The sequence below is a fragment of the Hyphomonas sp. ske169 genome, assembly GCF_056850855.1.
The window spans coordinates 626,436-682,925 of record NZ_CP096146.1 but is presented as its reverse complement, the minus strand read 5'-3'; the positions used below and the strand labels follow the sequence as shown (position 1 = coordinate 682,925).

General features: G+C 55.8%; 52 protein-coding genes and 4 tRNA genes (2 of these 56 running past the window's edge). 31 read left to right on the top strand and 25 right to left on the bottom strand.

The window, feature by feature from the left end:
* Nucleotides 1-494, bottom strand: partial view of a BaiN/RdsA family NAD(P)/FAD-dependent oxidoreductase gene (locus tag MY069_RS03225; protein WP_482795636.1) — the start only. Its footprint begins 694 nt before the window's first position; the window shows 494 of its 1,188 coding nt (coding positions 1-494); it begins with the start codon at nt 492-494; the stop codon falls past the left edge of the window.
* Nucleotides 495-603: 109 nt separating this feature from the next.
* Here MY069_RS03225 and MY069_RS03220 point away from each other — a divergent pair, with 109 nt between their 5' ends.
* The 4 genes from MY069_RS03220 (at nt 604) to MY069_RS03205 (ending at nt 9,321) form a co-directional block, all read left to right on the top strand.
* Nucleotides 604-5,562 carry an alpha-2-macroglobulin family protein gene (locus MY069_RS03220; RefSeq protein ID WP_482795635.1) on the top strand — a complete coding sequence of 1,653 codons (4,959 nt, stop codon included), beginning with the start codon at nt 604-606 and terminating at the stop codon, nt 5,560-5,562.
* Nucleotides 5,559-7,613 carry a penicillin-binding protein 1C gene (gene pbpC / locus MY069_RS03215; protein WP_482795634.1) on the top strand — a complete coding sequence of 685 codons (2,055 nt, stop codon included), beginning with the start codon at nt 5,559-5,561 and terminating at the stop codon, nt 7,611-7,613. Before MY069_RS03220 ends, pbpC begins: the two co-directional genes overlap by 4 nt.
* Nucleotides 7,614-7,672: 59 nt before the next feature.
* Nucleotides 7,673-9,172, top strand: a complete 1,500-nt coding sequence (locus tag MY069_RS03210) for a flavin-containing monooxygenase (protein ID WP_482795633.1) — start codon at nt 7,673-7,675, stop codon at nt 9,170-9,172.
* A gap of 72 nt (nt 9,173-9,244) precedes the next feature.
* Nucleotides 9,245-9,321: transfer RNA gene (locus MY069_RS03205), tRNA-His, on the top strand.
* Nucleotides 9,322-9,342: 21 nt separating this feature from the next.
* On the opposite strand, the gene MY069_RS03200 is transcribed toward MY069_RS03205, so the two are convergent.
* Nucleotides 9,343-10,392 (bottom strand): fatty acid desaturase, encoded by a 1,050-nt coding sequence (locus MY069_RS03200; RefSeq protein WP_482795632.1) that lies wholly within the window; start codon nt 10,390-10,392, stop codon nt 9,343-9,345.
* A gap of 240 nt (nt 10,393-10,632) precedes the next feature.
* On the opposite strand from MY069_RS03200, the gene infA reads away from it, so the two are divergent.
* The 3 genes from infA to MY069_RS03185 are packed head-to-tail and all read left to right on the top strand — an operon-like array spanning nt 10,633 to nt 11,847.
* Complete coding sequence (infA, locus tag MY069_RS03195; RefSeq protein WP_406679123.1) at nt 10,633-10,851, top strand: translation initiation factor IF-1; 219 nt, start codon at nt 10,633-10,635, stop codon at nt 10,849-10,851.
* A 10-nt stretch (nt 10,852-10,861) separates the two neighbouring features.
* Complete coding sequence (locus MY069_RS03190) at nt 10,862-11,284, top strand: PaaI family thioesterase (RefSeq protein ID WP_482795631.1); 423 nt, start codon at nt 10,862-10,864, stop codon at nt 11,282-11,284.
* Entirely contained in the window at nt 11,281-11,847 is a 567-nt protein-coding gene (locus MY069_RS03185; RefSeq protein ID WP_482795630.1) for a Maf family protein, read from the top strand. Before MY069_RS03190 ends, MY069_RS03185 begins: the two co-directional genes overlap by 4 nt.
* On the opposite strand, the gene MY069_RS03180 is transcribed toward MY069_RS03185, so the two are convergent.
* Together MY069_RS03180 and MY069_RS03175 are read right to left on the bottom strand one after the other, a co-directional pair.
* On the bottom strand, nt 11,835-12,686 hold the full coding sequence (locus tag MY069_RS03180; protein WP_482795629.1) for a hypothetical protein: 852 nt from the start codon (nt 12,684-12,686) through the stop codon (nt 11,835-11,837). The genes MY069_RS03185 and MY069_RS03180 overlap by 13 nt on opposite strands.
* Entirely contained in the window at nt 12,679-13,503 is an 825-nt protein-coding gene (locus tag MY069_RS03175; RefSeq protein WP_482795628.1) for a fimbrial biogenesis chaperone, read from the bottom strand. Before MY069_RS03175 ends, MY069_RS03180 begins: the two co-directional genes overlap by 8 nt.
* Before the next feature lie 163 nt (nt 13,504-13,666).
* Here MY069_RS03175 and MY069_RS03170 point away from each other — a divergent pair, with 163 nt between their 5' ends.
* The 5 genes from MY069_RS03170 to MY069_RS03150 all read left to right on the top strand — a co-directional run bounded on the left by MY069_RS03170 (nt 13,667) and on the right by MY069_RS03150 (nt 16,365).
* Entirely contained in the window at nt 13,667-14,362 is a 696-nt protein-coding gene (locus MY069_RS03170) for a fused DSP-PTPase phosphatase/NAD kinase-like protein (protein WP_482795627.1), read from the top strand.
* A gap of 77 nt (nt 14,363-14,439) precedes the next feature.
* Entirely contained in the window at nt 14,440-14,760 is a 321-nt protein-coding gene (locus tag MY069_RS03165; RefSeq protein ID WP_482795626.1) for a hypothetical protein, read from the top strand.
* Nucleotides 14,761-14,844: 84 nt separating this feature from the next.
* Nucleotides 14,845-15,132 carry a hypothetical protein gene (locus tag MY069_RS03160; RefSeq protein ID WP_482795625.1) on the top strand — a complete coding sequence of 96 codons (288 nt, stop codon included), beginning with the start codon at nt 14,845-14,847 and terminating at the stop codon, nt 15,130-15,132.
* A 21-nt stretch (nt 15,133-15,153) separates the two neighbouring features.
* Nucleotides 15,154-15,540, top strand: a complete 387-nt coding sequence (locus tag MY069_RS03155; protein ID WP_482795624.1) for an MAPEG family protein — start codon at nt 15,154-15,156, stop codon at nt 15,538-15,540.
* 6 nt (nt 15,541-15,546) lie between these two features.
* On the top strand, nt 15,547-16,365 hold the full coding sequence (locus MY069_RS03150) for a hypothetical protein (RefSeq protein ID WP_482795623.1): 819 nt from the start codon (nt 15,547-15,549) through the stop codon (nt 16,363-16,365).
* Here MY069_RS03150 and MY069_RS03145 read toward each other — a convergent pair.
* Nucleotides 16,341-17,540 carry a CaiB/BaiF CoA transferase family protein gene (locus MY069_RS03145; RefSeq protein ID WP_482795622.1) on the bottom strand — a complete coding sequence of 400 codons (1,200 nt, stop codon included), beginning with the start codon at nt 17,538-17,540 and terminating at the stop codon, nt 16,341-16,343. The genes MY069_RS03150 and MY069_RS03145 overlap by 25 nt on opposite strands.
* 113 nt (nt 17,541-17,653) lie before the next feature.
* Here MY069_RS03145 and spbR point away from each other — a divergent pair, with 113 nt between their 5' ends.
* On the top strand, nt 17,654-18,802 hold the full coding sequence (spbR, locus tag MY069_RS03140) for a SpbR family protein (RefSeq protein WP_482795621.1): 1,149 nt from the start codon (nt 17,654-17,656) through the stop codon (nt 18,800-18,802).
* Here spbR and MY069_RS03135 read toward each other — a convergent pair.
* On the bottom strand, nt 18,799-19,488 hold the full coding sequence (locus tag MY069_RS03135) for an EAL domain-containing protein (RefSeq protein ID WP_482795620.1): 690 nt from the start codon (nt 19,486-19,488) through the stop codon (nt 18,799-18,801). The two genes, spbR and MY069_RS03135, sit on opposite strands and share 4 nt — an antisense overlap.
* Nucleotides 19,489-19,603: 115 nt before the next feature.
* Here MY069_RS03135 and MY069_RS03130 point away from each other — a divergent pair, with 115 nt between their 5' ends.
* Nucleotides 19,604-20,416 carry an NUDIX hydrolase gene (locus MY069_RS03130; protein WP_482795619.1) on the top strand — a complete coding sequence of 271 codons (813 nt, stop codon included), beginning with the start codon at nt 19,604-19,606 and terminating at the stop codon, nt 20,414-20,416.
* Nucleotides 20,413-21,213 (top strand): enoyl-CoA hydratase/isomerase family protein, encoded by an 801-nt coding sequence (locus MY069_RS03125; protein ID WP_482795618.1) that lies wholly within the window; start codon nt 20,413-20,415, stop codon nt 21,211-21,213. Before MY069_RS03130 ends, MY069_RS03125 begins: the two co-directional genes overlap by 4 nt.
* Here the strand turns inward: MY069_RS03125 and MY069_RS03120 are convergent.
* The 4 genes from MY069_RS03120 to parE all read right to left on the bottom strand — a co-directional run bounded on the left by MY069_RS03120 (nt 21,210) and on the right by parE (nt 26,955).
* On the bottom strand, nt 21,210-22,481 hold the full coding sequence (locus MY069_RS03120) for an amidohydrolase family protein (protein WP_482795617.1): 1,272 nt from the start codon (nt 22,479-22,481) through the stop codon (nt 21,210-21,212). The genes MY069_RS03125 and MY069_RS03120 overlap by 4 nt on opposite strands.
* The gene (locus MY069_RS03115; protein WP_482795616.1) at nt 22,478-23,887 is read right to left on the bottom strand and encodes an amidohydrolase; all 1,410 of its coding nucleotides are present in this window, start codon (nt 23,885-23,887) and stop codon (nt 22,478-22,480) included. The genes MY069_RS03120 and MY069_RS03115 overlap by 4 nt, the downstream gene beginning before the upstream one ends.
* A gap of 70 nt (nt 23,888-23,957) precedes the next feature.
* Nucleotides 23,958-24,869, bottom strand: coding sequence for a hypothetical protein (locus MY069_RS03110; RefSeq protein WP_482795615.1), 912 nt, complete (start codon nt 24,867-24,869; stop codon nt 23,958-23,960).
* Between the two features lie 88 nt (nt 24,870-24,957).
* On the bottom strand, nt 24,958-26,955 hold the full coding sequence (gene parE, locus MY069_RS03105; RefSeq protein ID WP_482795614.1) for a DNA topoisomerase IV subunit B: 1,998 nt from the start codon (nt 26,953-26,955) through the stop codon (nt 24,958-24,960).
* Nucleotides 26,956-27,008: 53 nt separating this feature from the next.
* Here parE and MY069_RS03100 point away from each other — a divergent pair, with 53 nt between their 5' ends.
* Nucleotides 27,009-28,325, top strand: coding sequence for an NADH:flavin oxidoreductase/NADH oxidase family protein (locus tag MY069_RS03100; RefSeq protein WP_482795613.1), 1,317 nt, complete (start codon nt 27,009-27,011; stop codon nt 28,323-28,325).
* Nucleotides 28,326-28,327: 2 nt separating this feature from the next.
* A complete protein-coding gene (locus tag MY069_RS03095) occupies nt 28,328-29,458 on the top strand; it encodes a M14 family metallopeptidase (RefSeq protein WP_482796674.1) in 1,131 nt (376 codons plus the stop codon).
* On the opposite strand, the gene MY069_RS03090 is transcribed toward MY069_RS03095, so the two are convergent.
* A complete protein-coding gene (locus MY069_RS03090; protein WP_482795612.1) occupies nt 29,439-30,446 on the bottom strand; it encodes an MsnO8 family LLM class oxidoreductase in 1,008 nt (335 codons plus the stop codon). The two genes, MY069_RS03095 and MY069_RS03090, sit on opposite strands and share 20 nt — an antisense overlap.
* Before the next feature lie 49 nt (nt 30,447-30,495).
* On the opposite strand from MY069_RS03090, the gene MY069_RS03085 reads away from it, so the two are divergent.
* Complete coding sequence (locus MY069_RS03085) at nt 30,496-33,222, top strand: M1 family metallopeptidase (protein WP_482795611.1); 2,727 nt, start codon at nt 30,496-30,498, stop codon at nt 33,220-33,222.
* On the opposite strand, the gene MY069_RS03080 is transcribed toward MY069_RS03085, so the two are convergent.
* On the bottom strand, nt 33,219-35,774 hold the full coding sequence (locus MY069_RS03080) for an AsmA family protein (RefSeq protein ID WP_482795610.1): 2,556 nt from the start codon (nt 35,772-35,774) through the stop codon (nt 33,219-33,221). The two genes, MY069_RS03085 and MY069_RS03080, sit on opposite strands and share 4 nt — an antisense overlap.
* A 138-nt stretch (nt 35,775-35,912) precedes the next feature.
* Between MY069_RS03080 and MY069_RS03075 the strand changes: the two genes are divergently transcribed.
* Nucleotides 35,913-35,989, top strand: a tRNA-Asp gene (locus MY069_RS03075).
* Nucleotides 35,990-36,115: 126 nt separating this feature from the next.
* On the opposite strand, the gene MY069_RS03070 is transcribed toward MY069_RS03075, so the two are convergent.
* Genes MY069_RS03070 through MY069_RS03050 form a run of 5 tightly spaced genes read right to left on the bottom strand, consistent with a single transcriptional unit; the run spans nt 36,116 to nt 38,484 of the window.
* Nucleotides 36,116-36,841: an SDR family NAD(P)-dependent oxidoreductase gene (locus tag MY069_RS03070; protein ID WP_482795609.1), complete on the bottom strand. Its 726-nt coding sequence runs from the start codon at nt 36,839-36,841 to the stop codon at nt 36,116-36,118.
* 29 nt (nt 36,842-36,870) lie between these two features.
* On the bottom strand, nt 36,871-37,260 hold the full coding sequence (locus tag MY069_RS03065) for a DUF4345 domain-containing protein (protein ID WP_482795608.1): 390 nt from the start codon (nt 37,258-37,260) through the stop codon (nt 36,871-36,873).
* Between the two features lie 4 nt (nt 37,261-37,264).
* Nucleotides 37,265-37,669, bottom strand: coding sequence for a tautomerase family protein (locus MY069_RS03060; RefSeq protein ID WP_482795607.1), 405 nt, complete (start codon nt 37,667-37,669; stop codon nt 37,265-37,267).
* Nucleotides 37,670-37,681: 12 nt separating this feature from the next.
* The gene (locus tag MY069_RS03055; RefSeq protein WP_482795606.1) at nt 37,682-37,999 is read right to left on the bottom strand and encodes a hypothetical protein; all 318 of its coding nucleotides are present in this window, start codon (nt 37,997-37,999) and stop codon (nt 37,682-37,684) included.
* Nucleotides 37,999-38,484 (bottom strand): winged helix-turn-helix transcriptional regulator, encoded by a 486-nt coding sequence (locus tag MY069_RS03050; protein ID WP_482795605.1) that lies wholly within the window; start codon nt 38,482-38,484, stop codon nt 37,999-38,001. The genes MY069_RS03055 and MY069_RS03050 overlap by 1 nt, the downstream gene beginning before the upstream one ends.
* A 111-nt stretch (nt 38,485-38,595) precedes the next feature.
* Between MY069_RS03050 and MY069_RS03045 the strand changes: the two genes are divergently transcribed.
* A complete protein-coding gene (locus MY069_RS03045) occupies nt 38,596-39,264 on the top strand; it encodes a glutathione S-transferase family protein (protein ID WP_482795604.1) in 669 nt (222 codons plus the stop codon).
* A 126-nt stretch (nt 39,265-39,390) separates the two neighbouring features.
* Here MY069_RS03045 and MY069_RS03040 read toward each other — a convergent pair whose 3' ends face one another.
* Nucleotides 39,391-40,263 (bottom strand): LysR family transcriptional regulator, encoded by an 873-nt coding sequence (locus tag MY069_RS03040; RefSeq protein WP_482795603.1) that lies wholly within the window; start codon nt 40,261-40,263, stop codon nt 39,391-39,393.
* A 111-nt stretch (nt 40,264-40,374) separates the two neighbouring features.
* Here MY069_RS03040 and MY069_RS03035 point away from each other — a divergent pair, with 111 nt between their 5' ends.
* Nucleotides 40,375-41,322: a sterol desaturase family protein gene (locus MY069_RS03035; RefSeq protein WP_482795602.1), complete on the top strand. Its 948-nt coding sequence runs from the start codon at nt 40,375-40,377 to the stop codon at nt 41,320-41,322.
* Nucleotides 41,323-41,333: 11 nt separating this feature from the next.
* On the top strand, nt 41,334-41,927 hold the full coding sequence (locus MY069_RS03030; protein WP_482795601.1) for a hypothetical protein: 594 nt from the start codon (nt 41,334-41,336) through the stop codon (nt 41,925-41,927).
* Between the two features lie 125 nt (nt 41,928-42,052).
* Here the strand turns inward: MY069_RS03030 and MY069_RS03025 are convergent.
* Together MY069_RS03025 and MY069_RS03020 are read right to left on the bottom strand one after the other, a co-directional pair.
* Nucleotides 42,053-42,128, bottom strand: a tRNA-Asn gene (locus MY069_RS03025).
* 246 nt (nt 42,129-42,374) lie between these two features.
* Nucleotides 42,375-42,448, bottom strand: a tRNA-Cys gene (locus MY069_RS03020).
* 401 nt (nt 42,449-42,849) lie between these two features.
* On the opposite strand from MY069_RS03020, the gene MY069_RS03015 reads away from it, so the two are divergent.
* The 4 genes from MY069_RS03015 to MY069_RS03000 all read left to right on the top strand — a co-directional run bounded on the left by MY069_RS03015 (nt 42,850) and on the right by MY069_RS03000 (nt 49,245).
* Nucleotides 42,850-45,897 (top strand): TonB-dependent receptor plug domain-containing protein, encoded by a 3,048-nt coding sequence (locus MY069_RS03015; protein ID WP_482795600.1) that lies wholly within the window; start codon nt 42,850-42,852, stop codon nt 45,895-45,897.
* A 133-nt stretch (nt 45,898-46,030) separates the two neighbouring features.
* Complete coding sequence (locus tag MY069_RS03010; RefSeq protein ID WP_482795599.1) at nt 46,031-46,819, top strand: hypothetical protein; 789 nt, start codon at nt 46,031-46,033, stop codon at nt 46,817-46,819.
* A gap of 19 nt (nt 46,820-46,838) precedes the next feature.
* On the top strand, nt 46,839-48,488 hold the full coding sequence (locus MY069_RS03005) for a tryptophan halogenase family protein (protein ID WP_482795598.1): 1,650 nt from the start codon (nt 46,839-46,841) through the stop codon (nt 48,486-48,488).
* 103 nt (nt 48,489-48,591) lie between these two features.
* Nucleotides 48,592-49,245, top strand: a complete 654-nt coding sequence (locus MY069_RS03000) for a protein-L-isoaspartate O-methyltransferase family protein (RefSeq protein ID WP_482795597.1) — start codon at nt 48,592-48,594, stop codon at nt 49,243-49,245.
* 81 nt (nt 49,246-49,326) lie between these two features.
* Here the strand turns inward: MY069_RS03000 and MY069_RS02995 are convergent, their stop codons facing one another.
* From MY069_RS02995 to MY069_RS02985, 3 genes are read right to left on the bottom strand one after another with little or no spacing between them, the layout of a single operon-like run.
* Nucleotides 49,327-49,599, bottom strand: coding sequence for a hypothetical protein (locus tag MY069_RS02995; protein ID WP_482795596.1), 273 nt, complete (start codon nt 49,597-49,599; stop codon nt 49,327-49,329).
* Complete coding sequence (locus MY069_RS02990) at nt 49,592-50,404, bottom strand: lysophospholipid acyltransferase family protein (RefSeq protein WP_482795595.1); 813 nt, start codon at nt 50,402-50,404, stop codon at nt 49,592-49,594. Before MY069_RS02990 ends, MY069_RS02995 begins: the two co-directional genes overlap by 8 nt.
* A gap of 28 nt (nt 50,405-50,432) precedes the next feature.
* On the bottom strand, nt 50,433-51,023 hold the full coding sequence (locus tag MY069_RS02985) for a TetR/AcrR family transcriptional regulator (RefSeq protein ID WP_482795594.1): 591 nt from the start codon (nt 51,021-51,023) through the stop codon (nt 50,433-50,435).
* Nucleotides 51,024-51,161: 138 nt separating this feature from the next.
* On the opposite strand from MY069_RS02985, the gene MY069_RS02980 reads away from it, so the two are divergent.
* From MY069_RS02980 to secF, 4 genes are all read left to right on the top strand, one after another.
* A complete protein-coding gene (locus MY069_RS02980) occupies nt 51,162-51,752 on the top strand; it encodes an HD domain-containing protein (RefSeq protein WP_482795593.1) in 591 nt (196 codons plus the stop codon).
* Nucleotides 51,753-51,906: 154 nt separating this feature from the next.
* On the top strand, nt 51,907-52,269 hold the full coding sequence (gene yajC / locus MY069_RS02975) for a preprotein translocase subunit YajC (RefSeq protein WP_482795592.1): 363 nt from the start codon (nt 51,907-51,909) through the stop codon (nt 52,267-52,269).
* 17 nt (nt 52,270-52,286) lie between these two features.
* Complete coding sequence (gene secD / locus MY069_RS02970) at nt 52,287-53,960, top strand: protein translocase subunit SecD (protein WP_482795591.1); 1,674 nt, start codon at nt 52,287-52,289, stop codon at nt 53,958-53,960.
* A 15-nt stretch (nt 53,961-53,975) separates the two neighbouring features.
* Nucleotides 53,976-54,953 carry a protein translocase subunit SecF gene (gene secF / locus MY069_RS02965; protein ID WP_482795590.1) on the top strand — a complete coding sequence of 326 codons (978 nt, stop codon included), beginning with the start codon at nt 53,976-53,978 and terminating at the stop codon, nt 54,951-54,953.
* Here secF and MY069_RS02960 read toward each other — a convergent pair.
* Both MY069_RS02960 and MY069_RS02955 read right to left on the bottom strand, forming a co-directional pair.
* Nucleotides 54,950-55,453: a hypothetical protein gene (locus tag MY069_RS02960; protein ID WP_482795589.1), complete on the bottom strand. Its 504-nt coding sequence runs from the start codon at nt 55,451-55,453 to the stop codon at nt 54,950-54,952. The genes secF and MY069_RS02960 overlap by 4 nt on opposite strands.
* 63 nt (nt 55,454-55,516) lie before the next feature.
* Nucleotides 55,517-56,281, bottom strand: a complete 765-nt coding sequence (locus MY069_RS02955) for an NAD kinase (protein ID WP_482795588.1) — start codon at nt 56,279-56,281, stop codon at nt 55,517-55,519.
* A 109-nt stretch (nt 56,282-56,390) separates the two neighbouring features.
* On the opposite strand from MY069_RS02955, the gene MY069_RS02950 reads away from it, so the two are divergent.
* On the top strand, nt 56,391-56,490 hold the 5' end (the start) of the coding sequence (locus tag MY069_RS02950; protein WP_482795587.1) for a class II aldolase/adducin family protein. Its footprint extends 677 nt past the window's final position; the window shows 100 of its 777 coding nt (coding positions 1-100); the start codon lies at nt 56,391-56,393; the stop codon falls past the right edge of the window.

The following is a 56,490-nucleotide window of genomic DNA, read 5'->3' as shown; positions in this document are numbered from 1 at the left end:
GGGATTGAAAGCCCGCCGGTCGCAACGATCACGCTTTCGGCACGAATGGCACCAATCGAGGTTTGCGCCAGAAATCCATCCGCATCACTGGCAATCTCATGAATCTCGGTTTCGAGCTTTAAAGTGCCGCCAGAGGTTTCAAGCTCTTTGATCAACATCTCGATCACGGCGCCGCTTTTCTGGTCGCAGAAGAGCTGGCCAAGCGTTTTCTCATGCCAGGTCAGACCATGCTCAGCCATCAAGCCGCAAAAGTCCCAGGGGGTGTAGCGCGCTAAAGCTGATTTCGCGAAATGGGGGTTCTCAGACAGGAAGCATTTTGGCTCGGTTTCGAGATTGGTGAAATTACAGCGCCCGCCCCCTGAGATGCGGATTTTCTCTGCTGGTTTTTTGGAGTGATCCAAGACCAAAACTGAGCGCCCGCGCTTTGCCAAACGTCCGCCGCAGAACAAGCCGGCAGCGCCGCCCCCCAGAACCAAGGCATCAACGTGTTCCAAATTTCGTTTCCAATCCAGCAATCGTGGCGAAAAAGTCTTTATTCCGCCCTGTTGGCGGCAAGCCGAAGCCGTGTAAAGGATGAGTCAATTGAGAGAAAGGGACTTCACCATGACCGGTTGGACATCAGGGGTTCGTAGCACGCTACTTGGGGCAACGCTTATTGCATTGGCTGCTTGTGGCGGGGGAAACACGTCCACTGATGAAATTCCGCCGCCGCCAGAAGAGGCGGAAGGTCAGGTTGTTGAACGCTCTCGATCCGCGCAAGTCGCTGCTGATCGGCGAGAGCGAGAACGCCAGAGACTGGCGCAGCGCGAGGGTGAACAACGCTTCGCTTATGTGCGCTACGCCCCGGATACGAGCGATAGCCTTCCCAAAGCTTGCTTGGTCTTTTCAGAACCCCTCGACCCGAGTGCTGACTATTCGATCTATGCACCAATGGATGATGGTGTTGAAGTTGCCTATGACGTCAACGGCGCTCAGCTTTGCTTGAGCGGATTGAGCTTTGCCGCGTCCTATACGCTGACCCTAACTGAGGGCTTGCCATCCGAGGATGGCGACGAGCTTGGACGGGAAGAAGAAGTCCAAATCAGTTTCGAAGACCGCCCGCCTTATGTCGGCTTTAGCGGATCTGGTGTTATCCTGCCTCGTGAAGACGCTGATGGTCTCGCCATCGAGACCGTCAATGTGGATCGGGTCAAGGTCAAAGTCTCGCGCGTCAATGACCGCGCATTGGCGTTCAAATCCGTAACCAAAGGCACAGAAGCGCAACAAGGGCGCTATTCTTACATCTATGGCGACGAGAATCCGAACGACCTCTCCTCGGAGGTTTGGTCGGGTGTCATGGACATTCAGAACCTCAAGAATGCGCCAGTCGTCACCGTGTTTCCGCTACCGGATGTCATCGGCACGCTGGAGCCAGGCGCCTATTACATTGAGCTGACCGATGCGATTGAGCTTGATCGCTATGAAGGCCCGCCCGCCTCAGCCAAGCGATGGGTGATGCTGACCGATCTCGCGCTAACCGCGTATCGCAGCGATTCGGGATTGGATGTGACGCTGAGATCGCTGCAAGATGGCCGCGTCATGCCCAACACACCGGTGCAATTGATCGCGTACAATAATGAAGTGCTGAGCGAAGCCGCAACAGGTGTGGATGGTCGCGTTTCGTTTAATCCTGAACTGCTGGCCGGCACCGGTAATATGGCGCCAAAATTGGTGCTCGCGTCTGGGCTGAAGGGCGATACCGCGATCTTGGACCTGTCGCGCGCGCCGGTTGATCTATCGGAGCTTGAAACAGGCGGCCGGGTCACACCCGGTGAAGTCGACGGCTACCTCTACACCGAACGCGGCATCTATCGCCCTGGTGAGACCGTACATGTCACCGCGATGATGCGCGATCGGGCAGGCCGGGCAGTGACCGAGCGAAACGGAACGCTGATCACGTACCGTCCGAATGGTATGGAAGCCTTCCGCGTGCGCTTTGCGATTGGCGAAACTGGCGCCTTGCAGCGCGACATCGAACTCCCGCGCGGTGCCTCGCGCGGCATGTGGCGCAGCGTGGTTGAGCTTGATGGGCTCGGCCAAGTCGGTTCAGTTTCTTATTCGGTCGAAGACTTTGTCCCGCAACGAATTGCCGTCGAACTCGAAGCCGAGGAAGCGCCGTTCCTACCAGGTGATGATGCGCGCGATATCGATGTTTCCGCGCGGTTCTTATATGGTGCCCCTGGCGCGGCTCTGACGGTCAAAGCGCAAGCGCGCGTGGAGGTTGATCCGAACCCATTTGGCTATACCGGCTTCAGTTGGGGGCCGCATGATGGCAGCTTCCGCGAACAGATTATCGACTTAGCCGATCGCGCGACAGATGGCGCTGGGGTTGCGACGGTGCGCCTTGCGCCTGGCAATCGTGGCCGGACCGCAGATATTCCGCTGCGGCTGAACACAGTCGTGAACGTGCTTGAGCCTGGTGGTCGCGCCGTCTCTGAAAGCATCCGTATCCCTTATCGGCCAAAGGATCGCTATCTCGGAATCAAACCTGGATTTGATGGCCGTCTGGCGAATGGCGAAGAAGGCACGTTTGAAATCGCCGCGCTCGGCGCAGATGGCGAAGGCGTTGTCGAAGATCTGAGCTGGAAAATCCTCGAAATCAATTATCACTATGATTGGTATCGCGAAGATGGCCGTTGGAAATGGCGCCGCTCTCGCACCGTTCGCACCGTGAATGAGGGCGGGCTGCGAACTCAAAACGGCGCCGCAAGCATCACCGTCTCTGGCCTGCAATGGGGCGCGCATGAACTGGTTATCGAAGCTGAAAATGGCGACCGGGCGAGCCGCGCGTTTAGCGTCGGTTGGGGCGGCGATGTCTCTGATGATGGTGTTGAGGCGCCGGACCGGGTTGATGTCGTCGTTGACGAACAGCAGATCGTGTCCGGCCGTCCGGCCGCGCTGACCATCATTCCACCCTATGATGGCGAAGCTCAAATCGTCGTGGCGACCGATCGCATCCTGTCGATCGAAACCCGCGCTGTTCAGGCATCTGGCACCTCGATCACGCTGCCCGTTTCGGATGAGTGGGGCGAAGGCGCCTATGTCATGGTCAATGTCTACACGCCGCGCGATCCTGTCGTGCAATCAAAACCGCGCCGTGCAGTGGGTGTGGGCTATGTGCCAGTCAGCATGGAAAGCCGAACCTTCAATGTTGAGATTGAAGCGCCTGAGCTGATCCGTCCGGGACGCGAAGAAACGATTACGGTCTCGTTGGAAGGTGGCCCGCGCGAGAAAGCCTTTGTAACGCTTGCCGCTGTTGATGAAGGCATTCTGCGCCTGACCAAGTTCTCAAGCCCGGATCCAACCAAATGGTATTTCGGCAAGAAAGCCATGGGTCTGTCGCTCTATGATGATTATGGACGCTTGCTGGATCCGAATCTGGGTTTGCCTGCCGAGGTTAGAACCGGCGGTGACCAACTTGGCGGCGAAGGACTGTCTGTGGTGCCAACCCAAACGGTCGCGCTGTTTAGCGGTGTCGTCGAAGTTGGTCGCGGCGGTGAAGCCGAAATCGAGTTCGATATTCCAGAATTCAATGGCGAATTGCGCCTTATGGCGGTGGCTTGGTCTCAGACCGGTCTCGGGGCGGCAGAGCAGCCGCTCACCGTCCGGCGGGAAGCACCCGTCGATTTGATCCTGCCGCGCTTTATGGCGCCAGGCGATGAGGCGGTTGCAACCGTGAGCATTGATAATGTCGAACTGGCGAGCGGCGAGTTTGATGCCACGCTCTCAGCCTCGACACCGCTCAGCATTACAGCAGGTGAGTTTGTGCAAACGATCCCTTCCGGAACTCGCTCGGACTCGAGCATTCGGTTCTCTGCCGATAGTTCTGGGATTTCCAATCTCTCACTGAACGTTTCAGGCCCGGCCAATTATAGCGTCGCGCGGTCTTATCAGATCGAGTCCCGCTCGCCATTTTTGCCGGTGACGAATGTCAGCCGCGCTCTGATGGAAGAGGATCAGACGTTTGCGCCAGAGATGAGCCTGTTCGATGGCTTTGTGCCGGGTACGGCGCAGATGACGGTGAGTTTCTCTGGTCTGCCTGTGGATCCGAATGCGCTATATAATTCATTGGCGCGCTATCCCTATGGTTGCACCGAGCAAACGATTAGCCGCGCACTGCCGCTCATCTATGCCGAGCAATTGGTCGAAGAAGGCGCCCGGGACAATAATCAGCCAGTGGCAAGAGATCGCGTTCAAGCCGCCGTATCTCGCGTCCTCAATCGTCAAAGCGACAATGGCGCCTTTGGTCTTTGGCGTGCGGGCGATGGCTACGCTTCACCGTGGCTCGGCGCGTATACGACGGACTTCCTGTATCGCGCGAAAGAGCAGGGATATGAGGTGCCGCAAGCCGCTTTGGACCGGGCCTATCAGTCGCTGCGCACGATTGCTCAAGGCGATGCCTGGCGCGTCTACGGATATCAGACCGATGTCTATGAGAGCCGTTGGCATGACGATACTGAGAAAAAGCTGATGAATCGCTCAGCGCCATACGCGCTCTATGTCTTAGCCCGCGCTGGCAAGGCCGACGTGTCGCGCTTGCGCTATTTGCACGATCGCGAACTGAGCGAGATGCAGTCACCGCTAGCGAAAGCTCATCTGGCCGCCGCACTGTCTTATATGGGCGATCGGTCTCGCGCGTTCAGCGCATTTAATGCGGCGGAGGAAGCGCTCGGTTATAATAATAGCGGCGACTATTATCAGACCTCGCTGCGCGATCTGGCCGGTGTTTTGGCCCTCGCTGCCGAGACAGGGTTCAATGATCATGTCGCGCGCCTGGCGGAACAGATCGGCGAGGACACGCCTGAGCCTGAGCGTCTGACCACCCAAGAGAAAGCCTTCATGCTCTTGGCCGTTGGCGGTCTAGCGCAAGAGGATGGCTTGAGACTCGACGTCGATGGACTTGGCCGGAATAGCAGTAATGATCGCCGCTATTTCGTGACGCCGGAACAAGTTGAACGGGGTGTCAGTTTCCGCCTGCGTCGCGGATCTACGCCGATCTTTCGGACGGTTATGGTCACCGGCTCGCCCGCGAGTGCGCCAAGCCCGGCGAGTGAAAAGCTCTCGGTCACCAAGCGGATTCGCACTCTGCAAGGCGCCCGCGTGAACCTTGATGACATCACTCAGGGCGATCAGCTGGTGGTGGCGCTGACGGTTTCACCGCGGGAGCGACGCAATAATCCGGTGATTATCGCAGATCTATTGCCGGCCGGATTTGAAATCGAGACCGTCCTCCGCCCCGCCGATGGCGCGCGCGAGTTTGGAACCGATGGCGCCTTTGCTTGGATTGGCGAGATCGATCAAGCTGAAACCGCTGAAGCGCGCGATGATCGCTTTGTTGCCGCGGTCGATGTGGTCAGCGACGCTCGCACCTTGGCCTATGTTGTGCGGGCGGTGACGCCGGGATCGTTCACAATGCCGGGCGTGGTGGCGGAAGACATGTACCGCCCAGACGTGTTTGCTCGCTCTGCGGCCAGCGATCTGACGATCGCACCGCTGGTGTCTGGCCCAGGCGGCGACAGATGATTTGGCTCAAACGGTCAGCGGTCGTCCTCGCGGCATCGCTGGCTGCCATCTTTGTCCTGGATAAACTCTTCCCGCCGCCAATTGAGCGGGGACGAGTGGTGTCGGTGATGATCACCGATCGGGATGACCGGCCCTTAAGGGCGATCCCGCTTTCGAATGGGACGTGGCGGTTCGCAGCTGACCTCGATGAGATCGACCCGATCTTTGTCGAAGCGCTTTTAGAGGTCGAAGACAAACGGTTCTGGTCGCATGGCGGCACGGATTGGATTGGAATGATCCGCGCCGTCACGAGTTCGGCAAGCGCCGGACGGATCGTATCTGGCGGGTCGACAATCAGTATGCAAACCGCTCGGCTGTTGGAGCCGCGTCCGAACCGAACGATCGGCGCCAAACTGATCGAAATCGTTCGCGCGCACCAGATCGAATGGCGTCTGTCAAAGCGCGAAATTCTGGAACTTTATCTCACGCTCACGCCTTATGGTGGGAATTTAGAAGGCATTCGCGCGGCGAGTTGGCGGTATTTCGGTCGCGCGCCGGATCGTTTGTCTGATGATCAAATTGCGCTGCTCATCGCGCTGCCGCAGTCGCCAGAAGTGCGGCGTCCAGATCTGCGCCCAGACGGCGCTCGTAAGGGACGCGATTCGATTGTCGCGAAGCTTGAGCGGCTGGAATATCTCCCAGCGCACCGGGCAGAGGAAGCCAGATCAGCCTATATTCCTGGGCGGAGCTACGCCTTCCCAGCGCGCGCTTGGCACGCGACGGGAAACGCCGCGGGTGATCGCAGTCGTGACGTTCGATCGACGATAGATGCGGGCTTGCAAGGCGAGTTGGAACATCTGGCGAAACGCTATGTTGAAGAGCTCGGTCCTGAAACTCAAACGTCAATTCTGGTCGTCGACATTCCGACCCGGGCCGTGCGCGCCGCAATTGGGTCTGCGGATCGAAAACGACCCGGCGGTTGGCTTGATCTGACGGCGCAACCGCGTTCGCCGGGCTCAACTTTGAAACCGTTTATCTATGCGTTGGCATTCGATGACGGAGCGGCGGCGCCTTCGACCCGGATCGCCGATTTGCCAAAACGGTTCGCGGCCTATCAGCCGGAGAATTTTGATCGCTTGTTTCGGGGCGACGTACGGATTTCAGAGGCGCTTCAGCACTCATTGAATGTACCCGCCGTGCTAACCCTTGATCGGATCGGCCCAGCCCGGTTCGCCGCGGCGCTGACCTTGGCCGGTGCCTATCCGCGTATAAACGGAGCCGCCCAGAAAGAGCCTGGGCTGGCATTGGCGCTTGGCGGGGCAGGCCTCACCGCGCAAGAGCTGGCAATCTTGTACGCCGCGCTTGGGGATGGCGGGCAGGCTAAGCCTTTGGTTTGGGATAAGGATAAGCTGGGGGATCCTGGCCCGGCCTATCGCTTTATGAGCGCCGACAGTGCCGAGAAGATCATCAAAATCCTAAAAGATACGCCCGCGCCTGCGGGACGGATGCCGGGCCGTTTGACCGCCAACGCACCGGAAGTCGCCTTCAAGACAGGGACGTCCTATGGCTATCGCGATGCTTGGGCAGCAGGTGTGGTTGGCGATTATGCGATCATTGTCTGGGTTGGGCGGGCCGATGGCGCGCCGCGGCCAGGTGAGACTGGGCGTAAAGCGGCACTTCCATTGCTGTTTGAAGTCGCGGATCGGGCCAATCATCATTTGGGCGAAACAGGTTCGTCTATGTCGCGCTTGATGAGCGAGCAAAAACAACAAGCCAAGGGCGCATTGGCGCAGTTTGACGACAAAGCCCGCCCGCCAGAAATCTTGTTCCCGCCGCGCAACGCTGAGCTCTGGGCTGGCGCTGTGGATGGGCAAGCGGCCCGGCCCTTCGTGTTTGCCGGGCGCGGGGAAGGCGACCTGCAATGGTATGTCGATGGCGAGCCGATTCTCGCCGATGCTGGGGGGCTCCCCAGCTGGCGCCCAGAACGGGCCGGGTTTTACAAAGTCTCCGCAGTTGATCCGGTTGGCCGGTCTGCCACAGTCGAGATCCGCGTGCTTGGTGAGGCCGGATAGTCCAGACTGCCCCGTGGAGAAGTCTGGACATACAGGGCGAAAAAAGTGACACTGGCGTCATGAATAAGACCCATTATGACGTACTGATCGTGGGCGCGGGCCTTTCAGGCATCGGCGCCGCTGTGCATTTGCTCAAAAAATGCCCCGGAAAATCCTATCAAATCCTCGAAATGCGAGAGGCGATGGGCGGCACTTGGGACCTGTTCCGCTATCCTGGCATTCGCAGCGATAGCGACATGCATACGCTGGGCTTCAATTTTAAGCCTTGGAAAGCGCAAAAGGCGATCGCTGATGGCCCGGCCATTCGCGACTATATCCATGAGACAGCCGATGAATACGGCATCAACCCGAACATTCGCTATGGGCATAAAGTGGTCAGCGCGTCTTGGGATAGCGAGGCTGCTCAATGGACCGTTGAGGTTAAAGTTGACGGCAAGCGCAATAAGCAAAAACTGACCTGTAATTGGCTGCACATGTGCGCTGGTTATTACAAATATGAGCAAGGCTACACGCCGGAATTTGAAGGCCGTGATGACTTTGCTGGTGACGTCATTCACCCCCAGCACTGGCCCGAAGATTATGATTATTCGGGCAAGAAAGTTGTCGTAATTGGATCCGGCGCGACGGCGATGACACTGGTGCCTGCGATGACCGACAAGGCCGAGCATGTGACCATGTTGCAGCGGTCGCCGACCTATGTCGTCTCGCGGCCATCGGAAGACAAATTCGCCAATGGGTTGCGCAAAGTGCTGCCGGGCATGATGGCCTATGGCATCACGCGGTGGCGGAACGTCTTGTTCCAGCTCTTCTTCTATAACCGGACCCGGACGAAGCCCGATAAGGTGAAGCAGAAACTCTTAGAGATGACGCGCGAGCAGCTTGATGACGAATATGTCGAGAAGCATTTCACGCCGGAATATAATCCCTGGGATCAAAGGCTCTGTTTGGTCCCAGACAGCGATCTGTTCACTGCGCTGAAAGAAGAAAAAGCCTCAGTCGTCACCGATCATATCGATCGCTTCACAGCAAAAGGCATTAAACTCAAATCGGGCGAGGAATTAGAGGCTGATCTGATCGTGACGGCGACCGGGCTCGATCTGCAATTCATTGGCGGCACCGACATCATTGTCGATGGCCGTCAGCAGAACGTGCACGATTTGCTCAATTATCGCGGCGCGATGGTCTCGAACATTCCAAACATGACCGCGGTGTTCGGCTATACCAATGCCAGCTGGACCCTGCGTGCCGATCTGACCAGCGAATATATGTGCAAAGTGATCAATCACTTGGACAAAGAGAACTATGTCGAAGCTCGTCCTGTAGCCGACGGTGTTGAGCCGGCATCGGACTTCCTCGACTTCTCATCCGGCTATGTGCAGCGGGCGATGGAGCGGTTCCCACAGCAAGGCAAAGAGGCGCCTTGGCTGATCACGCAGAACTATGCGCGTGACATCTTTTTGATGCGGCACGGAAAGCTTGAAGATGGCGCGCTGATCTTCCGCCGGGCGCACGAAACGGTCGATCAAGTCGCTGGTCTCGTGCCGGTCGCTGCAGAATAAAAACAGATTGCAGTCCTCACGCGCGATTCAATCTTGAATGCGCGAGCGCTCCGGCGTATGTGGGGCGATAGTGCAGCCTTAGCTCAGTTGGTTAGAGCGCCGGTTTGTGGAGCCGGAGGTCCTTGGTTCGAAACCAAGAGGCTGTACCATTCCTCCTTCAGATCAAGAGATTACGGACGCGGCTTGAGCCAACCATAGGCGCTTTCATAATTCTCATATCCCTCAGCGGGGACCACATAATGGCAGCGCAATTGGCTGCTGATAAAGTCGGTAATCACGAACCGGTCTGAGCTGAGATAGTGATCGCCGAGAATCGGCTTGATCGCATCGGTGGCTTCTTGAAGCCTGTAGTGGGGAATGGTCGGGAAGACGTGATGGATCACGTGAAGATTGCCGATATTGTGGGTGAGCCAGTTGAACGGGCCATAATTGCGGTCGACCGAGGCAAGCGCGCCTTTCAGGCGGGTCCAATCTTTGTCGTCATAGACCGGCACGTCTGGATCAACATGCTGCATATAAGTGACGAAGGTCAGCCAAGCGCCATAGATGAGATAAGGGGCGAGGATATATTTCGCGAAAAAGCCCCAGCCGAAAACCATGCCGAGGCCAATATAAAGCGCCAGAAATCCTAGCAGAGACGCCAATCCGAGATACCACGAGACGCGAACTGATTTGGTAAAAAGATCGCTCTGAGGGAGATAATGGCTGCCCGTAATGGGCTTATAAGTCGTCAGATTCCGAATGCCCAGTTTGTACATCGGCCAGCCGATTAGGACGAAGATTCCCGAGCGGAAAATGATCTTGCGGAACAAAGTGTCTTCGCCTTTTCCGGCCGGGCGAAAGACTTCTTCCTGACGGAAATGACCGGTTTTCATATGGTGTAGCGCGTGGCTGCGCTGCCAACCGCGATACGGTACCAAGATCGCGCCATGGACGAGAATACCGACAATCGTGTTCACCGTGCGATTGCTTGAGAACGAGCCATGTCCGGCATCATGCCCAATGACAAATAGCGACCACAACATCGTACCAATCAAGAAGAGAACCGGCCACTCAATGTACCATAAACTCGTATTTGCCAGAATTGCGTAGAGCCCTGCGATCACGGCGACATCGAAAGCCAAATAGGCAAAGGATCGTGCGGTACTGGGCTGGAAACAGCGCTCCGGAATGGCGTCGTGGAGATCTTTTACGGTGAATGGCAGCGGTGAAGGGTTCATATCTATCCCAAAGTATTCGATCTTTTGTTCTGTCTAGATGCTTATTGTCTTATAAAAGCGCATGTATTGTTAACAGGCTATGCGCGGATTGCGCGCACCAACAGCGCTGTTGATCCACTTGGAAGCGTTTCCGAGCGGAGCTGACTCACACCTGGTCTTGCCCCATGGGGTGACGAAAGCTACGAAGCACCCCATATCTGTTGCGGCGCGGCACCGCGCGTCGTTTTTTATGGAGACAGGATGTCAAAAGAAGAAATCATCGAGTTTAACGGGACCATCGTTGAACTTCTGCCGAACGCGACGTTTCGCGTGAAGCTGGAAAATGATCACGAGATCATTGGTTATACAGCCGGCAAAATGCGTAAGAACCGCATTCGTATCCTCACCGGGGATAAAGTTCTGGTCGAAATGACCCCTTATGATCTGACCAAGGGCCGGATCACATATCGTTTCAAATAGGCCTCTCGCCTTGAGTGAAACTGAGGTTCCAGAAGGATTTGAGCGGCACTTTCGTCGCTCCGGCCTGACCGATCCCTGGGAACCGCTCTATTCCAGAAAATTAGACGACCGCATTCAAATGGGGTTGATCCTAGCCGAGCCGCATTGCAATTCGCGGGGCCTGGTGCATGGCGGCTTGATCGCCGCTCTTGCCGACAATGCGATGGGCCTGTCTTGTGTGGTCGCGCTGGCAAATGCTGGCCGCGATGCAGGGAAGGGACTGGTGACGGTGTCGCTGGGCGTTGATTATGTCGGCAGCGCGAAGCTTGGCGAGTGGCTGTTGATCGATCCTGAACCCGTCAAAGTCGGCGGCTCCATCGGCTTTGCGCGCGCGCTGATCCGCAGCCAAGACAAGCCGGTGGCCATGGCCAACGCCACTTTCAAAATCCTATGACTAAGCTTGTGCTCGCCAGCGCCAGTCCACGGCGTCAGCAATTGCTGGCCCAGATTTCCGTAACGCCCGACGAAATTAAACCTGCCGACATTGATGAAACCCCACGCGCCAAAGAAATGCCGCGCGTCTATGCCGAACGGCTTGGCGTTGAGAAAGCGGGTGCGATTCATCAAGCGGGGCAATTTACGATCGCCGGTGATACGGTGGTGGCGCTGGGGCGCCGGATCTTGCCAAAAGCAGAGACCGATGACGAGGTTCGCGCCTGCCTAGAGCTCGTCTCAGGCCGGGCGCACCATGTCCTAACATCGGTCTGCGTCATGGGACCCCGTGGCGATGTTGCCAAACGCCTCAGCGATACGCGGGTCAGCGTCAAACGCCTAAGCGGGGCGGAAATCGAGGCGTATATCAAGTCTGGCGAAGGCATCGGCAAAGCAGGCGGTTATGCGATCCAAGGGCTGTTTGGCGCCCATATTCGCCAAATCAGCGGCAGCTATACCGGCGTGATGGGCTTGCCTGTCTATGAAACGGCGCAGCTGCTCACGGGGCTCGGCTATCGATTGTAGAAATCGAACTCAATCTCATACTGTAAATGACCGTCACCGAGGGATAGGTCATAATCGCCAAAACCATAGACATAATCGAACCGCACCGACTGCGACGGCAGATCCGAGGAGTCGCGGCGGCGAATGGCATTGCGAAATTCTAGGATTTGCGTCGGCGCGCCCAATAGATCGGCGAGCGTATCGGCGTTTCCAAGCGAGCGGATAAAATTTCCGTTCCGGGCATTGCTGCCAAAGGACATGCCATCATCATTTCCTCTCCGGGTCACGCCATAGCGAAACTCGACATTGTTCAGAAGGTTCGCAGAATTGAAATCATCTGTGCTGCCGATCAGCCTGGCCTGCGCGGTGAGATAGAAGTCTGTTCGGGAGGACAGATAAAAGCTGCGTTGCGCAGATGTGTCTGCTGCAACAAGATCAGTGGTCATAGTTAGCTCGAACGGATCCAAGCTGTCGCTCGCATCCAAGAAGCCATTGCCATTCGCATCCGTGGGCAGCCGATCAATCGACCCATCGCCATTGGTATCGATCCCCAAAACAACGCTTTGGTCCTGTAGGGGGACGGCATGAAATCCTTCTGTCCGGGTGCCCGTAATGACGGGATTTACCGCGCCTGCGCCTTGAAACGGGTTGCCGGTCCATGGGATCATTCGGCCGCCAACTGGAACGCTTCCGCCTGTGGCGAATACGTAATTATCGTAGACATCGAAAGTAAAACCATCATGGACAACGACACAGCCATAAACGCGGCAGTAAAAATCGGAATCGAGCCATGAGGCTAAGGCTGGCGGCTGCCATGAAAGCAGCGCGCCACCCAAAGCGAGAAATTTAAGCCTATTCAAGCGCCGTTTCTGCATCGTCACTTCCGCCGCTCGGAAGCGCCGTTTCTTCAAACGACAGATCCGATGTAAACGGCTCCAACATCACTGCGCCGCCGGCAGCTTGTGGCGCAAAAATATTCTCAAGCGTCACTTTTACCTGCGGATTGGCCGGCAAGGCGTCTGAGATCGGCATGCGATATTTGCGGCTACCTTCGTGCAGGACGACGAGATTGCTAATCGGCTCACTGATTGTTTCGCCGGAATCGCCGGTAATTTCGATATCGCCGCGCAGCCGAGCATGCGCGTTTCCACTGTTCTCAACGTCAAAAACGATAGCGGTTTCGCCATCGGCGGACTTCGAAACGACCGCTGTTTTAACCTCTGGTGCGCTCTCAGCGTCACCCATGGTGAGATAGAATAGGCTGGCAATCTGATATTTCTTCCAGACCCCTGATTGGCCAGAGCGTTCTTCTGGCAACAGCGTCGATGCGATCAAAGCAAACCGGTAATCGCCTTCGCGATCAACACGGATCGGCGCGGCCATATCAACAATGATTTGCTCGGTTTCGCCCGGATTGAGCGTGACAAAGGCGGGGCTGAAACGCACCCAATCCGCGGCGGAGACGTCGCTTTCTCCGGGAGGTGCGAGATCGATCTGGCCCTCCTCGTCGAGGCTCCAATCGGCTAGACCGAGCGTCAAAGAGATGGTTTGTTCTTGGTGAACATTGCCAAGATTGATGACTTGGCGTTGGCGATCGCCTGGCTGAACCGCCATTTCCACTGTGGTCGGCTGCAAGCCGATGCCAAATGGAGCCGCAGGAGCAGCGATTGCTGCCATTGAAATTGCTACAAGACTCGCCCGTAGCGCCGAAGATAAGCGCATAGAATACCCCTGATTTTTAAGCTCTTATTGACCATAGAATAAAACAGGAGGGTTACCGGATCCTTTCCAACCGAATCAGAGCCTTGCGAGACGATGGCGCCTCGGGTAACGCGATCTCATGAAACTACCGGGTCATAAGAAACGCAAACATGTGGCGGCTGATATTCAGTCGCGTGCCGGGCGATTGCGCGCTGAGCGAGAACTAACATTCGCAGACCATGGGTTTTTGCGGGAAAGCTTTCAGAATCTGCATCAAATCAGTGACGAGATGTGGCGCGCCAACCAGCCGAATCCGCGGCAAGTTGCTGAACATGCCCGTTTGCGCGGGATTAAGACCATTCTCAATCTGCGCGGCCCCAGCACGCGCGGCTATTATTTGCTTGAGAAAGAGGCCTGTGAGGCGAACGGGATCGAACTGGTCGATTTCCAGGTCTATTCCCGAGATACGCCGACTGCCGAGCGCGTGCTTGAGGCTAAGGCGCTGTTCGAAAAGATCGAATATCCAGCGCTCATGCATTGTAAGTCCGGGGCGGACCGGGCTGGGTTGATGAGCGTTCTTTATATGATTTTCCGGCAGAATGAGCCGGTCCGAATCGCGGTTCGTCAGCTGTCTAAGAAATACCTGCATATGCGCGAGGGCAAAACGGGGCTCTTGGACGCTTTTTTCGAGGCTTATCTGGCCGCCGAAGCCGAAACAGGAATCGGCTTTGAGGCCTGGTTGACCAGTGAATATGACCGCGAGCAGGTGAAAGCTGACTTTTTGAAGTCTGGCCAAGCGAAACTCCGCCTCGATTGGATCTTACGGCGGGAATAGGCGCTTTTCCTCTGGCCTTGGGACGGGATTCGTGGAACGTTAACCAAGTGCGAAACATTGAGGAAAGGGGTTCGCCAATGAAAAAAGTTATCTTTGCATCGCTCTTCGCGATCGGCCTTGCTGCCTGTGGCGGCGGTGGCACTAGCGGCGCGAAAGCAGCGATGGTGTCTTCCTGCTTGGAAGATGGCACCTCCGATGAAAAGACCTGCAACTGCATGGCGGATCAAGCGATTGAGAAGCTCGATCCCAAACTTGTTGATATCATCGTTGAAGCCACCAAAGCTGAAGACGAAGACGCGTTTATGATGTCAAAAATGGGTGAGCTTTCACCGGAAGAAATGACGTCATTCATGACTGTCATGATGGGTGCCGCCACTGAGTGCGGCATGGAAATGTAACCCTGGAGCCAAACTGGTGAAAAACAACCCGGACCTGAAAGAACTCAGCTGTCCGGGTTTGTCTTTGAGTAGAAAGAGGATGCCATGAAATTCTTCATTATCAATAGCTTCCGTCTCATGGTTTATGTGGCCTATCTCGCCACGATCGTGATTGGCCTACTATTGGCCTATTATAATGCAGTGCCTCAGAAAGGGGCGATGATCACCGATCTAATCGGCATCGAAGGCACAATGGCGCAAGTCTTGTCATTTGTTGCTCTCTCTGTGGGAAGCTGGATTGCCGCAAGCGTTGTGGCCGGCTTGATCGTCACGATTCTTGATATTCGCGACGATATTAACGACCGTCTGCCAGACGCACGTCGCGACGACTAAAACGAAACTCGGGAGGGCCATATGACCGCATTACAAGTTGCCAGCGTCTACATTGCTATCAATATTTTGATGCTCGTATGGCTCGCCTTCCGGGTCGTTTCGAAACGGTTTCGCGGAAAAATCTCTATGGGTGATGGCGGTTCAGAGGAACTCGCCAAAGCCATTCGCGTTCATGGAAACGCGTCCGAATATACCCCAGCCATGCTGGTGGGGCTGCTGACGCTGGCCTTCTTACAAGGCCCAATCTGGGCCATCCATGCGCTTGGGATCGGATTTACGCTTGGCCGCCTGATGCATCCGATTGGCATGAATGGTGGTCCAATCATTTTGCGCCAGCTCGGTATATTGCTGACTTGGGCGACAATGGTCATTCTGTCGCTTGCCTTACTCTACTTGGTGTTTAGCTAGGCCCTTATGGCCAGCGATAACTCTATTCGATTGATCTTCACCCAAAGCCTAGACCGCACGCGCCGTTTGGTGCTGCCATCATTGCCCTATGCGGGGTTGTTCGTGGCGGCGTTCGGCAGTTTGATTTGGGCCGCCAATGTGCTGCCTGATGGCGGGACCGGGTTTGCTGTGTTTAGCGGCCTCACATTCGCGACGCTCTACATCCACAATCTGTTTTCCGTCTCGATGTATCGCGCTGTCTTACCCGCGAGCTCTGGGATTTCTCACGCGGCTTGGAAGCTGACGCTGGCGTGGATCCTGGTCATGGTCATCGCCGCGATCGCGGCCAGTATGATCACGCTATTCTTTGCCTTGATGGGCGCAAGTTTGGGAGTTGGGACGAGCGATGATGTGGAAAATATCTCAGATATGACCGCACAAATGCGGGCAGGGGGAACCTTTTGGCCGCTCTTTTCGCTGTTCTTGGCGACCCTGTTCGGCATTTTCTGGTTCGCGGTCCGGATCATGACCTTTGCCGCTGCGACCGCATCGCGCGGCCGCGTCCATGTATTGCGAACCTGGTACTGGACCAAAGGGCACTTTCGGAGCCTAGGCCCCGTCATGTTGGTTCTTGTCGTGTTGCCGCTCGTGGCGTTGATTTATCTTGGAACACAGGTCAGCGGCGCTTTTATTGGGGCAGCATCCAGTCCCATCGAAGCGGGCCTATCAGCGGCGCTGGTCATGCTCATCCTGCTGCCCAGCGCATGGCTAGGGCATGGGTTTGCGGCAACGGTTTTTGAACTGCTCGCGCCCGAAGATGATCAGACGACGACGCCAGATTCATAGAGTTTTTTGATTTTTTCTTCGTCATAACCGATCGAAGCGAGGACATCGCTCGAATGCTCGCCCATGCGCGGGGAGGCGCCCTTAGGACCATCATCTGTGCCGGGGAAGCGGATTGGGGAGGCCGGTGAGGCAAAGGTCGACCCATCACCGCTGGCGCTTGGGACTTGGGTAATTCCGCCCGCTGCGGCGACTTGCGGGTCTTTCGCCACTTCAGCCAGGGTTTGAACCGGCGCCCATGCGATGGCCTCAGCATCCAGCCGTTCAGCGATCTCGGCTTTGGTGTACTTGCCGAAGGCTTCATCCATCAGCGTCACCAGCTCCGCCGCATTGGCGCGTCGGGATTTGCCGGTCGTGTAACGCTCATCCTCAATCAGGTCGGATCGATCCATCACGCGGCAAAGCGGCGCCCAATCGACATTCCCTTGGCGTGAGACGATACAGATCCAGCTTTCATCCTTGGTTTTGAAGAAATTCATCAGCGGCTGGATCTGCTCGTGCCGTGATTTGGTCGACCCAATACGGCCAAAGAAAAGCTGGATGGCGAAATCAGACCCGAGCGCAAATAACGCCGCGCGGAGGAGGGAAGCCTCGACCAGCTGACCTTCACCGGTGCGTTGCGCCTTTACCAGAGCGGCGCAGATGCCTGCAGCGGCGGCCATACTCGTCGTATGATCACCAAAGGCGGTGCGTAGCGCGAACGGGTCTTGGCCTTTCGGGACGGTCAGCTGCCCGACGCCGGCCCGCGACCAGAAGGAGGCCACATCAAAGCCTGGCTTATCGGCATCCGGCCCTTCGAGCCCATAACCGGTGAGCGTGCAGTAAACTAGCTTTGGATTGATCTTGTGGAGATTGGCATAATCCAAGCCAGAGCGGCTCAACCCGCCCGGGCGCACATTGGTCAGAAATACGTCGGCATCCGCTGCCAATTCACGCAGGACTTTTTGCCCATCTTCGGTTCTTGTATCCAGAATGATGGATTTTTTACCGCGATTATCGAAGTCGAAGACCGGATTGTCCTGAAAATCGGTGCCGATCGTGCTGAAAAAGTTGCGAATCGGGTCCCCGCCTGGCGGCTCGATTTTAATCACTTCAGCGCCCCAATCACTTAAGATTCCGCCTGCGCCAGGGGCAGCCATATAGGTGGCGTGTTCGATGACTTTAATTCCGTCCAACATGGTACCCGATCTCCTTATTCGGCGCGATCATTCGCGGTTTGGTAAACCGCACGTTAACCCGCAAGCGTCATTTATTCACAAATCAGAATTGGTGACAGGGATACCGCCGCGATATGACTGTACAAAGCATGCGTCCGGAACTCAGCGAAAGCGATCTAATTCGCCTGATGAAAGGTGAATCCTCAGAGGAGCGCGCCACCGTCGCGCATCGCCTCTGTCGCCGGATCGCAACCGATGTCCTTAGCGAGGACGAGCGACTCTTCGCCGAAGAAATCATTCAGGTTCTGGCCAAAGACACGGCCGAACTGGTGCGCCGCACACTCGCGGTGACATTACGCAATTCGCCGCGTCTGCCGCACACAGTGGCCACACAGCTGGCGCAGGATGTTGAATCTGTTGCGATTCCGGTTTTGGAAAACTCGCCCGTCTTCAATGATGAAGAGCTGATCGAGCTCGTCTTATCGGTGACGGCGGCGAAACAGGCGGCGATTGCTGGGCGGACAAAAGTTTCAAGCACGCTGGCCGAAGTGATTTGCGAACATGCCGGCGAAATGGCCGTCGAAACGATCTCAGGCAATCCTGGCGCGGAACTCACCGATCGCGCCTTTGAGCATACGATTGAACGCTTCCCAGCAAATGAGAATATGCACGAGAATTTGGTGATGCGGGACCATATTCCGGTTCATATCGCCGAGAAAATGGTCTCACTGGTGTCAGGCCAAGTCTTTGACATGCTGATCAACCGGCACGAGCTACCGGCTCAGATGGCGATTGATCTTGCCGCTGGCGCGCGAGAGCGGGCGACGATTGACCTTGTCGAACAGGCCGATCGCACCAATGACATGTCGCGCTTTGTGTCTCAGCTGAACCTCAACGGCCGACTGACCCATTCGCTGATTATGCGGGCGCTCTGCGTCGGGCATATGCACTTTGTTGAACATGCTCTGGCTGAACTGTCGGGTGTGCCGCATGCGCGGGCTTGGTTGATGATCCACGATGCTGGACCGCTTGGCCTGCAGGCGATCTTCGATCGCGCGGGCTTGCACAGAAAGCTGTTGCCAGCCTTCCGCGCCGCAGTGACGGTCTATCATGAGCTAGAGCTCGATGGCGGTACCAATGACAAAGCCCGCTTCCGTATGCGCATGATTGAGCGCGTACTGACGCAGTTCCAGGCGATCCCTAAGGACGACCTCGATTATCTTCTCGAAAAGCTGGATGCCTATGCGGAACAGGCAAAAAGACGGGAAGAAACCGCCGCTTAAGCGTCTGCGCGCATCCGGAACCCGTATTCGACGCCAAGCTCGTTGAGATAGTAGCTATCGCGCCAATTGGCGTTCTCCGCGATCACCAGCATACCGGCACAGGCCGCCGCTTCGATCCGATCTTGCAGTTCAACGTTGCCTTCGATTTTGCGGGCATCAACGCGCAAACTGTCGAGCAGTAGGCGTAGACTATGGTCCATTGGGGCCTGCCAAGAGCGGGTCGCGTTGATCGACACGCGGAAACCGCATCGGCGCAGGGCTTCAATCCCGTCTTTGGCATTGCGGGCGGCTGGTAGCGCCAGCGCCGCGTCCTGAACTTCCAAGCAGATCTCTTGTGGGCAAAGACGAGTCCGCGCGATCGCGGCGTCACAGGCCATGGCCGTGTCAGGGTGGATCAGTGCCACCAAAGGCAGCTCGACAATCACGGGGCGCTCTGTGGTGCGATTGTGCGCGTCATTAGCCACCGCTTCGACATGCTCCGCCATCCACTGAGCTGGGGTGGCGGCCTCACTGCCTTCTGCAGTCAAGGCCGCCGGACCGAAGACCGCACGCTCTTCGAAGCGCTTTTCGGTCTCGGCAAACAAAAGCACTGCCTCACCTGTTTCCAGGTGCATGACAGGCAAAAGCCGGTTGCGGGAAGAAGCCGTCTGAGCGGCGTCGAATTGGTGATACTGTGTAGGGCGCATTCTGCTTCCGTGACGTTGCGACAAGCCCGTTACCTACAGAAACATAGTTGAAATCACGCGCACGCTGGCAGTGTGATTTCCGACAAATTTGATTGAACTTTTCTCGGGAGGGGAAATGTCTGAAGCAACGACCCCGCGCTTATCCGCGACCATTCTTCTATTGCGCGACGAACCAGACCTGCAGGTCCTGATGGTCAAACGCCATTATGAAATCGATTTTGCCTCTGGCGCCTTGGTGTTTCCAGGCGGCAAAGCCAATGAAGAAGATAGTGATCCAGCTTGGGCGGATCATACCGACGGCGATTTTTCTGGCGCAGAGCAAGCCGCACGAATCTCAGCGGTGCGAGAAGCCTATGAAGAGGCGGGCATCATTCTCGCGCGCACGGCTGGAACACGCGGCGCTGGTGGGCCCTTGGTCGGGCAAGATGTTGTTAAAGCCCTTGAACCGATGCGCGGTGCCGTCGATCGACGCGAACAAAGCTTTCTGGAATTGATCAAACAGCACAATCTGGTTCTGGCGCTCGATCGGCTGGTCCATTTTGGCCATTGGATCACGCCGACCATGATGCCGAAAAGGTTCGATACCCATTTCTATCTGGCGGCGACACCTTCGGGGCAAATCGCGGTGCAAGATGGTCGCGAGACAACTGAGGCTGTGTGGCTCGGCCCGCAACAAGCGCTCGACATGGAAGAAGCCGGAACGGCGACGATTATTTTTCCAACGCGAATGAATCTCGGCAAACTCGCCGAAACCAGCAATGTTGAGGCGGCGCTAAACCGCTTTTCGTCTGAAAGTGTTGTAACGGTTCTGCCGGTGATTGGAAAAGATGAAGCGGGCGATGCTTGTCTGCATATTCCAGAAGAGGCGGGGTATATTCAAAGCACAGAGCCGCTGCAACGCGTGGCCAACGTCTCCAAATCCAAATGACCCAAAGTTTCGGAGATTGTGTTCGGCTGAGTTATAGCGGTCCGGTTGCGACCGTGACTTTGGATCGCGGGGATGGCCGAAATGCATTGTCCCTGAAAGCGATGCAGGCTTTGATCGATGCGGCGAGTGTTTTGCGAGCAGATACAAGCTGCAATACTGTGATTTTGACCAGCGCTGGAGCGTTTACGGCCGGGGCCGATCTAAAAGATCCAGAGCGCGCCGCGCTGCGGGATCAAACCAGGCTTGAGCAAAGACAATCTCTAAAACTTGGGCCTGATATGTGCGCGGCTTGGGAGGCGCTGGAGCAAATCACCATCGCTGCGATCGAAGGCTATTGCATTGGCGGCGGGGTTGCATTGGCGGTGGCGTGTGATCATCGGATCGTCGCAGAGGATGCGTTTTTTCGGCTTCCGGAAATCCCGCTTGGGATGAATATGAGCTGGCAGACCAATCCGCGCACTGTCGCGCTGGTCGGGCCGTCGCGCGCGAAACAATTCACCATTTTGGGCGAGCCTTGCTCAGCAGAAACCGCGCTCAACTGGGGGCTAGCTGATCAAGTCACAGCGCCGGGTCAGGCCGTGTCAGGCGCCGAAGCGCTTGCCGCGAAATATGCCAAAGTCCCGCCCATTGCGCTGCGCATGACCAAGCAAGCAATCAATGTCGCTGCGATGCCATTGGCGCATGCGACCAGCTTTATGGATCGCGATCAGTTTGCCTATGCCTCCACGACAAATGATCAAACTGAGGCGATCCAAGCCTTCTTAGAAAAACGCGATCCTGAGTTCAAAGGCGACTAACGCTTAAACGCGAGAGGCCGTTCGCTCTCGTCGAGATCCATACAGCGATCACGCAGTTTCGTTTGGCGCGACACGAGCGATTGCTCGACGCCTTCAATGAACACAGCTGTTGGCGCCGCCGTCACTTCTAACGGATCGCCGTCCCAGATTACCAGGTCCGCAATCTCGCCGCGTTCAATCGTACCGGAGACATCCATGCCGAATATGCTCGCCGGAACCACGGTCAGCGCCGCCATGGCATCATCAAAACTCACGCCATTCGCGACAGCGTTTCCGGCCGATTGCAGCACCAAGCGGGATTGATGACCGCTATTGCCAAGATGCGCAAAGGCGGTGGCAACGCCCGCTTCGATCAGGCGTTCCGCATTGCGACTGGTGGCGCCGAGTTGTGCAAAACTCGCGGGCAGGTTGGAGAATGGATCGACAATTACAGGAATGCCTGCGGCGGCGAGTTCGTCGGCGACCATCCAACCCTCATCGGCCCCAACAATTGCTAGGTTCAGATTGAGGTTCTCGGCCTTGAGCTGAATGATTTCCCGCAAATCGCTGGCGCGATGCGCCGATACCAGGATCAATTGCTGTCCGCGAACCGCGGGGCCAAAGGCCTGCGCATCCGCGCGGGTCAGCGTGTCACCTTCATTGTGCGCCATGAAGCGCGCCGGATATCCGCGAGCATCTGCAAAGGCGCCACGCAAAGCGGCCCAGGCCGCCGGACGTGAGCCGCCCGCCAATCCCGCGCCGCCTTCGCCAAGATCGATATAGACAAAGGCGCGGTCGCTCGAGATTGAATCTGGCGCGCCGGATGTGTCAGCGATGAAGCCCTGACCAGCAATCATTGAGGTGCCATTCGCGGGCGCGACAGCGACTTGCGTAACCCCTTCAATCCGGGTGATTGCAACTGGCGTCGCTGCCGGATTAAACCCGTCTGCGGCGCGCAACGCGACGGAGAAGGGCGACCCGCTGGCACTGGTATCATTGGTGGTGTCTTCTGCACCGACTTCAACAGTCCCGACTCGAGAGAAGGGCGCGATGATGCCAGGCGTGACCCAGTTGCCACCGGCATCAATCTGGCGTGTACCGCTTGGCGGGGCATAGTTGACGCCCATGCCTTGGATGGTGCCATCGCTGAAATAGATGGTGGCATTTTCCAGCGTTCCAGCCTCGGTGCCGGTCCACACTTTCGCATTGGTGATGGCAACGTCTTGCGCAGCGGCAGAAAAGATCACGCAGGCTGCGGCAGCGGTTGAGAGAAGTAAGGTGCGGATCATTTCAAATCTCCTTCACCAGGTTGTCCGAGTTCGAAATCCATAACTGGCGTAAGTGCTTCATTTCCGCGCTCATACATCAGCGCGCCATCAACGAAGACCTGTTCGGCTTGGCTATAGACGCTGAACGGATCACCCGACCAAATGACGAGATCGGCATTCTTGCCCGGCTCGAGCGAACCGGTTTGTTCGAAGATGCCAAGGGATTTTGCAGGATTGGCGCTGAGCCAGACCCACGCGTCGGCGTTTGAGATCTCGATCCCCGCGCGGCGGCCATCAGAGAGCGCCTTTGCGGCTTCCTGATTGAGGCGCTGAATGCCGATATCACTGTCCGAGTGCACAATCGCGCAGGCACCGGCTTTGTGAACCATTGGGATATTCTCACGGACGCCATCATAGGCTTCCATTTTGAACCCCCACCAATCGGCCCACATCGCAGAACACGCGCCATAATCAGCAAGTTTGTCGGCAATCTTATAGCTTTCGACGGCATGGTGGAAGCTTGTGACTTTATAGCCAAACTCCTCGCTCATATCCATGATTTGCGCCATTTCATCGGCGCGATAGCAATGCATGTGCACCAAGATATCGCCATTCAGGACGCCCATAAGCGTATCGAGTTCGAGATCGCGTGTCGGTGGTTCTCCGCCTTCATCGGCATATTTATCCCATGAGCGCTTATATTCGACCGCCTTCGCCCAAGCCATGCGGTAGCCTGCGACATTGCCCATCCGGGAGTAAGGCGCGCCGCCGGGGAACCGGCCGCCGCCATAGCCATAGACGCGTTTGGGGTTCTCGCCGCAGGCCATTTTCAGTGTGTAAGGCGCGTCCGGAAACTTCATGCCTTGAACGGTGCGTGCGGGCACATTTTTCAGCGTCACGCCGCGCCCGCCAAACAGGTTGGCAGAGCCAGGCAGGATTTGCATTGAGGTCACACCGCCCGCCAGCGCCCGCGGGAAGCCTGGATCTTGAGGCCAGATGCCGTGCTCGGCCCAGACTTCGGATGTCACGGCGCCGCTAATCTCATTGCCGTCGCCATGAGCGCTAACGCTCGGGCTTGGATAGACGCCGAGATGGGAATGGTTGTCGATAATCCCTGGCGTGACCCATTTGCCTTGCGCATCGATCACTGTTGCGCCGTCAGGGGCAGCAATCTCTTCAGCGATTTCTGAGACCTTGCCATCGACCAGGAGGACATCTCCTCCTGCAATCTCGCCACCAATGCCGTCGAGCACGGTAGCGTTTTTGATCAGCGTCGTCGTCGACGGGTAAGGGGTGTAGGTTGAGGGGTAAGGGTTGCGGTCATAGGCGACCGTATCAGCACTCTCGGCTGAGTCCTCATCTCCCCCGCCGCCGCAGCCAGCCAATAGTAGCGAGGCTGAGGCCATCAAGAATAAGAGGTGTTTCATCAGTATCCTCATCAAATAAGATGCGGCTTACTGTCTTTGATTAGGTCAGCTTTGCAAGCGAAAAAATCGCTTATCCATAGAGCTGTCGCACGCAGTCTTCGCGAGCTGGGTCAAGCTCAAACGTGATGGGTGTTGGTGATTTACGTGGGCCTCTTCGAGCGACGGCTTTGTGAGCCCGCGCGAATGCTGCTTTCGCCACGGAGACCGGGCCTACATTGTCATTCACAGCGGGCGCAAGGGGCGTCGCGCCGCGAATGAGGCCATTTGTGTAGGCTGCATTGGCCTGAACAAAGCTGCCTAACGTCTGATACTCGCACGATAAGGACACGTTCATGCAATCAGCGTTTTGCACGCGATGCGGCATAAATTGTGGCCAAGTCAGCCCCATGCCTGGGCGTAGTTTATAGGCCGTCGCCTCATCATCATAGGTTTTGCGATAGGGGAGCTCTTCTTCCCGGCGCATATGGACGATGTCTTCAATGAAGTCGGACGGCGCAAGGGATTCGGTGCGTGGATACATCCACAACGTCTTCTCCCCTCGCATTTGCAACAGGGCGACCAGCGGGATGTCTAAGTGATAATGAACCTGCACATTTGGCGATGAGATCAGCACGGAAAGATCGCGTTTCCGGACCTTGCGACCACTGGCGTCTTGCAGTGTGTCGTAGATCTTATCTGCAATGGGGCCCAGTTCGGGCACATCAATATTGGCGCGCCGCATGTTGAGCCAGATATGTCCGCGTTTGACCGCTTCTACGATCTGTTTGCCTGAAAGCGTTGGCGCACAACCGCGTAGCGACGTGTTCAAACCTTCGCTTTCTTGGCCGAACGTCCAGATATCGAGGCTCTCTCGCGGATAAACGTCAAGCAAATGCGCTAGACCCTCATCTTCAAACAGGTCTGAGCTTGAGACATTGTGCTGTGCCAACAGAACGTCATTTCCGAATTCTGTGTCAGAATGGCTTGGCCAGTTCACATACATCGAACTTCCTCACGAATTTGTGATCGTCAGGACGTTTGGAAGCAATTTTGAGGCCAATTCGCGCGAGAGGCGAGTTTAAATTCGCCGACTAGACATCTAGCTCTTCGGCGAAATGGGCATTCTCTTGAATGAACCGGTAGCGGTGCTCCGCTTTTTTGCCCATCAATGTATCGATCAGCTCTGCCGGTTTGGCTTCTGTGAGCTCATCAATGCTGTCTGGGAGCGTGATCCGGGCCAGCGTACGCGTTTCAGGATTCATCGTGGTCTCTTTAAGCTGGCCTGGGTTCATTTCCCCAAGACCCTTAAAGCGACTGAGTTCGACTTTTTGGTTGGGCTTGAATTCAAGCTCCATCAGAAGGTCTTTGTCCTCATCATCCATCGCATAGACGGATTTGCCCTTATAAGAGAGCTTATAAAGCGGCGGCATCGCCATATAGAGACGGCCACTTTCAATCAAACCGGGGGTCATCTTGTAGAAGAAGGTGATAAGCAGCGCCGCAATGTGCGCCCCATCCACATCCGCATCGGTCATGATGATGATTTTCTCATAGCGGAGATCATCAATATTGAAGCGCGAGCCAGTGCCGGTGCCAAGCGCGAGAAGCAAGTCCTGCAGTTCTTGGTTCTTGTCCATTTTATCGGCGGTGGCTGAGGCGACGTTCAAGATCTTTCCGCGCAGAGGCAGAATGGCTTGGGTCTTCCGGTTGCGGGCCTGTTTGGCTGAGCCGCCCGCTGAATCACCCTCGACCAAGAACAGTTCTGTGTCGCCCTTGCTGTCGGCACAGTCGGCCAGCTTGCCAGGGAGGCGTAGCCGTTTTGTTGCCGACTTTCGGGCCACGTCTTTGGCTTTCCGGCGGCGTGCCCGTTCATCAGCACGCTCAATCGCCCAGGTGAGAAGCTTATCGGCTTCTTTCGGGCTAGCGGCGAGCCAGTGGTCGAACCGGTCACGGACAGAGTTCTCAACCACGCGGAATGCCGCCGTTGTCGAGAGCTTATCTTTGGTCTGACCCACAAATTCTGGATTGCGAATGAACACAGAGAGCAGCAAGCCAGAATGGCCCATAATATCGTCTGCGGTAATCGACGTGCCTTTTTTCTGGCCTGTCAGCTCAGCATAATTCCGCATCGCTTTGGTGATCGCAGAGCGGAAGCCTGCTTCGTGCGTGCCACCATCAGGGGTCGGAATGGTGTTACAGTAAGAACGCGAAAAGCCGTCGGTTTCGCCAAATCCGGCTGCTGTCCAAGCAATCGCCCATTCGACTTTGCCGCCATCGGCTTCGACCAAGCCGGCAAAATGCTGCTCAGTGATTGTGGCTTTGCCTTTGAAGACTTCGTCCAGCTGGTCGGCGAGACCGTTCGGATAAGACAGTGTCTTTTCGGCCGGGACCTTGGATTCTTCCGGCAACAGCTCCGGATCGCATTTCCAGCGCACTTCCACGCCGCGATAGAGATACGCTTTCGAGCGCGTCATCTGGAACAAGCGTTGCGGCTTGAAGCGGATCTTCTCGCCAAATATCTCTATATCAGGCTTGAAGCGGACCGTTGTGCCGCGCCGGTTCGGTGCTGCGCCTAAGAGTTCCAGCGGGCCAGTGACTTTGCCGCGCTCAAAAGCTTGGAAATACAGCTTCTTGTCGCGTGCGACTTCAACTTCCATACGCTCAGACAGCGCGTTCACAACCGATGAACCGACGCCGTGCAAACCACCGGCCGTCTCATACGCCTTGTTCGAAAACTTCCCGCCCGCATGCAGCGTGGTCATAATCACTTCCAGCGCAGACTTGCCAGGATATTTCGGATGTTCGCCCACCGGGATACCGCGACCATTATCAATCACTTCGACATAGCCGTCGGCGCGGACATGCACTTCAATACGGGAGGCGTGGCCCGCGACGGCTTCGTCCATTGAGTTATCGAGGATTTCTGCGAACAAGTGATGGTAGGCCCGCTCGTCGGTGCCACCAATATACATGCCGGGACGTTTCCGTACCGGTTCGAGGCCTTCGAGGACCTCGATGTCTTTTGCGCTATAGCCAGATGGATCAGAGTTCATGTCTTTGAATAGGTTCGTTTGCTTTGCAGCGCCCATAATGGTTTTCTCCCCGTAAGCCCATTCGCCCACTGATTCCAAGGACTTCCATCATGACGATTTTAATTAACACGCCATTAACCCTGCTATCTGGCGTCGAATTACCTAATCGGCTGGTTAAGGCGGCAATGACGGAAAGACTGGCGAATTCACGGAACGAAGTCACCGATCGCCACTTGCGGCTGTATAAAGCATGGGGCGATGGCGGGATTGGATTGCAGATTACAGGCAATGTCCTGGTCGATCGTCGAAACTTAGAGGCGCCCGGTAATGTCGTCATTGATGGGGCACCGTCGAATGAACACGCTGTCATGCTGGCGAAATGGGCAGAGGCTTGTCATGCGGGCGGAGGTAAAACCGTGATGCAGCTCAGTCATGCCGGGCGGCAGACCCAGAAAATGGTTAATCCACAGCCGGATGCGCCCAGCGCCATCGCCGTCTACCTTCCTGGCGGACAGTTCGGCACGCCGCGGGCCATGACCGGCGACGATATCAAACGCTTAATCGAAAAGTATGCGACCGCGACCAAAGCGGCGCGGGCGGCAGGCTTTGACGGCGTCCAGATTCACGCGGCGCATGGCTATCTGATGAGCCAATTCCTGTCGCCACTGACCAATCAGCGCGAAGATGAGTGGGGCGGCCCGCTAGAGAACCGGGCGCGCTTGTTGCTCAACGTGATCAAAGCCGCCAAAGCCGAAGCCGGACCTGGCTTTGGGGTTTCGGTGAAGCTCAACTCGGCCGATTTCCAGAAAGGCGGGTTCACGCAGTCAGACTCCACGGCTGTTATCGGAATGCTAAACCCGCTCGGTTTGGATTTCGTTGAGATTTCCGGCGGCAATTATGAGCAACCTAAAATGATGGATATGGAAGGCTTCAAGCCAGCGCATGAAGACGGCGTCCGCGAGAGCACGAAAAAGCGCGAAGCATATTTCCTAGACTATGCGAAAGAGGTGCAGAGCGTCGCCGAGATGCCTCTTATGGTGACCGGCGGGTTCCGAACACGCACGGGTATGAATGCCGCGCTCGAAAGCGGAGAGGCCGACCTGATTGGGCTGGGGCGACCGCTTTGCGTCGATGTGGACGCACCGCGCGATTTGGTCTCCGGAGCGCTTGAAGAGCTGCCTAAATGGGAAAAGACGCTGCGCATTGGCCCCGGCATTTTTGGGCCAAATTCTTCCATCGGTCTGTTCAAAGCGCTGAACGGCTTTGGCATGCAGGGCTGGTATTATTCTCAGCTCCACCGGATCGCCGATGGGCAGGAACCAAACCGAAAATTGAGCGTGCTCAACGCTTTCTTAAAGATGCAAGGCATCGACTCGCGCATGGCGAAGGCGTACCAGGCAGATCTTAAAGGGACGGAGACTGCATGAGCCTGAGCATTTCATCCGCGTTCGACAGCGGAAACATCATCGTAAAAGACGCCAGTGACCCCGCTAATGTACGCTTGGAAATCGCCAAAGACCATCAGTCCGATTTTTATCAGTGGTTTCATTTTCGCGTCACAGGCGAAAAAGGGCAAGAGATTCGCCTGGTCATAGAAAATGCCGGTGGCGCGGCTTATCCGAAAGGCTGGGAAAATTATCGCGCCGTCGTCTCTCAAGACACAATGACCTGGCACCGGGTGCCGACAGCGTATGATGGTCAGCATTTAACGATCGAGACTGAGCTGACCGCCAATTCGATTTATGTCGCTTATTTCGCGCCATATTCTTCTGAGCGGCATCAAATGCTGATCGCGGGCGCGCAGCATTATGAGTATTCTCAAGTTTCCGTCCTTGGCCAGACGCTGGATGGACGCGACCTTGATCTGGTCACCCTCGGCGAACCCGGCGAAGGCAAACGCAAAATCTGGATCACCGCGCGCCAACACCCTGGGGAGACAATGGCTGAGTGGTGGATGGAAGGGTTTTTAGAACGGATGCTCGATCCGATTTCTGCGATCTCGAAGGATCTGCTGGAACGCGCCGTATTCTACATCGTTCCGAATATGAACCCAGATGGCAGCGCGCGTGGTCATTTGCGGACCAATGCGGCGGGTGTGAACCTCAATCGCGAATGGGCAACACCGACGATGGAGAAGAGCCCGGAAGTCCATCTGGTCTTGCAAAAAATGATGGAAACCGGCTGCGATCTCGCGCTCGATGTCCATGGCGATGAAGCGCTGCCTTATAATTTCATCGCTGGCACGGAAGGCATTCCGAGCTGGAGCGATCGCTTGGCGGGGCTGCAAGAGACGTTCAAAGCCTCTTACGTGAAGTCTTCAAATGGCGCGTTCCAAACTCAGTTTGGCAACCCCACGAACTCGCCTGGCAATGCAAATATGACGATTTGCAGCAATGCGCTGGCGGAAAAGTTCGATTGTTTGGCGATGACACTGGAAATGCCGTTCAAGGATGACGCGAACCATCCGGACGCCGAATTTGGATGGTCGCCGGCGCGCTGTAAGCAGCTCGGCGCAAGTGTGCTTAGTCCGCTGCTTGCGGTTATGCCGTTGCTGCGTTGAGCTCTGCCATCGCACGCTCGATGAGGCGATAGGAGTTTATCCGCGTCTCGATATGGTCGGTGATGGAGAGCATAAAAAACTCCTTCGCGCCCGTGTCGCGAGCGGTTTCTGAAAGCTGCTCAGCCACCAATTGTCCGGTTCCGATGATTCCACGCTGGCCGGGCTCAAGTGGCGCCTGTTCAAGCGCCTCAATCGCGGCGTCTGTTTCAAGATAGGGCCTGAATTTGCCGGTCGCGCGTCCGAGTGCCCAGGCTTTAATCGGTGCGGCGAGGCGCTCGGCTTCCGACTCCGTCTCAGCCGCCAGAACCACTAGGCCAATCCCTGCATAGGGTTCAGCGCAAACCGGAGAAGGCTCGAACGCCTCATGATAGGCATCGAGCGCAGCTCTCGCGCCGCCAGGATTTAAGAAGTCAGCGAAGGCGAGCTTTACGCCCATCTGTCCTGCGAACGCGGCAGAGCCTGGTGAAGAGCAGAGCATCCAAAGATCCGGGCGAGGGCCAGCTGGATTGGCCGCAATCCCTTGCGCGCGGTGATCAGGCGGGAAGGGGATTTCGCTGCTGGCGTCCAGCATCCAATCCATGAGCATTCGGAGCATGGTCGGGAAGTTTTGGCCGCCAGGCCCAAGCAAAGCCGCCGACGCGCGCGGATCTGCACCGGTTGCGCGCCCCAGGCCAATCTCAATTCGGCCGGGATAAAGTTGCGACAGGGTTTGCCCCCATTCTGCGACTTTCAAGGGCGAATAGTTTGGCAACATGATGCCGCCGGATCCCAACACAATTCTTGACGTTCGCGCCGCCAGATCAGCCATCATGATTTCCGGGGTCGTGCCTGCAAAACTGCTCGCATTATGGTGTTCTTGAACCCAATAGGCGCGATAGCTCATTGCATCGGCCGCTTGCGCCAGCGCCCGCGTTTCGCGCAAGGCATCTGCGGCGGTTCGACCATTGAATATCGGCGAGGGATCGAGGATGGAAAGTGTGGGTTTCATCGCGCTCGTTGTGCGCTATGCAGGTCCTGTAGACAAGCTGGAGTAAGCAATGCGCGTCGTTTTGATTTCGATTGTGAGTTTGGTCTTAGCAGCGTGCGGGGGCAGTGTAGCGCCAAGCCAAGCCGAAACGTCAGACTTGGAGCAGATTATCGCCGCAGCGCCTGCTGGGCCGCTTCCCGCTTCACCTTATCCGACCCATTATGCGCTCGATTTGACGCTCGATCCTCGCGACGCGCGGTTTGGCGGAACGGTCACAATAACCCTCGCCTTGGATGACGCGGCAGACGGCGTCTATCTCCACGGCCGCGACTTAGACGTTACTGGCGTGCGTTCGTTTGCGGGCACCGAAGAACCCGTGACGGGCACGTGGACCATGGCGCGTGAGTCTGGGGTGGCCTGGCTTGGATTTGGCCAGACCGTGCCCGCAGGCGAAGTGGTTGTTGAGATTGATTACCATGCACCCTTTGACGCCAATCTGTCGGGCTTGTTCAAAGTCACAGAGCAGGGCGACGCTTATGCCTTGGCGAAATCTGAAAGCATCCAAGCGCGACGCTTTATGCCGGGATTTGACCAGCCAGCTTTCAAAGCGCCGTTTGATATCACACTGACCATCCCTGAAGCCGATGCCGCGATCTCAAATGCGCCAGAAGCCTCCGTCGAACCACTGGATGGCGGCTTGAAGAAAGTCACATTCGAGACGACGCGGCCGCTGCCAACTTATCTTTTATCGCTTGCAGTGGGCAGTTTCGATGTTGTGGACGCGGGCCTATTGCCGCCAAATGAGGTCCGGTCCGAGCCCATTCCTTTGCGCGGATTTGCGCGACGCGGGAAAGGTGGTGAATTGGCACTTGCGCTTGAGACCGCGCCAGAGCTTGTGCGCATTTTTGAGGAAGCGCTACAGCAGCCTTATCCCTATAAGAAGCTCGATATTGTTGCCGCTCCGCAATGGCCCTCCGGCGCGACCGAGCTTGCCGCGGCGATCACCTATCGCGAGAGCCGGATTCTGGCGAGCCCGGAAATCGGGCCTGCCGCCCGGCGCAGCCTGCTCGCCATTCACGCTCACGAGGTTGGGCATATGTGGTTCGGCAACCTGGTCACCCCGCCATGGTGGGATGACCTTTGGCTGAAAGAAGGGATTGCCAGCTGGGGCGAAGGGGCAAGCCTGTCCGAAATGTATCCGGGCGAGGGCTTTGAATTGGACGCTATTGCCGACGGCATCCGCGCCATGGATCTCGACAGTCTCGCCAGCGCCCGGGCTGTGCGGGAGCCAATTGCGCTGAACGAAAATGTTCGCAACGCCTATGACTCGATCACTTATAATAAAGGCCTTGCCGTGATCGGCATGGTCGATGCTTATTTCGGCGCGGATGTCTTCCGTCCGGCGCTCGGCCGCTATGTCGAGGCCTATGAGGATGGGGTGGCTGACAGTCCGGAATTTTTCGACATTATTGGTCGCGAGACGGGTGAGCCGGATCTTACACGGGCGTTTCGGAGCTTTGTTGAGCAGAATGGTCTGCCGCTCCTGACGATTACGCAATCGAATTATCCTGGGGGCGATGACAGTCTCAGCGATCTTGAGGTGACGCAATCGCGATACGCGCCGCTTGGTAGCTCACTGACGGATGACCGCACTTGGGTCGTGCCGGTATGTTGGGTGGCGGGCCTCGCAGATGAGCGGTTTCGGCACTGCATGCTGCTGGCGGAAAAGAGCCAACCGGTCACCAGCGCTTTGGTGCCAATTGAAGAAATCGATAGCCGCTGGTTCCTGCCAAACGCAGATGGCACCGGCTATTACCGGTTTTCGCTGCCTTATGAGATGTGGCAGCAGCTTGGGCGCAATTTTGATGATCTGAATGCTGGTGAGAAACTTTCCACGCTCGACAGCATTGGCGCTGAATTCGCGGCCGGGCGGATCGATGTGCAAACCGTGTGGCGGTTCATCGATGAGGCGGTACGCGATAAGGAACGCCGGGTGGTGCAAGCCGCGATCAAACAAGCCGGCGCGTTTGAGCGTCTTCTAGCTGATGATGCCGAGGCGCTTGCAGGCTATCGCGCCGCGATTTTGGACGTCTTCCAATACCGCCATACAGCGCTTGAGGACCAGGGGAGAGATGATCCGGAATTGGCAATCATGCGCTCGAGCCTGGAACGGTTCTTAGTCCGGACGGGCCAAGATGCTGTCCTTCGCCAGGGGCTCGCTGACGCTGCCGCGAGCTTTATCGGCATGGAGGACGTTTCCTCTGATCGCACGATCACGACAGACGAATATCTCACCGCGATGGCGATCGGGTTGCAGGTCTATGGCGAACCATTCTTAAATCGATTGTTAGAGGCGCGGACAGAATTTGATGATCCCGTATTTGAGCATGCCGTCGCCTATGCGATCGGCCAAAACCAGGATCCAGATCTGCTCGAGCGCGTTCTAGAATTGGCGCGAACGGGCGAATTGGGAAGCCGAGAAACCCGCACCATCATTCGCGGACAAATGCGGCAAAGCCAGACTCGCGACGCGACTTGGGCTTGGGTTCAGGAGAATTTCTCGACCTATCTCGAAACCATTCCGCGTCAGAGAAAGCGATCCAGCCCAGCTCTGGCAGACGATATGTGCTCGCTGGCCGCCCGTGATGAGCTTGTGGCTTTGTTCGAGGCGCAAGGCGACCTCGCCGAAGGCCATGAGCGCGCCTTGACCCAAACCATTGAGCGAATTGAGCTCTGCGCCGCGCTCGAAGCGGCGAAAGGCGAAGAAGTGCGCGCCTTTTTCCGCGATCGCGGCTAATTCGGCTCGGCTTCTTCTTCGGTTTCCTCGTCACGGTCGCGATTGCCGAACAAGGCGCCTAGGGCGCGATTGGTGAGTTCATCTTCGAGGCTCGGCGCTTCTTCTTCCGCCTCTTCTTCCGCCTGTTCTTCGGGCGCTTGCGTGGTTGAGCCGCCGCCAATAATGCCGCCAATAATCGCTCCGGCATCTCCGCCGATCCGGTCGGCGATTTCGCCAGCGGCTTGGTCGCGAAGCCTCGCTGTCAGCTCTGCCTGCACGGCGGAAGAATCCAGTCCGAACCGAACATTCGACCAGCTACCATAGATGCGAACCGGAATTGGGATATCGCCCACGCCAATGGTCGAGCCAGCGCCCGCAGCCGCAACATCCACGCGCGGGGTGAGCCTGATGTCCAAGGTCCGCGCACCAAGATCGATTTGACCTGATCCGAAGACGCCAATCACCGGATTGTCGATGCTCAGATCGGTCAGTGTCGCCACGCCATTAGTAATGTCCATGCTGCCGATAAATTTCGAAAAGTCGGTTGTCGCATTTGGCGAGAATGCCTCTTGGAAACTCGCCACGGTGAGACCGCCATTGCTGACAAGCTGCTGCAGGTTTGATGTGCTCTGCACCAATTTGGTCAAGTTGAGGCCGCGCAGGGCGCCATCATTGAGATCCGTTTCAAACTTGCCGTCGAGCCCGCTGACCAGCGCTTTAATACTAGAGCCTTCTGAGCTGAGATCGATCAGCACATCGCCGAGCCCGTCCAAATTCCGAAAGCCGGTGAGCGCGGTCAGCATATCTTGAGCGGCGATACTGTCCGCCAATGCATTGATTTGCAGGGTCGGCGTCGAACGCGAGGCGTCGAGTACCAAATCGCCTGACCAATTGCCTTGGAACACTTTAAAGCCGGGCACATCATTGTCCCGTCTGAAGATCGCCGATAGCCGGCCATCATCGAGCCGCGTGTTTAAAAGCGCATCATTCAGCGTGATCTGATCCATAATCACTTCATCGGCAGCAACAGTCACTGTCGCGTTCATCATCTTTAGCGCGGCGAGATCCAGAGGTGAATCGTCCCAATCATTCGGGGCTGGCTCCTGAGGCTCAGCGCCCAGGAATGGCGTTAGATCTAAGCGCGGCATCTTGAGGTCAGCCGTGATGCGAGGGCGTGTGCCGCGTAAATCAGCGCCGATGGTGCCAGTCGCGTCGGTCTCATCAATCGTGAACGAAGCGTCGTTCAAGCTGGGCGCCATGACGGATCCCGACGTTTTACCCGAAAAAGCAATATTATTGAAAGACTCCCCAGGCGGGAATTCAGTGCCCAGCGCCGATAGAACGGCTCGAGGATTATCGCTTGAAAGACTCAATTGGCCATCCAACGCGCGATCGCCATCGAAGCCGAGGCTGCCTGCATAATCGGTTGAGAGATCCTGTCCGCGCTGTTTCAGAACAATGCCGGTGAGGTTTGGCGCCGTGATCGGGCCGCTTAAGCGTGCTTCAAAGTCGACATCGCCCAATATGGCCAGCAGAGGGATCAGCGGGTGGTTTGGTTTTAACAAGCGCTGCGCATCTGCCGCGTTGAGATCGATCGCGCCATCCAAAGTCGGGGTCGTGCCCAACTGAACCGCGCCTTTGAAATCGAGATCCAAACCTGTGGCGGCCAGGGTCAGCTGCTCAAAATCCAAGGCTGCAGTCGCGGCGGCGCCGCTGATCGTGCCCTTGGCGCGGACTGACTCAAGCGCGCTCGCGACGATTGGAAGGTTGGCGTCTCCTAATATGGTGAGCGCTTGTCCAAGTGTTTCGGACCTAAGCTCGAACGCGCCATCCAAGGCCGGCTCTTCGGTGAGCGTGAGGGCGCCATCATAGTCGACATCGCCATAAATCGTGCCAAGCTGCAGGTCCAAATCGACCGGTTCTTGCGCGTTCAAAGCCGCAATCGTCTCTAGCCGCAGGCGATAGTCAAACGCCTGTCCGTTGATTAAGCCTTCGCCAGAAGAGGTGAGGGGCTTGTCCATGGCGGTCAGCCGCGCGGTCGCGTTAAAATCGGTGAGTGCGTATTGGGTGTCTGTGGTCCAGTCGCGATAGAAGATGGCGGTGTTTGACAGCCTTGCCCGGTCAATCCCGGTTTCAAGGCTGCCGGAACCCGCATCCGGCTCCGGTTCGTCGGTTGGGGCGTGCTCAGGACCGAATTCCCAATTCACTTGGCCATCAGCCAGTTTCTCTAACCGGACGGTTGCATCATCCAGGGTGATTTGAGCGACTTCGACGCGGCGCGACAGAAGCGGCAATATTTTGATGCTGGCCCGCAAGCTTCCGGCTTCGACCATGAGCGGCTCAGAAAATCCCTCGGGATTGGCGATCTCAACTCCATCCACGCGCGCGGCAATGACCGGGAAGACGGAAAGATTCGCGTCTCCCTTAAGGGTGACCTCGCGTCCGAGCGCATTCGTCGCCGCTGTTTCAATCTGCGCTTTATAGACCGATGCGGGAATCAAAAAAGGCAAAGCCACGGCCACCGCTAATAGAAGAGCGAGCAGGGCGCCTAGGATGATCAGAATACGTTTCATGGGAGGAATTTCGCCTATTTTAGCTGTATCGCAGCTGAATAGCTGCATCTGATGTCAAAGTCATGGCAATTGCCGCTTGACCCTTAAAAAACGCACGTATAGATCAGCATCTCACCGCTTCGGCGGGGAAGCCCATGCGCGGGTGTAGCTCAGTTGGTTAGAGTACCGGCCTGTCACGCCGGGGGTCGCGGGTTCGAGTCCCGTCACTCGCGCCACTTCTTACGAAGTGAATGCATTTTAAATCATTGAAATTGTTGAATTTACGAGTCGCCCCGGCGGCTCGATTCCGCGTCTGGCACGGAAGAGCGCGCACGGTATCCGGATTTAACAGCCTTAGCGACTTACCAATTCTCTTTGTATGGGCGCAGGTCCATTTCGTGGGTCCAGGCGGAGCGATGCTGGGTGTGGACATGCCAATAGGCATCCGCGATCGCGTCTGGCGACAAGCCGCCATCTTCACCAAGGCCGTCGAGAAAATCTCCAAAACGGCTGCGCACTATTTCGCCATCGATCACGCCATCAATTAGGAAATGCGCGACATGGACGCCTTTGGGGCCATATGTACGGGCCAGCGATTGCGCCAACATCCGCAGACCGGCTTTCATCATGGCAAAATGTGCAAAATTCGGGCGCCCGCGCAACGAGCCAGACGCACCAGTGAAAAACAGACTGCCGCGGCCCTGAGCTTCCAGGATCGGTATCGCGCGCTTGGCGGCGAGGAAGGCGCCAAAACATCCCACCCGCCAGAATTGCTCAACCGTGTCTGGCTGCAAATCCTCGAATGGAATGATCGCATTGTTCCCTGCATTATACAGCACGGCAGCGACTGGACCCCGCGCCTTTGCGTGATCGAATAAGGCATCGAGATCGGCTTCTGACGTGACGTCGACCGGCAGGCTTTCTGCCGATCCACCTGCGGCCGATATTTCGTTGGCCAGGGCTTCGACTTTGGCAGCCGTCCGCCCGGTCATGATGACGTGGTGGCCCTCATCGGCAAACTTGCGGCCGAGCGCGCCGCCGACGCCTTTTGAGGCGCCAGCGCCCAGAACAATAACGGTATCAGACATGCTGGATCCTTCTGCTTTGTTGGCAATATTTATTCGTTATGCGCGCTTGGAGTTCGAACGTACAGCGCCAGCGCAATCAGAGTTGCTACGATCTCGAAATAGAGCAGCGGCATAATGGTTGCTGGCGGCATCCCGACCGCCAGAATGCTGGCAATCCTGCCGAGCGCAGCCCCAGTCATGAAAATAGCGACGAAGGCCAGAGCATCGCGGCGCCGACGAGTAATGAAAGCGCCCATCGCGAAGATTCCCGCCGACGCCAAAAACAATCCGCCATAAGTCGAGCGCAACATATTATCCATACCCGTGCTTCCGGTCGCGAGATCATAGCGCGCGAGCAAGAGGTTGGGGTTAAACAGATATAGAATCCCAATCGACCCGATCGATAGGGCGATAAAGCCGAGAAACAGACGCGATATCATCAGACTACTCCGCCGTTGCTGGCGTTTGGTGACGGGCGAGCCATTCGGCTTCCTCGCCAGGTTCCGGCATCACTTCGCCGCCTTCAAACGCCCAGCTTGCGGGCACGTCTGTCGTCAGCATGCCAATGTCTTCCAAATCAAGCCCGGCATGGGTTTGGATCGACTGGCGCATCTCGGAAATGATCTGATCTTTCTGGGCATCGGTGCGTCCGTCTCGAATGCTTCCGAACAATACCGCAGACTTTCCATTGAGCGGCGGCGCAACGTCTTCTTCTACAAAGAAGGCGTGCACAAATTGTGGAGGCGCACCGGTCACAGCACAATGAATGCGGGTGATATCCGCAGCAATTTTTGGCTTGGCCGCATCAGAAATTGCGCCTCTGGCGGCATTGCATAGATAGAGTGGCATAGTCGGGTCCTCTTAGGTTTGGGGATCGGAAATCACGCCGACGACTTCATCCAAGGAGCGATGGGTTTCGCGCACCCAGAGTTCGCACATTTCTTTGAGCAAGTTGGCGCGCTCGGGTTGAGCGATCGGCTTGTTCGCCGTCATCGATACGATCGACGAAGTGCTTGGTTTTGCGGCGGTAAATCCACTGCGTTCTGGAATCGCTCGCCAATTAATCTCGGCGGGCTCGCCAAAAGCGCGTTCAGAAAACGCGTTCAGATTGGCTCGTAGCGTCGCTTCGGTCTCGGCAGAGACCTGCCCGGCTTGGACGATACACGTACATGAAATCATTAGGAGTCCTCCGTTTCTTCATGCCAAATTTTCGGTGGGGCGCCGTTGGCGCGTCGCATGCCGACTTCTTTGAGCGGCATCACTTCGCCATCCTCGCGGCGCGGCCAGATGCGCGGGAGGCGATCGCCAGAGGCTTTATCTGTGATGACGGTGGATGGGCCTTTCTCATGGGCTACCCATTTGTCACCCCACTGCGCCAGCGCAATAATCACCGGCGCGAGTTCTCGGCCGCGCTCTGTGAGGACATATTCCTCATGCGCGTACCCATCAGCCGCCGGGACTTTTTCGATGATGCCGCCTTCGATCAGATCGCCGAGCCGACTGGTCAGCGTGTTTTTGGCGATGCCGAGATTTTCCTGAAAATGCTTGAAACGCCGCGCGCCCATCATCGCATCACGGATAATCAGAAGCGACCACCAGGAGCCAACATGGTCGAGCGTCCGGGCAATCGAGCACTGCATATTCGAGAAGGATTTGGTTTTCATGTCTCAATATTCTTAGTTGCAATATGAAACCGTATACGCTAAGAGGTTTCGTATTGCAACCAGTTTCTGTATAAAACTGATCGATATTTCATTCGCGGAAAGGAACGCGTCATGCAGCTCAAAGTTCACGGCACATTACTGTCACCCTGGGTGCGCCGGCTGGTGGCTTTCATTGAGGAAAAGCAACTCGATTATGAGATCGTGAGCGTGATCCCGCTCGGGGAGCCCGATCCGGATTTTCTGAAGATCAGTCCCCTCGGGAAAGTGCCAGTTCTCGAGATTAATGGACGCTTTCTTCCGGACTCTTTCGCGGCGTGTACGCTGCTCGAGGCAGAGGTTGCGACACCGCCATTATTTCCGGAATCGGGATGGGATGAGGCCTGGATGCTCTGGCTTTGCGACTATCTTGCGACGGCTTTGTTCTCGAAAGTCGAGGCCCCGCTTTTCATTCAGCAATTTATCAACCCGACCTTCCAAAAGATCGATCCAGATCCTGAAATCGTTGCGGCTGCGAAAGCCATAAGGCCGCAAGTTTTTGACTATTTAGAATCGCAATTAGAGACCGGTCGTGCCTTCCTACAGGGGGATCAGTGCACCCTGGCCGACCTCACAGCAGGCAGCATTTTCGTCAATTTCTTCCATGCAGGTGAGAGCATTGACGCAGAGAGCTGGCCAAACCTGTCGGACTATGTTCCGCGGCTTCATGCACGTCCATCATTCCAACGCATTCTCCAGCAGGAACGAGATCTTGTTGGAACGGCATCGCCGCTCTTTGCTTAAGCGGTTTTCTGCTGAGTGGTCTTGGCCCTGTTGTCCGGTTGTTCCTAGGCCCAGTTTGGCTCTTGTCTCGGCACTCTCTCGCCGGCACGTACAATCACAGACTTTGAGCAATCTACGTGCTGGGGCTTAAAGGTTGTCCACGAAGGCTTGAACGGTAGGCTCTCGCCATGTGTCGACGAGCGCTGCAGCGCTGACGGCAAACGTGATCTCCGCCGGATGCGAAAAAGCCGAGACCTCGCCGCTCTTCAGCAGAGGGGCGATCGCCGATTGTGGCGCAGTGGTGATGATATCTGTGGTCTTCGCCATTTCGAGACAGGCCGTCTGGCTCAGCAAGCGATATTTCGGGAACTTGCTCGCTTGTAGCAGCTCTCGGGTCGCCGCAGGAAGGTTTGCTTCGAAGACGGGATCATAGCCCGCAATGGCCCACTCAAACGCCAGGATTGAGGCCTCGGAGCGGTCCGTTTTCAGCACATCATGGCCAGGGCGGCAGACGACCATATACGGTTCATTCAGCAATTCCTTGGTTCGCAACCGATTGAAATGGGGAAGGCCGCGAATGGTTGTCGTGTGATAGATCAGGATATGAATGCGGCGCTGAACCAATTCTTCCACGGCATGCGCGGGTGGCATGGTCTCTGCGGTGATCCTGGTTCGGGGAAACGTCTCACGAAACCCTAGGATGGCTGGATGGATCAGGGTTTCGAGAATGGCGGGCCCGCTAACCACATTCAACTCGCGCTCGCCGCCGCGCGTTTCAGCTTTGACCGTCTCTGCATGTGCAAGAAGGTCGAGCCCCATCGGGTAGAGCCGCTTGCCAGCATCTGTCGGCGCCACTGAGCGAGTGGTGCGATGAAATAGGGCGACGCCCCAGGCCGACTCTAGAGACTGTATGCTTTTGGTTAGCGCTGATTGCGACAAACCAATTTCGTCGGCGGCCTTGGAAAAGCTGCCTAGCCGATAGACGGACTCGAAGTGGCGAATGAGGCGGAGATCAATCATATATTCCTATGAGTAATCAATAATCCTTATAATTTCAATTCTAAGATAGGAATGAGTCGCCTATCCCATCCTCAGAGCGCTGTTCAGGCGCCTATTGAGGAGGATTGAATCATGAATCTAGAAGCGTTGATCTCATCAAAAATCACCCTGTACGCCATTCCGGTTTTCTTTGCCGCAATAGCAATTGAGACGATTGCTGTGCGGGTCTTCAAAGCGCGCGGGAGCATGGAGACAAAAGACGACTTGGTTAGCATTTTTCTCGGCTTGATGAGCGTGGTGACGAATGGCGCCGTCGCTTTTCTGACGGTCGGAATGCTGTTCTGGGCAGCACAGTACCGGATTGCGACGATACCGCTGACGATTGTGTCGGTTATTGCCTGTTTCGTGATCGATGACCTGCGCTACTATCTCCATCATCGCATGGCACACAGGATTCGCTGGCCCTGGGCGATGCACGTTACTCATCATTCTAGCACGCATTTCGATTTCGCGGTGGCGCTCAGACAGGGTTGGACTAAGCATTTCTCGGGCACGACATTCTTGAAGATTCCGCTCGTCCTGATCGGGTTTGACCCGGTGCTCGTCCTGTTTTGTGGTGCTTTGAACGCCATCTACCAATTCTTCCTGCACACCGAGACGATTGATAAGCTGCCGCGCTGGTATGAAGCGATTTTCAACACGCCGTCTCATCACCGGGTGCACCACGGCAAGAACCCGAAATATCTCGACATGAACTATGCTGGCACCTTGATCATCTGGGACAAAATGTTTGGAACATTCACAGCAGAGGACCCTGAGGACAAGCCGGATTACGGACTGGTCAAGGATCTCGAGACGCTGAACCCGATTACTATTATTTTCCACGAATATTGGGGCATCGTGAAGGATGTGTTTGGGCCGGGGCGTAGTTTCAAAGATCGGTTGATGTATATCTTTGCTCAGCCTGGCTGGAGCCATGATGGATCACGGCAAACGTCACTTCAGATCAAAGCGGAAGCCGAAGCGCCGACCAAAACCGGCTACACAGCGGGTGCGCCTAATCCTGTGCCATCGGCTTAAGGCACCCAGCGATGCCCACGCACTTTGCCGTCTCCGAGTTTATTTTGACCATCGCTTGCTTGGGAGCGATGTGGACCCTCTGGAATAGATCCATCCGCGTGTCTGCGATTGCGATGGGAATATTGGGGCTTGCGGCAGGATTGGGTACGATCCGTTTCGCGTTTGGCCTAGGTTCTGACTTTGCCGGAATCCATCGTTTCGTTGCTCAGCATGGCGGGGTTCTAGCGACCGGACTGATTGCACTGTCGTTCGCGAGGGGTCTGGTCTCGCCCGAGCGTCGATTACACTTTGCTAGCGGCATGGGATTGGCGGTTACAATTTCAGTGCTGGCTGGGGTGATCAATAATGCCTTTCAGCCTCTGGCTGCCTTAACGTGGGCTGTGATCATTGCCGCTCTGGCCCCGTGGCAATTTAAGAGCGGGCGCGCGCGCCTTTTGGCCTTCGTCTTTGCCGCAATTCTACCGCTCAATGCATTATTTGTGCGACGTTCGCCGGCGCTGAGCGTAGAGCTGAGCTGGCATCTATATCATGTGCTGGTTGCGATTTGGGTGGTCGCGATCGCGATAATGCTGCTTTCCGGTCGCGAACGTGAGCGATTTCCATAAGACAAAGTGAAATCGCCTCGCGAGCCAAAAGGGGGGCATCGCCAACGAACAGCAGGGCAGGGCAGGGCGATTGGTGCCTCGCCCGATGCGTTTGCACATGGTCGAAATTCTATTTGGGAAAGCGCTGGCTCCGCGAGTAGGACTCGAACCTACGACCGGGCGATTAACAGTCGCCTGCTCTACCAACTGAGCTATCGCGGAACAGCGAGCCGCCTCTCTAGCAAAACCGAATTCGGTGTCAAACCAGGAAATTCAGAAAGCTGATAAAAAATTGGCGGAACATAAAATGTTCCGCCGAGGCATTGGGTGATGGTGGGTGTCTCCAATAGAAGACATTAACCTTCTCCTATATAATGGTTAACAAGGTTTAAACGTTTTCAAAAAGATTTAAGGGAATCTGCAAATCTCTTCAGGAAGGTCTGAAATCTGGTGAGATTTTGGAAAGGGTGGAGGCTCCGGCCGGAATCGAACCGGCGTACACGGATTTGCAATCCGCTGCGTCACCACTCCGCCACAGAGCCAACCTGGGGTCTCTTAAGTCTCTAAATTCGGGTGGAGGTCAGCGCTGGATATAGCCGCGTGGTGAAACTGCTTTTCCAGCTCTCCGAGCCCGAGACACTCAAAGAAGAGCGCGTCTTTATCGCCTTCCGTCAGCGAGTGCAATGCCATTCTGACAGGGTGTGCGGAAAGTCTGTGGCGCACGGGGCAGCAGCTGGCTGTCTCCAACAATCTCGTTACGAATGTGACAAAAAAGTTGCACACGCAACACTATTGCATGCCGTACGGGTAAATCGCGTTGACGGTGCAAGAATTATCTTATCAGGCTCAACTATGGAATCCTCGGGAAGGGGACCCATCAATTGAAAAACGTATTTCGCTGTCCAGCTGGGGGGCGAATACTTGCTGTTCAGGGAGTTCTAACATGCAAGGTAAATTCAGCAGTCGTCTGATGTATTCATCAGCGCTCGCTTTGGCGATTTCTGTCGGTAGCGCATATGCGCAAGATGCTGACGAAGCGGTCGAAGTCACGACGATTTCAGAAGACGCCGGTGAAGAAGAGTCGGTTCAAGAACGGGTGGTGGTCACCGGTTCACGGATCGCGCGAAACGAATTCACGAGCCCCGTGGCGATTGACGTTCTGACTGCGGACGAAGCGAAGATTGAAGGTCTCGGCGACGTTGCCGCGCTTCTACAAACATCGACTGCAGCATCTGGTTCGTCTCAGATCAACGCGGCTGTCGCGAACGAGTTCGTTAGCAATGGTGGTACCGGCGCAGAAACGCTGGCATTGCGCGGGTTGGGCGCCAACCGGACCTTGTTCCTCTTGAATGGCCGTCGTGCTGGTCCTTCTGGTACCCGCGGGTCTGTCTCCTCGTTTGACTTGAACTCTATCCCGCTCGCCGCGGTTGAGCGCGTGGAAATCCTGAAAGACGGTGCATCTGCCGTTTATGGATCTGACGCGATTGCCGGTGTTGTGAACATCATCACTCGCAAAGAAGATGGCGGCGTCATCGACGGATATACATCCTTGCCGTCCGAAGGTGGCGGTGAAGAATTCCGTCTAAGCGGCAGCTACGGTAAGACATTTGAACGCGGCAGCATTCGTGTCACTGGTGACTATTTCAAACGCGAAATTCTCGCTCGCGGTGATCGCGACTATCTCGATTGTAACGAAGCCTATGCGTTCAACGATGATGGTAGCCGAGCAGATGTTATTGACCCGCGTACTGGCCAATTCCAATGCCGCGACCTGCTGTGGGGGCATGTCTGGATTTATGATTATGCGGGTGACACGAACGTCCCAACGACGTTCCCGTTCCTAGCGCAATATGATTATGATGGGTCGCTGGCCGCGAACATCCCGGGATATCCGAATTCTGGTGCCCCTGGACAACTCAGCGTACCAAATGGCTTCTTCCCAATCTATTATGATCAGAACGATATTGATGGTCTCGCGGCTTGGAATGGAATCACTGTCGGCACTGAGCCACGCGGTTTGGTAGATTTCGATCACCCATTCCAAAACGCGGAAACTCTGGTGCCACAAGTTGAGCGGATTACGCTCATGGCAGAAGGGGAATTCCAGCTATCGGACAACATCACTGCTTATGGTGAAGCGCTCTACAATCAGCGTGAAACATACTCAGACGGCTACCGTCAGTTCTGGTCTTACCACTATGGTGGCGATTCTCAGGGGCTGTTCGGTGGACCAGGAACGAACCCTGAGGCGTCTGCGCAAGGATGGGAAGGCCTGCAATGGTTCTCTCCAACAGCGATTTCAGATCGTGCAGACGAAGAAGTTACCGTTGAGTACACACGCTTTGTGGGTGGCCTCCGCGGCGATCTGGGCGGATTTGCTGAAGGGTTCAACTGGGACCTCGCCTATCAGTACTCGAAATCAGACGGTGAATATGTCGAAGATTTCATCTATCAAGATGCGATTTTTGACTACAACTTCCAGACGACCCTTTGTGGTGAAGTCAATGGTGGTTTGACGTCTGTTGCTGGACGCCCATGTGTCGATGTGCCGTGGTTTGACCCAGCACTCTTGGCGGGTGAATACAGCCCTGAAGTCGAGAACTTCTTGTTTACGCGTGACCGCGGGAATACGGAGTACACGCAGTCTTCAATCGAAGGTTATTTGTCGGGCCCGATCTTTACACTGCCAGCAGGTGAAGTCGGTGCTGCGGTCGGTTTCCTTTACCAGGAAGATGAAATCACAGACACGCCGTCGAACATCATTCTCGCCGGCAATGCTTGGGGCGCTTCCTCAGCGGGCATTACGACTGGTAAGCAAGAGCAAACGGCTGTCTTTGGTGAGATCGAGATTCCGATCTTTAAAGATCAACCATTTGCAGAAAGTCTTACCATTGCTGCTTCAGGTCGCCTCACCGATATCAACACTGTCGATGATACAGGTGAAACCTACCGTGTTGGCTTGAACTGGGCGATCAACGATCAGTTCCGTTTCCGCGCCACACAGGGGACTTCATTCCGTGCGCCTGGACTGTTTGAATTGTTCCTTGCCGACGAAACAAGTTTCGCGCGCCAAGGTGTGATCGATCCGTGTTTCCAATGGGGATCAGCAGCTGACATTTCACCAACAGTCGCTGCCAATTGTGCGGCGGAAGGCATTCCTCAAGATCACGCACCTGCGATTTCCGCAGACGTGTTCCGCGGGGGTGGTCTTGGACAGCTGGAGCCAGAAACATCGGATAACTTCAGTGCTGGTGTTGTTTGGACCCCTGGTTTCATCGATCTGAGCGTCGCGGTTGATTATTTTGACATTGAGATCAATGACGAGATTACGACCCTGACGGCACAGCAAATCGTTCAAGGGTGTTACACGGCTGACTCGTTCCCGAACGAGCCATTGTGTGACCGTTTTGATCGTAACCCGGCTGGTCCAGATGGCTTCCGGATTACCGATGTGCGGGCGCAGTTCGTCAATGTTGCGTCTCAGGTCAATGAAGGCTTCGATGTCACGGCTCGTTACGTTCATGGCACGCCATGGGGTGACCTGGTTGTTGATGCACAAGCCACGCACCAACTAGAATCCTTCACTCAGCTGGATGCACTGGGTGAGATTGAAGATCTGAACGGCGAGTATGGCGAGCCTGAAACGACAGGTTATGTCAACTTCACGCTCGATACTGATACCAATTGGGATTTCTTCTGGGGGATCGATTATATCGGTGAAACGGACCAGCAGGAACGTAGTGAGAATGACAGTGGTACAACGCTTTATGGTGTGCCTGTGAACTACAAGTACTACACTGAAGAAGTGATCTATCACACGCTTTCGACTGAATATACGCGTGATGATTGGACGTTCCGGATCGGTGTCTCAAACGTCTTTGACGAGCACCCACCAGCCGTATCTGATGCGGATGCCGGTAACTCTTTGGTCGTCTCTCAGTACGACTATCTTGGACGTCGTGTGTTCTTGAACCTCTCTAAGAGCTTCTAAGAACCATTTGATTTGAAAACAGAAATGGCGGGTCGCAGGGCCCGCCATTTTTCTTAGCGAAATTGATGCGCCTGCTGCGTTGACAACGCATTGCGGGTCGGCACAGTTCAACCGAACTCAGGGGAGAGTTGAAATGCCTCGCGTGATTGCGAATGCTGATAATCTGAATGAGCTGAACGCAGCCTTCGAACAAAAGCGGCTTGAGACCCCAGTCTTTCTGAACTCGGTTCCAAAAAGCGGAACGCATCTCTTGCGCAATATTGTGCGCATGTTCGTGCCGGTCGAGCAGCAATACCATGACACGTTCGTTCAGTTTCCGAATCTGAGGCAGCACCTGAACGCATTCTCATCCAAAGACGTAAAGCTCAGCTGGGGCCATCTACTGTTTTCTGATGATTGCGCCATCGTTCTTAAGAAGGTGCATCATCTGCTCCTCGTGCGCGATCCTTATGATTGGGTTTTGGCACGGGCGCGCTTCTTCTTGTCTGATAATTTTGAGGCCGATCTCGAGCATCTGAAAGATGGCAATGCGCCAATGGATGCCATTCTGAATATGATGATTTTCGGGATTTATCAGAAAGTCCCCACACTATCGGATATCTACACCCATAATTGCGTCAGCTGGCTTGGAACAGCTGCGTATATCGTGAAATACGAAGACTTGGTTTCGCACTGCCGGGCGCTCGATACTGACGAAGCTGAGACCTATTTCACAGAGCTGCTTGGGCGTTGCGGGATTGCCGAGCTTCCCGACGATTGGCGCGAGCGCGTACGGGTCGGATCAGACCGCAAGAAAAGCGGGACAGCGCGAGAAAATCTGAAGTCAGACTCAGCTAGTGTCCCTGATGAGTTGCCAGCGATGCAGAAGCAATTGGTCGATTTCGCGGTGCCAGGCCTTCGGTCTTTGCTGGGTTATACCTAAGCCGCCGGCGGGAGAGATGATGAAACGACGTATCCTAATCATTGGCGGTGGATCTGCAGGCTGGATGGCCGCCGCATATTTAAATGGCGCATTGAACAAACGCGGCACTGATCCGCGCGTTGATATTAAGCTGGTCGAATCGCCAGATCTGCCCCGGATTTCGGTCGGTGAGGCGACCGTGCCGTCGATCCAACACATTCTATCTGTGATTGGCATCAATGAGGTCGAGTTCATGAAAGCGGCGGATGCTTCTTATAAGCAATCGATCCGCTATCAGAACTGGCTGTTCAATGATCAGTCCTTTTATCACCATCCGTTTAGTCGATATCGAATCCAGCCGATTGATCGATCTGGCCGTGAATGGCTCGCGTCTGATCGCTCAATCCCATTTATGGAGACAGTGTCTGCCCAGCCCGTAATTTGCGATATGGCAAGGGCTCCGCGGATGATCGGGGCGTGGGATATGGGCGCGCCGCTATCTTACGCCTTTCATATGAACGCTCAGAAGTTTGCTGACTATCTTCGCGATTTCTCGATCGAGCGCGGCGTCAGCCATCAATTTGCCAACCTCACTAAAGTGAACGTGTCTGAGGCTGGGATGATCTCATCTGTTGAATTGGATTCGGGGGAGGCCTGTGAAGCCGATATTTATGTCGATTGCACCGGGTTTCGGGCCAAGCTGATCGGCGAAGCTCTAAACGTGCCCTATGAAGACTATTCGCAGTGGCTGATGTGCGATCAGGCCCTCGTCGCGCGGATCCCGTATGAAGATTACTATCCCGGGCTCGTACGTCCTTACACGACCGCCACTGCGCTCTCCTCAGGCTGGATTTGGGACATTCCCCAACAAGACCAGCGGTCGATTGGGTATGTTCATTCAAGCGCCTTTGCAGATGAAGCGACGGCGGATCAGGAACTCAGAGCGTATGAAGGGCCGCATGCGAAAGATATCGATGCGCGTTTGATCAAGTTCAAAGTCGGCCAGCGTAGCAAGGCCTGGCAGGGCAATTGTATTGCGATCGGACTAGCTGGCGGATTTATTGAGCCGCTCGAATCCACTGGCCTCTATCTCTGTGACATGGCCGCCGTGATGTTGGCCGAACATTTTCCAGAAACAGACGATATGATGGAGGCCATGTCTTTCCGGTTTAATCGTCTGATTTATAACAGATATTTGGAGATCTTGGACTTCATCAATATGCATTATTGCTTGTCGCGAAGGACCGATACTGCGTTTTGGAGAGAGGTGCAGAAACCCGAACGGATCACCGATCGGTTGAAGGCGAAGTTCGACTATTGGAAGATCAAACCGCCATCAGCATCAGACTTTGAAGATCAATATCTACCGGGCTTTTCCGGGCCGCTGCAGACAAGCCCACTCGCGGGCACCGACGGGCGAACTGCAATCGATACAGCCGGTATTTGGAATCATGAAAGCTATGAGGCCATCATGTATGGCATGCACTTCTGTGGAGCGCCGCTTGCACCGCCGACTGACGGCGCGGACCGGCCGATCGTTCACCCCGCGATCATTGAGCGACTGAAACAGGCGCAAAAGAAGCTGCCGCCGCATGAATATTACTTGCACCGGGTGCTGGGGATGCCGGAGTTTAAATATAGCGGCTACCAACCTCCGGGATGGGCGGAAGATGTCGCTAAACCGCATTGATGAATCGTGAGAAGTTCACCTAGAACCGCGTCATCATATTGCGACCCGCGCGACGTGTGCTATTGGCGCGGATAAAGTTAGATTCTTTTTCAGGGACCGTTTCATGGATTTCGCAAAACTCCGCCGGGTCATGGTCGATTCTCAAGTTCGGGTGAATGATGTCACTGCCACGGAAGTGGTCAGCGCGTTTTCAACCATTCCGCGCGAAGTGTTCGTGCCGAAAGGTATGCGGGCGAGCGCTTATGCTGAGCTCGAAATCGAAACGGGTGAGACCCGCGCCATGTGGCTGCCACGCGATTTGGGAAAAATCCTCCGAGCCGTGGAAGCGCAAGCCAGTGATGTCAGCCTCGTAATCGGCGCAGGCGCTGGCTATAGCGCCGCCTTGCTCGGCCACATGACTGACGCGGTCATCGCTCTGGAAGATGATGAGGCCTTGGTCGATGCCATGGTCGAGCGGTTTGCCGAGATTGGCATGGATGAAGCGGTTGGCGTTCAAGGCGATCTGTCTAAAGGCCTGCCAGACCAAGGGCCGTTCGATGTGATCTTTGTTGCCGGCATGGTCGAACAAGTACCGCAAGCCTGGCTCGATCAATTGTCAGATGGCGGGCGGCTCGCTGTCGTGGTCTCAACCGGTCGCGGCATTGGCGCAGCGCGCATCTATACGCGGGCAGGGGACACATTCGGCTTCCGCGAAGCCTTCGAATGCTGCCCACCGATTTTGCCAGGATTTGAGAAGAAGACAGAATTCGTCTTCTAATCAAATGCTTCGGCGCGCGATTTTACGGACAATCATTTAGCATCAGTTCAGACCGGTCGGGGCGATCCCTCGCCGATCGTATCAAGTACCGTTGTTTGCGTCTGTTGAGGGTGGGAGCGCTGCGCGATCGCGCTCAACATCCGCAAACGTGCCGCCAACTTTGAAGAGGCTATAGCCATCCGCTTCAATCATTTCGCGGACTTCGACGTTTGTGTCCTCCGCCGTGCGGGCGCGCGTGAAGCGCCATTCTTCGGCCGTGGTTTCGGCCGGGAAGCCTTTGGTTTTGCTGATCACCAATCTCCAGAGCGGAACGGTCTTATGCACGTGGAATAAGTATTCGAGGGGCTCAGACATGGCGGGAGCTTTCAGTTGCGATCTCCGCGACAGGTTTACTAATGGTACCTTTGACCGGGTCCGGCAAGAGTATCGATGGCGTGACGGGTTGGCCTGCGGCTTCCGCGATCAGCTCCGCCGAACGGGTTTCTACGGCCTCGGTCAAGCGCGCGAGGGTTTCCTCCTTCGAGAGACCCGCTGGGATTGGATCGAGAAACTCAATCACCGCAGTGCCTGGTTTTTTAAGGATTTCTTCCTGTTGCCAAAAGTAATTTAGATTGGTCGCGACTGGAACAATCGGTACATTCATCGCCTTTTGCATATGCCAAACGCCGGGTTTGTAGCGGAAATGGTATCCAACCGGCGCCAAGTGGCCTTCGGGATAGATAAGCACCCGCCGGCCGTCTTCGCGTGCCCTGGCCATGCCTTCCGCGAGCGAGGCGGCTTTACGTTCGCCGCCGCCGCATGTGTCGATGACGATGGCGCCCAGTTTGCGCAGAATCCCGCCCACCAAAGGGAAGCGCTCCAAGTGATCACCGGTGACGAAGGCGAGGTTTTTCACTTCCGGATAGACCATGAAACCGTCACCCCAACTGGCATGTTTGGGGGCGAGGATAAACGCGCCTTCGGGGAGACGGTCGCGACCGCGAACCTCTTTCTTGATGCCACCAATGAGGTGCAAAGCGAGATTGATGGCGCGCGTATAGGAGCGAATAATCGCCGTTACAGGGCCGCGTCCCGGCAGCGCTAAGAAGGGCAGTGAGACGAGGACATAGAGGAGGGAGAGGACGTAATAGACGCCCGTAAACAAAACACCACGTATCATAAGGAGGGTCTCCTAGACCGGTTGAAAGCTATTTCTGATAGAGAATCGCCAAAATTGTTCGCGTGAAGGTCTCAACATGCTGGCTGAAAGGCCCGGGCAGGCGGTTATAGATCTTGTTTAGGCCGGCCTGCATGACCACGCCAAGGCTCATCGCCGCCATGATTGCCGGGTCGCCTTTCGGGATGTCGCCGGTTTCAATCAAATGCTCGATCAGTTTTTCAACAACCGAAACAGGGTCATCTTCGCGCCGTGTATCGTGCGGCAAATACCGGTTCAGTGAGACCAGGTGATAGCTGAAGGACAGCCAGTCTTCATCGGCAAAAGCGCAATAGGCGGTGACCGCGCTGCGCACTTTTTCTTCAAGCGTCTTTTGGTTCAGGAAGGCTGTGGCCATCATCTCGCCGAGCCGATTATGGGTGTCCATGAACAAAGCCAGCGCCAGCTCATCTTTGCCCTTATAGTGGCGGTAAAGCGCGCCTTCTGAGACCCCAGCAACATCGGCAATTTCGCGTGTGGTGGCGGCATCGACGCCTTCGCGAATAAACAGTTCGAGCGCTGCTTTCTCGATTTTCGGTCGCGCATTTCGGGCGCGGGGACGTTTCTGCTCAGTAACAGTCATAGCGGTTCAGCTCCAATTGTGAGCGTTTGCTAACATAGGAAAATCGCAAAAGCAAGTGAATGTTTGCTCACTTATTCTATTTGACCCGACTTCGCGTCAATGTCCTTTCTAAGGGTAACGACAAAACGGGAGTGATAGATGGCCGATGGACACGCGCCGGTTCAGGCAAAATTTAAGCAAATGCTCGAAGGCACCAAAGAAGACTGGGATGTGATTGCCGAACATTCCAAACATTTCAACCAGGGCCTGGCGAAGCGGGTGCTTGACCATTTGCGTTTGCTGGATGGCGATTATGGCGGGTTCCCGGTCGATCGGCTGACACATTCCCTGCAAACCGCGACCCGCGCGCACCGAGATGGCCGCGACGAGGAATATGTCGTTTGCGCGCTGCTGCACGATATTGGCGATACGCTAGGCAGTTTTAATCACCCAGATGTCGCAGCCGCGATTTTGAAGCCCTTTGTGTCGGAAAAGAACCATTGGATGGTGGCCAATCACGGCATGTTCCAAGGCTATTATTTCTTCCACCATCTCGGCCTAGACCGGAATATGCGCGACCAGTTTAAGGATCATCCTTATTACGAACACACTGCGCAATTCTGTCATCTCTATGATCAATCGGCTTTCGATCCGGATTATGAGAGCGAGTCGCTGGAATTCTTTGAGCCAATGGTTGAGCGCCTTTTCGCATCACCCAAAAACTCAATGTATCTGCGCGAAGACGAATAGCCTCGTTTCGTCAGGACAAGATTTCTGCAAAGCGCCCTTGAACAGAGGGCGCTTTGTTTTGATCTGAACGCGAGAATGAACGCACTCTACCAATTGCTAAAGGGCGGGGGCGTCGATATACGAGCGCAATTGATTTGATGAAGGTAACTCTTTCATGCGGAAAATTATTCCACTGACCCTTGCGGCACTGGCTTTGGCGCCCGCTGCGTTCGCTGAAGAAGCTGCAGCAGGTGGCAGCCTGATGTCCAGCTTGATCATGTTTGTACCGCTGATCCTGATTTTTTACTTCTTGCTGATCCGCCCGCAACAGCAGCGTCAGAAGAAACACCGTCAGATGATCGATGACATGAAAAAGGGCGATACGGTCGTCACAGCTGGCGGCCTGATCGGTAAAGTGACCCGTGTTGCGGATACCGAAGTCACGGTTGAATTGGCCGATGGCGTTCGCGTCCGATCGCTCAAGGGCATGATCGCTGACGTCAAAGACAAAAACACTCCAGTCGCGGCGAACGACTAAGATAAAGGCTGACTGCCATGCTGAATTTTCCGATTTGGAAAGTTGGACTGATTGTCGTTGTTCTCTTGTGGGGCGCGGTGCTCGCCGTGCCAAACCTGTTTTCCGATGGGTTCCTAGGCATTGAGCCGAAAGAAGTTTCCGACCCGACCAATGAGCTCGCGGTTGCCGCCTATGAGCAGCAGCTTCAAGAAGCAGAAGACTCTTGGTGGTTCCTCCCCAACGGAAAACTGAATCTAGGGCTCGATCTACAAGGCGGGGTTTACCTGCTTATGGAGATCGATCCGGCTGAGATCGCCGCCAACCGCCTCGAAACCGTCCAAGCTGATATTCGGACGGCTTTCAATCGGCAGCCCTTGGTCGAGCGGAATCCGCCTGTTCAAAACGAAGATCGCTTGACGATTGAGCTCCTTAATCCCGAAGAGGATATGGATGAAGCCATTCGCCGACTCAATCGGATTAATCCGACCATCGGAACGACCCAAACCGAATTGTATCGCGTGCAGCAAACAGGGGATCAGTTCATCCAGCTGACTGTCCCGGCGGGCGCGCGGACAGCACTGGCAACGGATGCGCAGGCCAAAATGATGGAGATCATTCGCCGCCGGATTGACCCGGATGGTGTGGCGGAGATTTCGATCACGCCCCAGGGCGACAATCGCATTATTCTCGAAGCGCCAGGTGAAGCGGATCCGAAGCGGATCAAAGACATTCTCGGGCAGGCCGGACGCCTGACCTTCAATATGGCCAATCTGGATTCATCTGCGATCCGCGCCGCCGTGGCATCAGGCCGGACATCTCCGCGGGAGATTTTGGTGGATTCCTTGGAAGCCGGACAGATCCTGATCAATCGGATCCCTGAATTGACCGGCGCTGATATTGCGACCGCCAATCGGTGTTTCGATGAAGCGAACTTCCCTGCGGTTTGTTTCCGTCTCAACAGTTCGGCGGCGACCAAGTTCTATAATTTGACCCGGAACAATGTCGGCCGGAACTTCGCGATTGTTCTAGATGGCGTCTCGATGTCATCGCCTTCTATTCGCACACCCATTCCTGGCGGTAGCGTGATCATTGAAGGCCGGTTCACAATCGAGGAGGCTGAAGACCTCGCGGCGATTATTGAAGCGGGCGAGCTTCCCGCCAAGCTCAATTTCCTCGACGAGCGGACCGTGGGTCCAACCCTCGGCGCCGAGTCGATTGCGGCCGGCTCACGAGCAAGCTTGATCGGTCTAGCGTTGGTCGGCGTGTTCATGATCCTCGCCTATGGCCTGGTTGGCGGATTTGCGGTCGGTTCTCTGCTCTCAAACATCGTTCTGATCATCGGTGCCCTCTCAGGCTTTGGCGCGACGCTGACATTGCCAGGGATTGCCGGGATCATCCTGACCATTGGTATGGCCGTGGATGCGAACGTGATCGTGTTTGAGCGGATCCGAGAAGAGCAGGCTTCGGGTCGATCCCCAGCGACCGCAATTCAAGCGGGTTATGAGCGCGCACTGTCGGCGATTTTGGACGCCAACATCACCACATTCATCGCGGCTTCTATCCTGTATCTGGTGGGATCTGGCCCGGTCAAAGGCTTCGCTGTGACACTGGCCATTGGTATCTTAACCTCAGTGTTTACGGCCTTTGTCGTCACCCGCTGGTTTACCGTTCTTTATCTCCGCACCATGCGCCCCAAGCGCTTGGCCATGTAAGCAAGGATACGTTTTATGCTTCTTCGTCTATGGCCTGAAAAAACCAAAGTCTCGTTTATGAATCTGCGCTTTGTCGCGCTGATTGTATCGGTTGTGGCATTGCTGGCGTCAGCTGCGCTCTTGTCTATGCGTGGTTTGAACCTCGGGATCGATTTTGCCGGCGGCGCGGTGATCGAGATTGAAGAGCCCGAAGATATTTCGGCGCAAGATATCCGCAATGTTGTTGAACCGCTGATCGTCGGAGAGGTGCAAGTCAACTCAGCCCGCGGAACGGGGCCCAATGCACCAAATATCGCCGTGGTCCGGTTCAAGCCGCAACCGCCGATTGGTGACGAAACCCCGGATGATGCTCAAAACCGAGCAGGGGATGAAGTGAGCGCGGCCTTGCGCGACTTGATTGGTGCAGAACGGTTCCAAATCCGTTCAGAAGCCTCTGTCGGACCGAAAGTCTCTGGCGAGCTGTTTAGATCAGGTATTATCGCGCTGACCGTCGCTCTGACGCTAATGATGATCTATATCTCATTCCGGTTCCAATGGCAGTATGCGCTCGGCGCTGTGGCGGCGCTGTTCCATGACGTTATCCTGACCATGGGCATGTTCTCATTCACCGGGTTTGAGTTTAACCTGGCGACGATCGCGGCGCTTCTGACCATTGTTGGCTATTCGATGAACGACACCGTGATCGTGTTTGACCGGGTGCGCGAAGAAGCCCGGAAATATAAGAAATTGGAGCTGTCGAAAGTCGTCGATCTGGCGATCAACGCGACCATGTCTCGGACGCTTTTGACGTCTGGAACAACGCTTCTCGCCTTGCTTTCGATCTTCTTGTTCGGTGGCCCGGTTCTGCGCGGTATGAGTTTCGCGCTGATCTTTGGTGTGATTGTCGGGACGTATTCGTCGATCTTTGTGGCGTCAGCCGTCGTGCTGTTGCTTGGCATCGATCGCGGCGACAAACCGAAACGCGAAGTCGAAGGATTTCAAGGCGTCAACTAAGCGACCGCCTCGGCGCTTAGTCGCGCTGTGACCTGCTTTTCGAGTGCATCGCACACCGCATCAGCGACGTCTTCTGCGGCATCAGAGTTGCCGATCGCGGTCGCGCGACAGGCTTGAACGTGCAGATTGATCAAAGCCGCTTCGTCTTGCAGGTCTTCAACGCCTGAAACCAGGACGTGAAGCGATCCTGAGAGGCGAGTCAGTGCGCCGCCACCATAGGCGCCCGAGGCTCCATGAAGGTTGTGCAGGGCGCTACGAAACGCTGTGTTGGCCTCTTCGCTATCCGGTTCGTGGCAGCACGTCTCCCAAGTCATTTGCAAAAGATCGAGATCGCTTTGCTTCCACGTCTCAACGTCGACTTCTGGGCGCTCGGCTTCAGGGGCTGTTTCCGCTTTCGCAACTGGAGCGACTTCGCCGGTAACGCGCGAAATATCGAGTTCAGTTAACAGCTCTTTGTTTGAGCCTGATTTTTTGAATAGCTTGAAAAGTGACTTAACCATGCTGCCACTTGTACAATATGAGTTTTAACAAACGCCTGAAGGATCAGGGAAAAAGAGTTAATTTTAGAATGCAAACTGTTCACGCAAAATGCGCTCATCCAAAGCGTGGCCTGGGTCGAACAGCATGGTGAGGTGCTGCGTCCGATCGGCATGGATCGAGACGCGCGTGACATCGCGAACTTCTTGATTATCAGCAGCGGCTGCAACCGGGCGCCGGTCGGCGGCAATCACTTCGATGTCGACATGTGCATCATGGCGGAGTAGAGCCCCTCGCCAGCGCCGCGGGCGAAACGCACTGACAGGCGTCAGCGCCAAGAGGTTTGCGCCAATTGGCAGGATCGGACCGTGGGCTGAGAGATTATAGGCGGTAGAGCCCGCCGGTGTGGCGACCATGACGCCGTCACAAGACAGCTCCGCCATACGCTCTTTGCCATCGACGATGATCCGGAGTTTTGCCGTTTGCGCTGTTTGACGCAGGATCGAGACTTCGTTGATCGCCAGCCGTTCATGGGTTTGATCATGAATGTCGGTGACACTCATGCGCAGCGGTTTCACACTTGCGCGCTCAGCCCGATCGATGCGTGCGAGCAGATCGTCCTCGTCATATTCATTCATGAGAAAGCCGACGGTGCCGCGATTCATCCCGTAGACGGGTTTGTGGTCGTCAAACCGGCGCCGCATGGCATCGAGCATTGCGCCATCGCCGCCAAGGGCGACGATCACGTCGGCTTTGTCCTCGTCATACTGCCCATACTTTTGAACCAGGCGTTTCAAGGCTTCCTGGGCTTCAGGGCGTTTCGAGGCGGTGAAGGCGATACAGGTCGTCATGCGGTCCTATCTCGGGAGCATCGAACGCTGGGTCAAGCGTTTGCTTGAATTGCCCAAACGGAAGCTTGGTTGTACAGTTGTGGAAACAAAAAGCCGGGAGTGATCGAACATGGCCGATGGAATGCAAATTACGAGCCTTAAAGGGCAGGTCAGCGAAGAAGAATGGAAAGTTCGCGTAGATTTGGCGGCGATGTATCGCCTGACCGCCT

Excerpts from the sequence above, each read along its gene's own strand:
- MY069_RS03110 (WP_482795615.1), bottom strand. The coding sequence starts at position 24,869 with ATGTATGTGAACTGGCCAAGCCATTCTGACACAGAATTCGGAAATGAC.
- parE (WP_482795614.1), bottom strand. The coding sequence starts at position 26,955 with ATGGGCGCTGCAAAGCAAACGAACCTATTCAAAGACATGAACTCTGAT.
- MY069_RS03060 (WP_482795607.1), bottom strand. The coding sequence starts at position 37,669 with ATGCCACTCTATCTATGCAATGCCGCCAGAGGCGCAATTTCTGATGCG.
- MY069_RS03055 (WP_482795606.1), bottom strand. The coding sequence starts at position 37,999 with ATGATTTCATGTACGTGTATCGTCCAAGCCGGGCAGGTCTCTGCCGAG.
- MY069_RS03085 (WP_482795611.1), top strand. The coding sequence starts at position 30,496 with ATGCGCGTCGTTTTGATTTCGATTGTGAGTTTGGTCTTAGCAGCGTGC.
- MY069_RS03150 (WP_482795623.1), top strand. The coding sequence starts at position 15,547 with ATGGCCAGCGATAACTCTATTCGATTGATCTTCACCCAAAGCCTAGAC.
- MY069_RS03200 (WP_482795632.1), bottom strand. The coding sequence starts at position 10,392 with ATGAACCCTTCACCGCTGCCATTCACCGTAAAAGATCTCCACGACGCC.
- MY069_RS03070 (WP_482795609.1), bottom strand. The coding sequence starts at position 36,841 with ATGTCTGATACCGTTATTGTTCTGGGCGCTGGCGCCTCAAAAGGCGTC.
- MY069_RS03005 (WP_482795598.1), top strand. The coding sequence starts at position 46,839 with ATGAAACGACGTATCCTAATCATTGGCGGTGGATCTGCAGGCTGGATG.
- MY069_RS03000 (WP_482795597.1), top strand. The coding sequence starts at position 48,592 with ATGGATTTCGCAAAACTCCGCCGGGTCATGGTCGATTCTCAAGTTCGG.
- MY069_RS03100 (WP_482795613.1), top strand. The coding sequence starts at position 27,009 with ATGACGATTTTAATTAACACGCCATTAACCCTGCTATCTGGCGTCGAA.
- MY069_RS03135 (WP_482795620.1), bottom strand. The coding sequence starts at position 19,488 with ATGCGCCCTACACAGTATCACCAATTCGACGCCGCTCAGACGGCTTCT.
- yajC (WP_482795592.1), top strand. The coding sequence starts at position 51,907 with ATGCGGAAAATTATTCCACTGACCCTTGCGGCACTGGCTTTGGCGCCC.
- MY069_RS03040 (WP_482795603.1), bottom strand. The coding sequence starts at position 40,263 with ATGATTGATCTCCGCCTCATTCGCCACTTCGAGTCCGTCTATCGGCTA.
- MY069_RS03035 (WP_482795602.1), top strand. The coding sequence starts at position 40,375 with ATGAATCTAGAAGCGTTGATCTCATCAAAAATCACCCTGTACGCCATT.
- secF (WP_482795590.1), top strand. The coding sequence starts at position 53,976 with ATGCTTCTTCGTCTATGGCCTGAAAAAACCAAAGTCTCGTTTATGAAT.
- MY069_RS03170 (WP_482795627.1), top strand. The coding sequence starts at position 13,667 with ATGAAACTACCGGGTCATAAGAAACGCAAACATGTGGCGGCTGATATT.
- MY069_RS03010 (WP_482795599.1), top strand. The coding sequence starts at position 46,031 with ATGCCTCGCGTGATTGCGAATGCTGATAATCTGAATGAGCTGAACGCA.
- MY069_RS03080 (WP_482795610.1), bottom strand. The coding sequence starts at position 35,774 with ATGAAACGTATTCTGATCATCCTAGGCGCCCTGCTCGCTCTTCTATTA.
- MY069_RS02985 (WP_482795594.1), bottom strand. The coding sequence starts at position 51,023 with ATGACTGTTACTGAGCAGAAACGTCCCCGCGCCCGAAATGCGCGACCG.
- MY069_RS03165 (WP_482795626.1), top strand. The coding sequence starts at position 14,440 with ATGAAAAAAGTTATCTTTGCATCGCTCTTCGCGATCGGCCTTGCTGCC.
- MY069_RS03065 (WP_482795608.1), bottom strand. The coding sequence starts at position 37,260 with ATGATATCGCGTCTGTTTCTCGGCTTTATCGCCCTATCGATCGGGTCG.
- infA (WP_406679123.1), top strand. The coding sequence starts at position 10,633 with ATGTCAAAAGAAGAAATCATCGAGTTTAACGGGACCATCGTTGAACTT.
- MY069_RS03145 (WP_482795622.1), bottom strand. The coding sequence starts at position 17,540 with ATGTTGGACGGAATTAAAGTCATCGAACACGCCACCTATATGGCTGCC.
- MY069_RS03220 (WP_482795635.1), top strand. The coding sequence starts at position 604 with ATGACCGGTTGGACATCAGGGGTTCGTAGCACGCTACTTGGGGCAACG.
- MY069_RS03045 (WP_482795604.1), top strand. The coding sequence starts at position 38,596 with ATGCAGCTCAAAGTTCACGGCACATTACTGTCACCCTGGGTGCGCCGG.
- secD (WP_482795591.1), top strand. The coding sequence starts at position 52,287 with ATGCTGAATTTTCCGATTTGGAAAGTTGGACTGATTGTCGTTGTTCTC.
- pbpC (WP_482795634.1), top strand. The coding sequence starts at position 5,559 with ATGATTTGGCTCAAACGGTCAGCGGTCGTCCTCGCGGCATCGCTGGCT.
- spbR (WP_482795621.1), top strand. The coding sequence starts at position 17,654 with ATGACTGTACAAAGCATGCGTCCGGAACTCAGCGAAAGCGATCTAATT.
- MY069_RS03090 (WP_482795612.1), bottom strand. The coding sequence starts at position 30,446 with ATGAAACCCACACTTTCCATCCTCGATCCCTCGCCGATATTCAATGGT.
- MY069_RS02990 (WP_482795595.1), bottom strand. The coding sequence starts at position 50,404 with ATGATACGTGGTGTTTTGTTTACGGGCGTCTATTACGTCCTCTCCCTC.
- MY069_RS03015 (WP_482795600.1), top strand. The coding sequence starts at position 42,850 with ATGCAAGGTAAATTCAGCAGTCGTCTGATGTATTCATCAGCGCTCGCT.
- MY069_RS02980 (WP_482795593.1), top strand. The coding sequence starts at position 51,162 with ATGGCCGATGGACACGCGCCGGTTCAGGCAAAATTTAAGCAAATGCTC.
- MY069_RS03155 (WP_482795624.1), top strand. The coding sequence starts at position 15,154 with ATGACCGCATTACAAGTTGCCAGCGTCTACATTGCTATCAATATTTTG.
- MY069_RS02960 (WP_482795589.1), bottom strand. The coding sequence starts at position 55,453 with ATGGTTAAGTCACTTTTCAAGCTATTCAAAAAATCAGGCTCAAACAAA.
- MY069_RS03175 (WP_482795628.1), bottom strand. The coding sequence starts at position 13,503 with ATGGCAGCAATCGCTGCTCCTGCGGCTCCATTTGGCATCGGCTTGCAG.
- MY069_RS03050 (WP_482795605.1), bottom strand. The coding sequence starts at position 38,484 with ATGAAAACCAAATCCTTCTCGAATATGCAGTGCTCGATTGCCCGGACG.
- MY069_RS03130 (WP_482795619.1), top strand. The coding sequence starts at position 19,604 with ATGTCTGAAGCAACGACCCCGCGCTTATCCGCGACCATTCTTCTATTG.
- MY069_RS03160 (WP_482795625.1), top strand. The coding sequence starts at position 14,845 with ATGAAATTCTTCATTATCAATAGCTTCCGTCTCATGGTTTATGTGGCC.
- MY069_RS03120 (WP_482795617.1), bottom strand. The coding sequence starts at position 22,481 with ATGATCCGCACCTTACTTCTCTCAACCGCTGCCGCAGCCTGCGTGATC.
- MY069_RS02955 (WP_482795588.1), bottom strand. The coding sequence starts at position 56,281 with ATGACGACCTGTATCGCCTTCACCGCCTCGAAACGCCCTGAAGCCCAG.
- MY069_RS03125 (WP_482795618.1), top strand. The coding sequence starts at position 20,413 with ATGACCCAAAGTTTCGGAGATTGTGTTCGGCTGAGTTATAGCGGTCCG.
- MY069_RS02995 (WP_482795596.1), bottom strand. The coding sequence starts at position 49,599 with ATGTCTGAGCCCCTCGAATACTTATTCCACGTGCATAAGACCGTTCCG.
- MY069_RS03115 (WP_482795616.1), bottom strand. The coding sequence starts at position 23,887 with ATGAAACACCTCTTATTCTTGATGGCCTCAGCCTCGCTACTATTGGCT.
- MY069_RS03030 (WP_482795601.1), top strand. The coding sequence starts at position 41,334 with ATGCCCACGCACTTTGCCGTCTCCGAGTTTATTTTGACCATCGCTTGC.
- MY069_RS03210 (WP_482795633.1), top strand. The coding sequence starts at position 7,673 with ATGAATAAGACCCATTATGACGTACTGATCGTGGGCGCGGGCCTTTCA.
- MY069_RS03185 (WP_482795630.1), top strand. The coding sequence starts at position 11,281 with ATGACTAAGCTTGTGCTCGCCAGCGCCAGTCCACGGCGTCAGCAATTG.